We start from the raw sequence: 51,227 nt of genomic DNA, 5'->3' as shown, positions 1-51,227 counted from the left end.
CCTGGTGGCCTGCATGCGCAAGCTCCTTACCATCCTCAACGCTATGCTCAAACATAAGACCCCTTGGCATCTTTCTCCTAAGGTGATTTATGCCTAACTCTAAAGACGGTTGCTGAGCGAAGTCGGTACTCGGACGCAGTCGAAGAATCTAATCAACGTGACTGCAGCCACGTCCCATCCTCGCCTACATCCCTCTTATGTAGGGGCGCGGTCGTCGCGCCCATTCCCTACCCCTACCCCTTCACTTCCGCCTTCTTCAGCACCCTCGATATATTCTCCGGCCCCACCTTCCGCTTTTTCGACTCCACCTCGTGCATGACCTCCACCACCGCGTCGTTCACCGGCGTCGCCACCCCTGCCTCTCTTCCCCTTCTAGACACCAACCCGTTCATGTAGTCTGCCTCCGTCCTCCGACCCTTCATCACGTCCTGCGCCATGGACGCGTGCCAGTCCACCTTCCCCGCCTCCTGCATCTTCGCGTCCAGCTCCTCATACACCGATCCGTCGTCAATCTTAAGCCACGTCTCAGGCGGCACACCCAGTATCGGCACCAGCGAATAGTCCAGCGCCTGCCCCACCTGCACTACCTCTCGAGTGATAAGCATCCGCAGCCGACGCGCCTCCTCCGACGCCGCCATCCCCTGCGACCCCAGCCCCGACATAGCCCCCGTCGGATTGCTCTGGCAGTTGGCCGCCAGCTTGCTCCACCGCTCTCCCCACAGGTTCGTCGTCGTCCTGGCCCCATCGACGCTGCTTACCATCTCCACCACCCTCAGCACACGAGGCGTTATCACCCCGTTCAACTCCCCCACCCTGAACACGTCATGTCCGTGGTCCCGCCCCGGCGACCCGCCCCGCGTCACGTGCCCCGGCTCAAACAGTCCCACCTCTATCTTCGACATCACGCAACCTACCGTCCGGGCGTGTCCAAACACCGACGCCACCGTCAGGTCGTTGATGCTGTTCTGCGACGACACCGCGAACCCCTCCGGCTTCACATACGGCTCCATGAACTGCGCCGCCCACAGCGTATCGTAAGACTTCATCGCGATAAACGCGATGTCGAACTGCTCCTTAATCGACTGCGCTTGGTGCATGTGCAAAATCTTGGGCTGCACTGAAAACGGCCCCTGGCTCCCCGACACCTTGATGCCCTTGGCCTTAATCGTCTCCACATTCTCCGGCCACATATCAATCAGCGTCACATCCTCCCCCTCCCGGGTCATAAACGCCCCCAGATAACATCCCACTGCCCCCGCCCCAAATATCCCTATCTTTTCCATTTCATCACCATCCATTTAGTCCTGACATCGTTCGAAGCAAATTCTCGGTAGCTTCCCACCTTTTCTTTCCTCTCCCCTTGTGGAAGAGGACTATTGAACACCTTAATTCCATACAATCTTGAAATCCCGATGCTAATCGGGAAGGTGAGGGGTAAACCCTGTGGACACGTCACTTTATCATTGCCACCTGCCATTGGCGTGGGCAGGGCGGCAGGGTGCTCCCCTGGCCTGCCTCCCTCACCTCCCCTTCCATCGCGGCTTTCGCTTCTCCACAAACGCCCTCGGCCCCTCCACCGCGTCCTCCGACCCCAGAAGCGACTCATACCTCGCGTGTATAAGCGACGCCAGCCCCACATCATCCATCTCCAACCCCGCGTACGCCATCTCCTTGAAATACCGCACCGACAGCGGCGCATTCTCCGCCACCTTCAGCGCCAGCGACATCGCCTCTTCCATCACCCTCGACGGCTCCACCACACAGTTCACAAACCCCATTTCGTACGCCCGCTGCGCCGGCACCGCCTCCGCCGTCCACACCAGCTCTAGCACCTGCGCCAGCGGCATCGTTTTCGGCAGCGACGCCGCGAAGGGCGGCAGCAGTCCCACCCTCGCCTCCGTTATACCCAGCTTCGCCTCCGACGACGCCACCCGCAGGTCGCATAACTGCGCTATCGCCCACCCGCCCGCCAGCGCAAACCCGTTTATCGCCGCGATAAGCGGCTTCGCCGGCCGGCGCCACATATGCGGGCTGTCCGGTAGCAGACTGTCCGTTGACTTAGGCTGGACCCCCGCCGCGTTATCCGCCGCCCGCTCCTTCAGGTCCCGCCCCGCGCAAAACGCCCTCCCCGACCCCGTCACAATCCCCACCAGCGCCTCCGTATCCTCATCCAGCCTCCGCAGCGCCGACGCCAGCCCCTCCTTAAGCTGACGATTTATCGCGTTCAGCGCCTCAGGCCGGTTCAGCGTTATCACCGCCACCGGCCCCTCCCGCCTGTACAAAACAGCCTCATTCATAATGGCGGCTATTCTAGGCTAGGTAAAATCTGGTGGCAAATTCACTGATGTTTTCTAAGAGAAGCGAAGAATCCAATCGCCGCGGCCGCTGCCACGCTCTGCCATATGCTTCATTGCGACTCTTCTGAATGTAGGGACGAGGTCGCCTCGCCCTTCCCCAACTACCCAGCCTCAATCACCGCCCGCTCCATCGTGCATATAGCTATTCATCAGGAATGATCTTGTAGCCTAATCGAACCCCAACAACACTAAACGCTAACATCATTAATCCAACAAAAATCATGGCTCCTACACTGGCATTTTCTTTTAACACCATGACTATTAGAACCACTCCACTAATCGCAATGAGAACAACACCTGTAGTTATTCGCCGTAGCTTCTTCCTTCTTGCCTTATCAATCTTGCTAACGTCAATGTACAAAATCAATGTTAGAAGATCCCTCAGTTTCAAACGGATGGACAAGATTTTATCCCAAAGACCCACAATCAATCCTCAATAAACGACCTGACTTATTAAAGTAGCATCAATATTATTAGTCCTGTATTTCAACCGCCATTTGCCATCATCCCCATAAACCTCCCCTCCCTCACCAGCCCCGCCAGCCGCACCACATCCCCCGACACGCTTCGGTCCCCCTCCAGCGGTGTCGCCACCCGACGCACCATCGCCACCGCCTCCTCCACGCCCCTCCCTGGCCTCGGGTGCTCCGACAGGTATAACCCCTGCGACGCCGCCAGCAGCTCCACCGCCACCACCCGCATCGCGTTGTCGATGATCTGCAAAGCCTGCCGCCCCGCTATCGGCGCCATGCTCACGTGGTCCTCCATCCCCGCCGACGTCGGTATCGAGTCCACGCTCGCCGGGTGCGACAGCCCCTTGTTCTCCGACACCAGCGCCGCTGCCAGGTTCTGCGCTATCATCAGCCCCGACTCTACCCCCGGGTTCTTCGCCAAAAACTGCGGCAGCCCGCTCCGGCTGGCGTCCAGCAGCAAATACGTCCTCCGCTCCGACAGGCTCGCTATCTCACACGCCGCTATCTTCAAATAGCCCATCGCCAGCGCGATGGGCTGGGCGTGGAAGTTGCCCCCCGACAGCACCTCCCCTCCGAACACCAGCGGGTTGTCCGTGGCCGAGTTCATCTCCCTCTCCACCACCGACCAGCAGTGCCGTATCGCGTCGTAGGACGCCCCCATCACTTGCGGCATGCACCGCAGGCTGTACGGGTCCTGTATCTTGTGCGTCCACGGGTGCGACACCGTTGTCTCGCTTTCCCTCAGCAAGTGCCGCAGCTGCCTGGCGACGTACCCCTGCCCCTCATGCGGCCGCACCTCCTGCAGCCTCGCATCAAACGGCTTGTCGCTCCCCTTCAGCGCCTCCAGGCTCATCGCCCCCGCCGCGACAGCCCCGTGCAGCAGCGACCACGCGTCGTGCACCGCAAAAGCCCCCAGCGCCGTCGATACCTCCGTCCCATTCAACAGCGCCAGTCCCTCCTTCGGCCCCAGCTCCAGCGGCTTCAGTCCTCTCTTTGACAGCGCCTCCGCACCGGACACCGCTTGTGCGCCGGGAGGGGACCCGAGCGAAGCGAGTCCTGGTGAGCCTTTAGCCCTGAGCGAAGCCGAATGGGGAAGTCCGTACTCGGACGTAGTCGAAGGATCTACCTCCCCCTCCCCAATAAGCACCTGCGCCACATGCGCCAGCGGCGCCAGGTCCCCGCTCGCCCCCACGCTGCCCTGGCTCGGCACCAGCGGGTGTATGCCCTTGTTTAGGCACTCCACCAGCATCTCGGCTATCGCCGGCGCTACCCCGGACAGCCCCTTCGCCAGCTTGTTGGCCGATAGCAGCATCACGCCTCTAACCACTTCCGTGGGAAACATCGGCCCCGTTCCCACCGCATGTGACCGCACCAAATTCCTCTGCAGCTTCCTCGTCTCTTCAGGCGAAATAAATTTAGTCGACAGGTCCCCAAACCCCGTCGTCACCCCATATACCACCCTCCCCTCCTCCACAATCCTCCTCACCACCTCCCGAGACTCCCCCATCCGCCGTCTCACTCCATCCCCCAGCGCCACCCTTCCTCCCTCCCTTCCCACCCGCACCACATCCCCCACCGTCAGCCCCTCCCCGCTCACCCCCACAACCCCACCATCAGACAATCTCTTCTTCGCCAACATATCGGCCTTACCCACATTCCGGCCTATAGAGTTCATATATACCGCCTCGGCTTTAAATGACCGTCGTCTCTACCAAGGCTCCACTATCCGTCGACGCGCTAACATCTAAACCTACCCGTTTTACCTTCTCCCCCTTGATGGGGGAGAATAGAAGAGAGGGTGAAACACCAGCACTACGACCCTTTATCAATGCCACCTACCACCAGCGTGGGAAGGGGGTATGGACTTCTCATCGCTTCCCATACTGCCTCATCGGCACCCTCACCCCATGCCTCCTCGCCGCCTCCTCCGCCTCCTCATACCCCGCGTCCACATGCCGAATAATCGCCGTCCCCGGGTCCGTCGTCAGCACCCTATCCAGCCGACGACCCGCCGCCCTCGACCCATCCGCCAAAATCACCTGCCCCGCATGTATCGAATGTCCTATTCCTACTCCCCCTCCCGAATGAATACTCACCCAAGTCGCGCCCCCCACCGCGTTAATCAAAGCGTTCAGCAAAGGCCAGTCCGCCACCGCGTCCGTCCCATCCCTCATCCCCTCCGTCTCCCGGTTCGGCGACGCCACCGATCCCCCGTCCAGGTGGTCTCTCCCGATAACAATCGGCGCCTGAAGCCTCCCGCTAGCCACCATCCGATTTACCAGCTTCCCGAACCTTGCCCTATCTCCATACCCCAGCCAGCATATCCGCGCTGGCAGCCCTTGGAACTTGATCCGCTCCTGCGCCAGCCGGATCCACCGCTCCAGCCCCGGGTTCGTCGGCCCGAACTCTCTCACTACCATCTCGTCGATGGCAAAAATGTCCTTAGCCTCCCCCGATAGCGCTACCCACCGGAACGGCCCCTTCCCCTCGCAAAACAGCGGGCGTATATACTCCGGCACAAACCCCGGGTACGAGAACGCGTCCTCCACCCCAAAATCATATGCTCGCTGCCTCAGGTTGTTCCCATAATCAAACGCGACGCTCCCCCTACGCTTGAACTCCAGTATCGCCTTCACGTGCTCCGCCATAGACCGACCCGCCATCTCCATATACCGTGACGGGTCCTTCTTCCTCAACGCCTCTGCCTCTCCCACCGACAACCCCTTCGGTATGTACGACTGCGGGTCGTGGGCCGGCGTCTGGTCGGTGATAATATCCGGCACGATCCCCTTCTCCAGCATCGCCCCCAGCACATCCACCGCGTTCCCCAGTACCCCAATCGACACCGCCCGCCCTGCCCGCTTCGCCGCCTCCGCCCTGGATAACGCCTCGTTCAAATCTTTCGTCCATTCATCCAGGTACCCCGTCTCAATCCTGCGCTTAATCCTCCCCTCGTCTACCTCGACAACCAGCGCCACCCCGTCGTTCATCGTCACCGACAGCGGCTGCGCCCCTCCCATGCCTCCCAGCCCCGCCGTCACCACCAGCCGCCCCTTCAGGCTCCCCCCAAAATGTTTCCTCGCCGCCACGCCAAAGGTCTCATACGTCCCCTGCACGATGCCCTGGCTGCCGATATATACCCAGCTTCCCGCCGTCATCTGCCCGTACATCATCAGCCCCCGCCGCTCCAGCGAATCGAACACCTCCTGCGTCGCCCACTTCGGCACCAGATTGGAGTTCGCCAGCAGCACCCGCGGCGCATCCTTGTGTGTGCGAAACACCCCCACCGGCTTCCCCGACTGCACCAGCAGCGTCTCGTCCCCCTCCAGCTCCCTCAAACACCTCACAATGGCATGAAACGACTCCCAGTCCCGCGCCGCCTTCCCCCTTCCCCCGTACACCACCAGCTCCTCCGGCCTCTCCGCCACCTCCGGGTCCAAGTTGTTCATCAGCATCCGCAACGCGGCTTCCTGCTCCCACCCCTTACATGAAATCTCCGTCCCCCGAGAAGCCTTTATCACCGATGCCTTCATCTAGACTCCTCCTTCTTTTACTCATCCACCTGCACTTTAAGCCTCAATTGCCTCTTTGGAAGCGTCTATTCGTCGTATATCCCTATTCCTTGCAGCTTAACGAAAGTTTAGCACTCACTCCCCAACCTCAAAAGCTATTCCTCTCTCGTTGTGATCGCAGCCTCGGGCGCTTTCACGAGGTGGTCTCCTCAGGTTCTCCCCCTTCGGCCTGGAAGAGCCTGTCCCGAGTACCCCCCGAGGGACGAAGGGGGAGTTCGACGCTGTCCTGAGTATGCCGAAGAAGGGGGTTGTGGTCCCTTATTTTCCCTTCTCCTTCCAGCAGGCTGTACTCAGTCCCGATGCAGTCGGGAAAGGGGCAAGGGGATGGTATCCCATACCGCTACAAAGTTGGCGTCTATCAAGAACAAGGCCTGCTGCTAGGCTGAGACACCCTGCCCACCAGCCCTCAAACAAAGGAATTTCCCCTTTTTAACCCTCAAAAAACGTGCGTACCTACGTACAAAATGGTATAATTTATAGACATAACTAAAGGGCTTGCGCCCTTGTTTTTTGCCCCACCTAACTTCAATCGAAGAGGCTCAAGAATTTTATGGCCACTGATACAAGTGCGGCTACCTACACCGCCAAGGACATCGTCGTCCTGGAAGGCCTGGAGGCCGTCCGGCGCCGACCCGGTATGTACATCGGCAACACCGACCAGCGCGGCCTTCACCACCTCATCTATGAAATCGTCGACAACGCTGTCGACGAGGCTATGGCCGGCTTCTGCACCCATGTCGAAGTGACAATCAATGAGGACGGCTCCGTCACCGTCAGTGACGACGGCCGCGGCATCCCCGTAGATCTCCACCCCACCACCAAAAAGTCCGCCATGGAGACGGTATTTACCACCCTCCACGCTGGCGGCAAATTCGGCTCCGGTGCCTACAAAGTCTCTGGCGGCCTCCACGGCGTCGGTGCCTCCGTCGTCAACGCCCTCTCCGAAAGCCTCAAAGCTGAGGTCCGCCGCGACGGCGCCACCCACCGTGTCGAATTCTCCCGCGGCAAGGCTCTTACCCCTATTACCCGTCAGCCCGGCCAGTCCGAGCCCGGCACCGGCACTAAGGTCACTTTCAAGCCTGACACTCTAATCTTCAAAGAGTTCAATTACGACTTCGACATGCTCGTCGAGCACTTCAAGCAGGCCGCCTACCTCAACCAGGGCCTGCGAATCAAGTTCGTCAGCCTCTTCCACTCCCAGCAGCGCCAGGGTGATGTCGAGCGCTCCTTCTACTTTGAAGGCGGCATCCGAGACTTCGTCAAAAACCTGAACCATGGCCGCCAGGTCCTCAACCCTGACCCCTTCTACGTCTCCAAGACCGTCGGCTCCACCATCGTCGACGCGGCCATTCAATACAACGATAGCTATCACGAGACCTGCCTCTCCTTCGCCAACTGCATCCACACTGAGGAGGGCGGCAGTCACCTCACCGGCTTCCGTGGCGCCCTCACCCGCGCCATCAACGACTATGGCCGCAAGCAAAAGCTCCTCAAGGAAGACCAGGCCAACCTCTCCGGCGAGGACGTTCGAGAGGGCCTCACCGCCGTCATCAGCGTCAAGCTCACCGACCCCCAGTTCGAAGGCCAGACCAAGACCAAGCTCGGCAATGCCGATATTAAGGGCATCGTCGAGTCCGCCGTCGCCGACGGCCTTGTCCAGTGGCTTGAGGAACATCCCATCGACGCTCGCCGCGTCATGGATAAGTGCGTCACCTCCCAGAAAGCCCGCGAGGCCGCCCGTAAGGCCCGCGAGCTCGTCCTCCGCAAGAACGCCCTGGACGGCAGCTCCCTCCCCGGCAAGCTCGCCGACTGCCAGGAGCGCAACCCCGAGCTTTCCGAGGTCTTTATCGTCGAGGGTGAGTCCGCCGGCGGCTCCGCCAAAATGGGCCGAGACCGCAAGTTCCAGGCCATCCTACCCATCAAAGGCAAAATCCTCAACGTCGAAAAGGCCGCCGAAGACAAAGTTCTCTTGCACGAAGAAATCCGCGCCCTTATCGTCGCCCTCGGTGCCTACGACGGCGAGACCTTCCGCCCCGAAAAGCTCCGCTACCACAAGGTCATCATCATGACGGACGCCGACGTGGACGGCTCCCACATCCGCACCCTCCTCCTCACCTTCTTCTTCCGACGCATGCCTGAGCTGATCAAGGGCGGCTACCTCTACATCGCCCAGCCCCCTCTCTACCGCGTCCAGGCCGGCAAAGAGGTCAACTACGCCTTCACCGAGGCCGATAAAGACCGCATCCTCAAGACCACCAACGGCAAGCGCAGCGTCAACCTCCAGCGCTACAAAGGCTTGGGCGAAATGAACCCTGAGCAGCTATGGGAGACCACCATGGACCCCACGCGCCGCTCCATGCTCCAGGTCAAGGTGGAAGAAGGCGCCGCTATGGCCGAGACCGACAAGATCTTCTCCACCCTCATGGGCGATGAAGTCGCCCCCCGCAAAGACTTCATCCAGGCCCACGCCCGCTCCGTCAAAGAGCTAGACGTCTAACCCCCCGATGGGTGGTTAGTAGGGGTAAAATGTCATTTCGAGCGTAGTCGAGAAACCTCAACGTCCCACCCGCCACCATTACGCCTCATCTGGCGTCCGGGCGCTCCCTAATGCGTCAGCCAGCATATAATGAGTGGTTAATAGGCGAGGCCTGTCATCCTGAGAGAAGTCGGTACTCCGACGCAGCCGTTCCTCCCCCTTCCTGTCCCTCCTCCCCAAAACCCCCTATAATCTCCCCCACGGCCTTTTATATAATCTTGAGTACCTATCACCTATGATAATCCACGAAATCCCGATGCAAGTCGGGAGGGGGAGGCCCACCTATCGGCCCCTCCCAAAACTCCTTCCCTAGAGGTATCCCCTATGGCAACCACCAAACCCCTTTCTCCCGATACCCCCGGCACCAAAGTCTTCCCCCAGTTCGCCAAACTCTACGATATGGTCGCCAAAGAGGTCCAAGGCCTCTCCGACCAGCAGCTCGACTGGCGCTCCGACAAATGGGGCTGGGCCGACTGGAGCATCCGTACCCAGGTCTCCCACATGGGCTCCTTCCTCCCCGGCTGGCTCCTCCGCCGATGGGGCCCCGTCCTCTTCCCGGAAGGCTACGCCAGCCTGGGCGACTGGGCCGACTACGAAAAGTCCCCCAACGGCTGGTGGCTGGACGAAAAGAAATACCCCACCATGAAACACCTCCTCAAAAAGCTCCACGACGGCCTGGACCTCGCCCAGCACATCCTGGAGCGCGAGACCCTAAAATCCCTCCGCGACAAGGAAGTCCCCCGTCCCGACACTCCCCCCCACTGGAAACAGTTCGCCAAAGCCCACCCTACCGGCGTCCGATGGCATCCCACACAGGCCGGCTTTACCTACATGTCCCTGGAAGCTACCTTCCGGCACCTCTACTTTGAAGTCATAACCCACCTCTACAACCTCCAGCGACTCAAAGAAGCCCAGGGCCTCCCCCTAAAAGTCAAAGTCCCCCTGGAAGGCTACATGGCCCTCCCCGACTGGGACCACTCCCGCGCCAACGCCTAACCTCCCCCATCTCGCCAAAAAGGGCGCCTCTTGTTCAGAGGCGCCCTTTTTATCACATCTGTTTTGGTGGGGTAAGGTGATACGTCATTTCGAGGGTAGTCGAGAAACCTCAACGACACATCTGCAACCATCACGTCCCGTCCCACTTACCATGCCTTCCCTGAGACGTCAGCTAAACATTCCGGGGGTAGGTAGCAAAAATAGAATTGTCATCCTGAGCCCCGCGAAGGATCTATGCACAGAGCCGGCCTCCCATCTGACCCCTCCCCCCTACCCCACCACCCCCACCTTCCCCTCCGCCGTCGCCGCCAGCAGCGACGTGAACTTATACCCCCGACGCGCCAGCTCCTCGCTCCCCCCCTCCCGCCGGTCCAGAATCGCCGCTGTCATCGCCACCTTGCACCCGTACCCCTCCGCCGCCGCGATAGCCTGAAATATAGACCCTCCTGTCGTGCATACATCATCCACAATCGCCACTCGACTTCCCTGCCGCAGCGGCCCCTCTATCCCCTGCCTCGTCCCGTGCGCCTTCGCCTCCTTCCTAACAATGAACCCGCTTATCGGCTGCCCCGACTGGTGGCTCGTCATCGCCACCGCCGCCACCATCGGGTCCGCCCCCAGCGTCAGCCCACCAATGGCCTCCACCCCCGTCCCCTTCAGCAGCCCGAACACCGCCTGCCCCACCAGCCAGCTACCCTCCGGGTCCAGCGTCAGCCGCCTCCCATCGAAGTAATAACTGCTCTTCTTCCCTGACGACAATGTAAAGTCTCCATACTTCAGCGCCTCCAATTCCAGCGCCCTTTCCAGCAGCCGCTCGACGACTTTACTCATTTTTTACTCGGTCTAAATATAGTCCGTGGTCATAAATATACTTCCCCACCGGGCTGCATACTCTGTACCGGATCGAAAGCCCCTCCTTCACCCGCCTCCTCAGGTCCCGACCGCTGATCTCCACCCTCACCCCATCCAGCGTCTTTAGCCGGTTCTCCATCCCTCCCAGCGCGCCGTTAAACACCTTCGTTTGCGGCACCTCGTACCCGGGCCGGGTCACTGCCACCAGCGTCGCCATCTCCAGTATGCGCCGCGGCTCCTTCCACTCGTGGAACCCCGCCAGCGAGTCCACCCCCAGGATAAAGAACATCTCCGCCTCCGGCCCATACTCTTCCCTCAGCACTGTCAGCGTGTCGACGGTATACGACGGCCCCGGCCTCTCTATCTCCATCGCCGACAGTCTAAAGAACGGGTTGGTCGATATCGCCAGCCGCGCCATGTTCAGCCTGTGCTTCGCCTCCGACACCGGCGTCCCTTCCTTCATCCACGGCTTCCCCGTCGGCACAAACAGCACCTCCTCCAGCCCCAGCCTCACCCTCGCCTCCTCCGCCACAATCAAATGCCCCAGGTGGATGGGGTCGAAGGTGCCGCCCAATATGCCTATCTTCACTCTATTGCCACTCCATCTCTATCAAGCCTACCCTCACCGTGTCGCCCTCCTTCACCCCCGCCCTCTCTAGCGCCTCCACTACTCCCATCTTCTCCATCTCCTTCCACAATTGCAGCCGCGCCCACCTGTCCCTCATATTCGCCATCGCCGCCAGCCGAATCGCCCTGGGCGAATCGACTACGAAAGTGCCCGCCTCCTTATGCACCTCGGCTGCCCCTTTTGGCGGTCTCCGGAGCGGCAGTTCCCCCCGTAGCGCCGTCTCCCCTGCCAGCGCCCTCGGCATCGACGCCAGCGCCTCCGCCGTGTGGGCCAGCAGCGGCTCCAACCCCTGTCGTCCCGCCGCCGATATATAGAACGCCCTGACGCCCAGAGACTCTACCACTCTTTTTACGCTTTCTAAAGACTCTTGGGCTTCCGCAGTGTCCATCTTATTGACGACCAAAATCTGCGGCTTCTCAGCCAGCTCCGACCCAAAGTGTTGCAGCTCCTGGTTGATAACGTCGACTCGTCCCTCCACATCCGGCGCCGACCCGTCCACCAGATGCCACAGCAGCCGCGTCCGCTCCGCGTGTCGAAGGAAATCGTGGCCAAGCCCCGTCCCCGTGTGCGCGCCCTCAATAAGCCCGGGCACTTCCATCAGCAGGAATCTCATCCCTTTATATTCCGCCACCCCCAGCACCGGCTCCAGCGTGGTGAACGGGTAGTCCGCTATCTTAGGTTTGGCCGCAGAGCACACCCCAATCAGCGTCGACTTCCCCGCGTTCGGCATCCCCACTATTCCCACGTCCGCCAGCAGCTTCAGCTCCAGCGTCAGCTCGAACTCCTGCCCATCCTCCCCCGCTTCCGCCAGCATCGGCGTTTGGTTCACTGACGTCGCAAACCTTATATTCCCTCGACCGCCCTTCCCGCCCCTCACCAGCAGAACACGCTCCTCATCCAGCACATCCAGCGCTGGCCTCTCTATTCCCTCCTCCAACACCGATACAACTGTCCCTATGGGCACCCGAATCGTCAGGTCCGCTCCATGCGCCCCCGTCTTATTCTGCCCGCGCCCATGCCCCCCATCCCCCGCTTTATAAATAGACCTGTATCTGAAATCGATAAGCGTGTTTAACGACGCATCTCCACGAATATACACACTGCCGCCCTCTCCTCCTTCCCCTCCATCCGGCCCCCCCTTCGGCACAAACTTCTCTCTCCGAAAGCTGACGCTCCCGTTCCCTCCCTTTCCTGATGATACCCGTATCCTTGCTTTATCTATCATATGTATTCATATCTAATAACAGTCGTAATAATAATGACCTTGATAACTTCCTCTCTGAATCTGAGCTCTCCTGGCGGGATTGTGGATAACACCTCAATTCTAGCACCATCTACTCTCTCTAGAATCGTAGCCGATGTTGAAAACTGCCGCCCTTCCGCCCCGCCGCCAATTCGTGTGTTATCTGTCAACCTAGACCAACCCTTTGTCCCGTTGTAATAGAGAACATCTCCACGCGATTCAGTGAAGTTACCCACAGATCTCCTAAACGTCCGAAAGCATACTAAGCGTGGTCAATAAAAAGAGAATTGTCATCCTGAGCGAACGGCCGTACGCTGCTCGAAGTCGAAGAGGCTATGCCAGAATCCTAAGCCAGCCGTGGCTCTCTCATTGCCCCTGTGCCAACCCAACGATTTCCAGACCTACTTCCCTACTCTAACCAAGACCCGTAAAGCTGAAGGTGCAGGACGCGTCCTGCCTACGACCTCCCCAGCGCCGCCTTCGTAGCCTCCACCCTCTCCCTAAGCAGCGCGTTGCCAGGCAGCTCCGCCGTTACCCTCTCAATGCCATGAAGAATCGTCGCGTGGTTCTTTCCGCCCAGAACCCGGCCTATCCGCGCCACCTCTAAGTCTAACTCGTGCCGTAGCAGGTACATCGTCACGTGCCGCGCCAGCGCCAGCTCCTTGTGCCGCTTCTTCCCTAGCAGCTCCTCCCGCGGCACGGAAAACACCTCTCCCACCGCCCTCAGCACCATTTCCGGCGTCCTAGGTGTCATACGGGCCTGGCACTCCAGCCCTTGCAGCGCCTGCTTCGCCATCTCCAGGTGCGGCTCGCGTCCCTCCGCCCGCGCCATCGCCACCGTCCGGTTCAGCGCCCCCTCCAGCTCTCGAACGCTTCCATTTATATGCTGCGCAATATACCCCAGCACATCTCTCATTACCCCAATCCCCATCTCCCTGGCGCGGGCCTCCAGTATGGCCACGCGAGTGTCCGACGAAGGCGGCTGTATGTCCGCGATAAGTCCCCACGCGAACCGGGACCGCAGCCGCTCCTCTATAGCCGGTATCGACTGCGGCGTCTGGTCTGACGTGATCACCACCTGTCGGTTGCTGTTGTGCAGGTCGTTGAAGGTGTGGAAAAAACCCTCCAGCGTCTGCTCCTTCCCGCTCAGAAACTGCACGTCGTCCATCAGCAGAACGTCCACGCCCCGGTACCTAGACCGGAACTGGTCCATAGCCTTCTCCCGCACCGACGTTACAAAATCGTTGGTGAAATGCTCTGAGGTCACGTAAAGGAACCTTATCCGCTGCTGCAAGCAGGAATGGGCTATGGCATGGAGCAGATGTGTCTTCCCCAGACCGGCTCCCGAATATATGAACAGCGGATTGTGGCTCTCCCCAGGCGTCCCCGCCACCGCCTTCGACGCCGCAAACGCCAGCCTGTTCGAAGGCCCCACCACAAAGGAATCAAATGTATAGCGGCGGTTCGGTTTGAACTGCGGCGGCTCTGCCCACTGCGACGGCGAACCCCCCTCTTGGCTCCCCTGGGGCCTCTCCGTCTCCATCTCACTAGCCGCTGTGGGGCGGACCTGAAAGAAAGGCTCTAGCGCCTGTCGGCTCACCTTTTCAATCGTCCTGGATACCAGCGCATGCAGCCGCTTCTCCAGCCACTCTGCCGCAAAGGCGTTCGGCGCACGCACCAGCAGCCGCTGTCCGTCCACCGCCACCCCCTCAGTCCCCTTCAGCCACGTCTCGAAAGACGACGGTGGGAGCTGTAACTGCAGCTCCCCCAGCACGGCAGACCAAATGGCCCGTGCTTGATGTTCCCTGGTTTCCATAATCTTTTCTTGCATCTGACAGGCCGACAATAGCAACTGCCAACTAGTATTTCAAGGGGGAAAGTCACGAAATGGGTGGCAAAATAAAATTCGTTACGCTAAGGATTTATGTTCCACTTAGTTTTTATATTTTGTATAGCACATTTTTGCCAACTTTATTGCTTTGCGTAATTTATTGACCCCTTCTTTACCTTCAGGAGTTATATATCCCCCCTGCGTACTGCTTAGGGCTACCTTCCTGGCCTCTTATTTGCACCTGGCGCTTTCCTTTCCCGGTTGCGATACCTGGTGACGATTTCTATATAATCATTCCATGCGAGTTATCTTCATGGGTACCCCTTCCTTCGCTCTGTCTGCCTTGAACGTCCTTGTAGAGCCTCCCTACCAGGTCGTCGCCGTCTATTCCGCGCCTGACCGGCCCTCCGGCCGGGGCCTTTCCCGGACCGAGTCCCCCGTCAAGCAGTTCGCCCTCCAGCGCGGCCTCCACGTCCTCCAGCCCCCCTCCCTCCGCAAATCCGACGCCCTGCAACAGTTCGCCACCCTCGCGCCAGACGTCGTCATTGTCGCCGCCTATGGCCTGCTGGTCCCCCCTGCCTTTCTGGCCCTCCCCCCCCACGGCTTCATCAACATCCACCCCTCCCTCCTCCCCAAACTCCGCGGCCCCTCGCCCGTCGTCACCGCCATCCTCCAGGGCCTTGATGTCACCGGCGTTACCCTCATGCTCCTGGACCAAGGCCTCGATACCGGCCCCATCCTCGCCCAAAAAGAGGCCTCCATCGCCCCCGACGACACCGCCGAGACCCTAACGCATCGCCTTTTCGATGAAGGCGCCTCCCTCCTCCTCCATACCCTCCCCGCATGGACCAGCCGCCGCCTCAAACTAGCCCTCCAGGACCCTTCCCTCGCCACCCACACCCGAAAAATCGAAAAAGAAGACGGGGATGCCTCCTGGGAATTGACCGCTCAGGATCTGCACCGCCGCCTTCGTGCCTTCACCCCCTGGCCCGGCCTCTACACCCGCTGGCAAGGCAAAGCCCTCAAAATTCTAGAGGCCCAGCCCCTTCCAGGCGAGTCCAGTAGCAGCGTCCCCGGCTCCGTGGTAAACCACCCGTCGACGGGCAAAGGCTTAGCCGTCGTCACAGGAAAAGGGCTTCTCAAGGTTACCGCCCTGCAAATAGAAGGAAAACGCTCCGCCTCCGCCCAAGACTTCCTCCGGGGCTACCCCTCCATACTGGGCGCCCGCCTCCCCAGCTAGCCCTCCATATTTACCACTCAGACAATTCCCAAAGGGTTAGCTTTGCACTCCGAGCGAAGCTCGTACTAGGGCGTAGTCGAAGAATCTGGCGACGATACTGCCCAGGCCTCGCCTTCTCGCTGGAAGGTGCCATCACTAATCTAGGGGCAAGGTTTCCTGTGCCCTCTCTCCTGCGGAAGGAGACAGGGCCCGCTCTACGGCTTGGCGCCAGGCTTGGCCCCGGGCTTCGCTTGCGCCCCAGCCCCCGGCTTTGCGGCAGCCCCGGGTTTCGCCTGGGCCGCAGCCCCGGGCTTGGCGCCAGGCTTCGCCTGCGCCCCGGCCGCGCCCTCCACAGCCGCCGCCGGCGCGGCTCCCTCCGCTGCTCCTTCCGCAGCCACCGCCTCGGGTGTGGGTGCCGCCACCTCTTCCTTAATAACCTCAATCCGCGCTATCGTTTCTTCCGGGTCCGCCAGCGGCGTCACTCCCTGCGGCAACGTCAGGTTCTTCACCCGCACAACGTCATCCGCCTCCTTCAGCAGCGTTGCGTCCACGATAATCTCCGCCGGTATGTTGAGCGGCAGCGTGCGAATCTCCAGCTCGCGAAGCTGCTGCACCACCGTGCCGCTCACCAACCGCGCCCCCGCCGACTCGCCCCTCAGCACAAGAGGCACGCGGGTCGTCACTTCCTGCGTCACATCCACGTGCAGGAAGTCCACATGCAAAATCTCGCCTCTAATGGGCCCCCACTGTATCTCCCTCACCAGGGCCAGCTGAGGCTCCTTTCCGTCTCCGATATCCAGCGCAATGGGCGTGTTCGTTCCAGCCTTCACCAGCACGCCGAGGAGCAGCTTCACGTTGCACTGTAGGCTCTGGGACTGGTAGTCCCTTCCATATATATGTACCGGCACCACGCCCTCGCGGCGCAGCGCCCGCACCTTCTTGCCCAGGACCAACCGGGGTTCCAGTGTCAGAGTAACAGTGTCTGCCATGACGCTCCTCATGAATCACAAAGTTAATAGTCGGTGAACAAAAGGTAATGTTACCACGATGACGCTCTAAAGGGAAAGCTGGACTCGGCCTCCCTCCCCGCACCCTCCCAGGTAAGCCGTCCTAATTATCCGAGCGCTGCGTGCTATCGAGGGCTTTGTGCAATGCGTTGATTATAACGCTGACAGGTACTTGGCTAAGCTCCCTCGACCTCATCGGCATCTTCGCCGAAATTACGTACAGGTTAACGCCCCGCTCCAGCCGCTTCTTCACGTATCCCGCCTCGCTCAGCTGCGAGATGATCCGTCGCACTGAAGGTTCTGCCAGGTCCAGCGCGTCCGATACTTCCCTTATTGTCACTCGCTTGTGTCGGTCGAAAAATAGCAGTACTCTGGCATGATTCGTCAGAAACCGCCATCCTTCAGATGCGGATATGTAATTTAAAGAGCGCACTTTGTTGAGCGCACCCAAATCCATCTTGTCTTGCTCGCCAAATCCTATCAATATCCTCGTCACAAATTCAAGATTATCTTAGGGCGATTTTTTATTATTATCCGAAATCCCTTAAATATAGGGTGAAAAATGGCGTTAATCAGTAATTATCATAAATACAGCAGAACCTATAGAACCTAACGCCTCTCATCTCTTCGGCCTGTTGTTACAGCCGATTATCGTCCCAGGAATCTCCGTCCCTGTAGCCCCAACTTCTTAGGAGGTGTATCGTGGATTTACGGACTCTCAGACCTCTGCTTCGTCTCTTCGTCCCCCTCTTAGCCCTGGCCGGGCTATCCATTTTCATCGCTGCCTGCGGCGACGATGACCCCACCGCCACTGCTACTGCTCGCCCCGCTGCCACCACCCCGCCGGCTGCCACCGCTACTCCTACGCGACCTGCTGCCACCACCCCGGCTCCGGGCCAGACTGTCACGGCTGCTGCGCCCACCGCCACCCCCACCCGAGCGGCTACACCTACGGCTGCAGCCACCTCGGCGCCCAAAGTCCCCGTCAAACCTCGGCTGGTCATCGCCCTCCCTGCTCCCGCTGAGCAGCAGACCGCCCCTTACACCCAGTCCCAGGTGTCGGAAAAGCTTAACGCCCAGTACGACCACCTCATCGGCCGGGGCATTCTCACCAACGAGGAACAGCCCGAGTTGGCCACCTCCTGGTCCGTTGCCCCCAACGGCAAGGACTGGACCTTCAACCTGAGACAGGGCGTCCCCTTCTACAAGGCTGGCAAAGCTATCCCAGGCTACACCCTCTCCGTCAAGGACCTCCAGCTAACATGGGAACTCCTAAACGGTGAAGGCGGCCCCTACGGCTCCAAAGACACCAGAAGCCCCGGCGAATGGACCGCTCGATTTGGCGGTATGGCCAACTGGGAGTTCCCTAACGACTTCACCGCCGTCATCCATGCTCCCAACGTCATCCTGGACCTGGGTTTCTTCATGTCCGATGAGTGGGAGTCCGGCGTCATGAGCGTCCAACACTGGACCGCCGTCGGCGGCGAGGCCGGATTCAAGGCCGATCCCGTCGGCAACGGCCCCTGGACCTACGTCAAGCACGCCATTAACCAGGAGTTCCTCCATGCAAGAGTGGAAAACCACTACCGCAGGACCCCTGAGTTCCATGAGCGCCAGGTCCTCCTGGTCCAGGAAGCCGCCACCCGGCAGGCCATGCTTCTGGCCAAAGAGGCTGACATCATCCCCCTGGTCCGCGCCCAGCGGGCCACTATCACCAGCGCCGGCTTCAAGACCGCTAAGTCCACCTTCCCCTCGGTCCACCAGGGCTTAGGCCTCATCTACTACCGGGAGGACGTATACTGCAAGGACGGCAAGGTCCTCCCAGGCTCCGGCGTCCCCACCTGCGGCAAGAGCCCCGGCGGTTACGACCCCAACGACCCCTTGAGAAAGCCTGACGTCCGCCTGGCCCTCAACCACGCTATTAACCGCGATGCCTTCAACAAGGCTTACTACAACAGCCAGGGCTTCCCCTTGGTTGACTACTTCCCGCCCTGGCGCTCCGACTTCAAGGACTCCTAGGCTCCCTTCCCCGGCCCTGAGGGCAAGACCGGCAAGGCCGGCGGCTGGCCCTACGCCTATGACGTAGCCAAGGCCAAACAGCTCCTGACCCAGGCCGGCTTTCCCAACGGATTCAAGAGCATCCTCAACTGCCTCCGCACTAGCAACGTCATACCCGAGTGGGCTGACATGTGCGAGACCATTAAGCAGGACTTTGCCAAGGTGGGCGTCGACGTCAGTCTTGAGATGGTCAACGCCTTCGGCGATTTCCGCAACATCGCACGCTCCAGGAGCCGACCCAACTGGATGTGGTCCGCCTCGCCCTCCCTGGACCCGGTCTGCCATGCCGTGGAATTCTCCATGATATGGGAGCTGGGCATCGGCTACCGCGAATTCGAGGAGGCCTCCGCCTTCTACGCTAAGTGCCTGGTCACCACCACTTTCGCTGAGCGAGATAAGATCTCTCAGGATTTCGCCGAGCAGTGGTTAGCCAAGGGCTTCAGTGTACCCCTCATGTGGGTCACCGCTGAAGTCGCCTACAACCCCAGCGTGGTGGCTGACTACACCGTCAACCAACTGCATATGGGCCCGGTTCGCTACCACGAGTACACTAAAGCCGTGACTAAGTAATAGCTGACACCTCCGTCGGGCCCTTTCTGGGATGAAGCAGCGCCCCGAGCCGTCGGGGCGCTGCTTCTTTAGCACAGTCCTCGGTTCTATCAAGTGAAACACGGTCTGGTCAGTGTGCGAGACTTTTGGACTGGGTTCAGTAGTCCCGTCCCATCTGGTCCCCCTTCTTCTCCTATTGCAAAGGAGAAGAAGGGGCTAGAGCCTGCCCTGAGCTTGTCGAAGGGGGATGATGAGGTGATCTTATTTATTCTTCCCCTTCCAGCAGGCTGTACTCAGTCCCGATGCAGTCGGGGAAGGGGACAGGGGATGGTATCCCGATTCAGAACAACGCTCCCCATCTAGGGCGGACCTACCCTTGCTGTAAGCACCCTATTGTCGAGTCCCTTCATAGACAATCCCCTCCCTCGGTTGTATAATCACTCCAGCGCTTCCAGGTGTGCTTATGCGAATCCCCATGAAAGTTGACTACGGCGTCCGTGCTTTGGTGGAACTCGCCCAGCGGGGTCAGGGCCACTCCATGCAGACCTCTGAAATCGCCCAGCGACAGGGCATCCCGGAAGCCTACCTGGACCAGGTCCTCACCACCCTACACAAGGCCGGCTTCATCCTCAGCCGCCGCGGCCCCCAGGGCGGCCACACCCTCGCCTCCAACCCCTCCCAGATCACCCTTGCCATGGTCATGAACGGCCTGGAAGGCCGCGCCCCTCTGCTGGACTGTTTTTTGGAGCCGGACGAATGTAAACTCTCCACCGCTTGTGCCCAGAGAGAGGTCTGGAGGTCCTTTGAAGAAGCCGTGCAGCAGCTCCTCAGCTCCACCACCATCGCTGACATGGCCGCAAGGCAGCTGGAACTAGTAGCCGGAAAGGCTGCCCTTAACGTATAGCAGGTCTTCAGGATATATTAATAGCCTCACTTCTTGGGCAAGATAGCTCTAAGTGAGGCCCGTTTTTTGCCCGTCGACAGACAAGTCAGGAGGAACCGAAATGACTCAGGCCCAGCCCCTAACGCCCCAGCAGGTCAAGCGTTACAGCCGCCATATCATCATGCCCCAGGTCGGCAGCCGCGGGCAGCGCAAGCTCATCGACTCTAAAGTCCTCGTCGTCGGCGCCGGCGGCCTCGGCGGCCCCGCCGCCCTCTACCTAGCCCTCGCCGGCGTCGGCACCATCGGCATTATCGACTTCGACGTCGTCGACCTCTCCAACCTCCAGCGCCAGGTCCTCCACCGCAACGACTCCGTCGGCAAGCGCAAGGTCCTCTCCGCCCAGAACACCCTCAACGCCTACAACCCCGAGGTCAAAATCGTCCCCCACGAGGTCTGGCTCAACTCCGACAACGCTATGGACATCATCTCCCGGTACGACATGGTCGTTAACGGCGCCGACAACTTCCCCTCCCGCTACCTCGTCAACGACGCCTGCTATCTCCTAAACAAGCCCCTCATAGACGGCAGCATCCTCATCTTCGATGGCCAGGCCACTGTCTTCATGCCCGGCAAGGGCTGCTATCGATGCCTCTTCCCCAGCCCGCCCCCTCCAGGCCTCGTCCCCAACTGCGCCGAGGCCGGCGTCCTGGGCGCCCTCACCGGACTCGTCGGCAGCATCCAGGCCACCGAGACCCTCAAGCTCATCCTCGGCGTCGGCGAGACCCTCACCTCCCGGCTCCTCCTCATCGATGCCCTCAACATGGACTTCCGCGAGGTCAAACTCAAGCGCAACCCCAAGTGCCCCCTCTGCGGAGACAAGCCCACCGTCAAAGAGCTTATCGACTACGAGGCCTTCTGCGGCATGCCCTCCCCAGCCAGCCAGCCCAGTGGTGTTACAGCCTCCTAGAGAGTTAGCACCGCCCATGACAGCTTTGCACAAAGAATTACTTACCTACCCCAGGAAGGGTCCAGGGAGCGTACAACCTCTTGGGCTGGGCAGGGTCATATCTGGTTCTCCCCCTTCGGCCTGGAAGGCGAAGGGGGAGTTAGACGCTGTCCTGAGTATGCCGAAGGAGGGGGTTGTGGTTCCTTTATTTCTCTTCCCCTTCCTGAAAGGAAGGGGTCAGGGGATGGTGGTACCGCTTAAGGCCAACGTTGAATTTTCCCGGAAGGCCCCCCATGCCCTATAAGACCCTGATAGACACCATCGGCAATACCCCCCTGGTGGAGCTCCGAAACATGAACCCGGGTAACGGGGTGCGCATCTTTGCCAAGCTGGAGGGCCAGAACCCCACCGGCAGCCTCAAAGACCGCATCGCCAAAAACATGATTGAAAACGCTGAGCGGGAGGGCAAGCTCAACCCCCACGTCACCATTCTGGAGCCCACCAGCGGCAACACCGGCATCTCCCTGGCCTTCGTCGCCAAACTCAAGGGCTACAGGGTCAAAGTCGTCATGCCCGACAACGTCAGCCCCGAGCGCACCCAGCTTCTCCGCGCCTACGGCGCCGACATCGTCTACTCCCCCGGCAAGTACGGCTCCAACGGCGCCATCGCTATGGCCCAGGAGATGATGGCCCGTAGTACCAACGGCGACTACGTCATGCTCTACCAGTACGGCAACCAGGCCAACCCGGGTGCCCACTATGACACCACCGCCGACGAAATCATTCGCGACCTGCCGGACGTGGACGTCTTCGTCGCCGGCCTCGGCACCGGCGGCACCCTCATGGGCGTCGGCCGGCGACTTAAAGAGTATCGCAAGGATATCAAGGTCATCGCCGTCGCCCCCGAGCCTGACGAGGCTATCCAGGGCCTTCGAGACCTGGAGGAAGGCTTCATTCCCCCCATCTTGGATCTCTCATTGCTCGATGCCCGTATCATGGGCAAGTCCCGCGACGCCTTTCGCGGCGTCCGCGAGCTTATGCGCCAGGAAGGCATCTTCGCCGGCATCTCCTCCGGCGCCGTCGTCTGGGCCGCTATGAAGACCGCCGAGCGTATGCATAAAGGCAACATCGTCTGCCTCCTCGCCGACGGCGGCTGGAAATACCTCTCCACCGGCCTCTGGACCAAAGACGCTGAAGAAATGGAAAAAGAGGCCCGCGGCAAAGTCTGGTGGTAGCTAGTCCCTCAACTGCATCTGTTCTGCTCCGTCCGCCTATAATCCACACCCTCTTGTCATTGCATAATGTATCATTTATGATACATACACCTTTTAGGTGTAGTTGTTAAGACTATGCCTACAGTAGTCATTGAGGGACAATTAAAGTTCATTATCAACACTAGAGAGAATGCTTTCGAACCACCCCATGTCCACGTATGGATCGGAAATGAGGACCTTTGCCGCATCGAACTAAACGGTGGTTCCTACATGGAAGATCCGCCGCCTGGTATGTCTAGGGACATCCGGTTCGCCTATAAAAAGCATTCAGAAGCCATCAGGAACGCCTGGGACATTATTCGTAAGAGATGATCAGGAAAGGAGCCTCTCACGACTATGAGCGCCTTGGCCACTCACGTAAAAAACGCAGAACGCATGCTTACCTTCGCTAAAGCTGACCGAGAGGGAATTAGATTTGTTTTTGCTGATGGTCAAGAGGGTATTTTGCCATTCTCAAAAATCTCAGAAATTGGCTCTCTTGCTAACCTGGATTCCGTTTACCTTCCTAATCCTTACCAGCTAGTGTTGCATACAAAAAGCGGTGATTCTATAGAATTGCCATGGGACTACGTCAGACCCTTCTGCGACAAAGGCTATAAGCGGCAAAGTGTTCAGTCAGCCAAAAGAGGCCGGGAAATCCTCGGGACTCGCATACGTAGGCTGAGAGAAGAGAAGAACTTTTCTCAAGGCTCCTTGGCTGAAAAAGCTGGAATTGGCCGCATAACCCTACTAAGGATTGAAAAAGGCGAGCACTCTCCTCGTTATACCACCCTTTCTAGTATAGCTAATAGCCTTGGTGTTCCCCTTGCTGGTCTACTAACTGAGGACTTTATCTGAAGCAGTCCTTTACTTCCCTTGCCGCCCCTCCAATCTAGTGCTATACTTGCCCCTGTAATTCCTTTCTCGTATTGCGCTTGAAAGCGGGCTGTGAGTCCCGCTTTCTTGCTTAAAGGGGAATTGCAATAGGGGGTCCGCCTTGAAAAGTGACTTCTTAATAGCACTTACGCAGCTAGCTGCGGAACGCCACCTCCCAAAAGAGGAGGTCCTTAAGGCTATTGAGGCCGCTCTGGCCTCCGCCTTCAAAAAGGACAACTGGGGAGATGGCTTAAACGTGTCCGTTAAGCTCAACCCCAACACCGGCGACATCCGCGCCTACGTCGTCAAGACCGCTGTCGAGGATGTCCAGGACTCCAAAAAAGAAATCGCCCTCAAAGAGGCCAAGACCTTCAAACGCGACGTCAAAGCCGGCGACACTGTCGAAGTCGAAAGCCTCTCCCACCAGGCCTCCCGCATCGCCGCCCAGACCGCCAAGCAGGTGGTCCTCCAGCGCCTCCGCGAGGCCGAGCGCGAACTCGTCTACGGCGAGTTCGTTAAGCGCGTCGATGATATTATCTCCGCCGTCGTCGGCCAGATGGACCCCGCCAAGGGCATTACTCTGGAGCTGGACCGCGCCGAAGCCCTCCTCACCCCTGAAGAGCAAGTCATCACTGAGCGCTACCGCCGCGGCCAGCGCCTCAAGGTCTATGTCCTGGAAGTCCGCCGCAACGCCAAGGGTCCGGAGATTATTGTCTCCCGTAGCCACAAAAACCTCCTCAAGCGCCTCTTCGAGTTGGAAGTCCCGGAGGTCTATAACGGCATCGTCGAAATCCGCTCCATCGCCCGCGAGGCCGGCTCCCGCAGCAAAGTCGCCGTCGTCGCTATGCAAGAAGGCGTAGACCCCGTAGGCTCCTGCATCGGCATGCGCGGCAATCGTATCCAGAACATCGTCAACGAGCTCCAGGGCGAGAAAATCGACGTCGTCCGCTGGGACCGCGACCTCAAGCGCTTTATCTCCAACGCCCTCAGCCCTGCGGAAGTCGTCCATGTGGAAGCCACGGAAAAGGACAAGTCCGCCGTCGTGGTAGTCCCTGAGCGCCAGCTTTCCCTCGCCATCGGCAAAGAGGGCCAGAACGCCCGCCTCGCCGCCAAACTCACCGGCTGGCATCTGGATATCAAGAGCATGGCGGAATGGGAGACCCTCAAAGCCCAGATCAAGCTGGACTCTGAGACCGCCGCCGCCGTCGTCGAGGAGCGCGCCCGCGAGGAGGCCAAAACCAAGGCCGACGCCGTGGCTGAAGCCGCCCGCGCCAAGAAAACTCCGGCGCCTGTCGAAGAGAAAGCTGAGCCTGAGAAGCCTAAAGTCGCCGTCCCCGTTCTGGAGGAAGCCCTTGCTGAAATCCTCGCCCAGGACAAGACTGCTCCCGCCCCTGAAGAAAAAGTCGCCGCCTCTGCCAGCGTAGAGGAGGAGCTCGCTGCCCTGGGCCTGGAAGAACAGGAGACCGAGGACGCGGAGGAGGCGGAAGAAGAGGTCACGGAAGTCCAGGAGATGGGCGAAGATATCTGGAAGACGCCTCAGCTCACCCCGGATGCCGGAAAAATCCGCTTCGCCGAAGATATCCTGGATTACGACCGGGGCGGTGCCGGTCGCCGCGACAAGCGGGGAGGCCGCGCTCCCAACAAAAAGAAGGGCGGCCAGGGCAACAAAGCTCGACCCCGCGTCGGCGGTGGCCGATAGGAGACCTCCCTATTGCCCCCAAAAGCCAGGCATATACCCCTCCGCTCCTGCCTGGCCTGCGGTCAAAAACAGCCTCAGCGTCAGATGGTGCGGCTTGTCCGCGCCCTCCCAGGCGCTGCTGAAATTGATCTGAAAGGAAAAAAGTCCGGTCGGGGCGCTTATCTCTGCCTCCAGCGGGAATGCTGGCACAAAGGCCTCAAGAAGGGAGGCCTGGAACGCGCCCTTCGGACCCAAATATCGTCAGAGAACAAAGAATCTCTGATGACTCAATACACGGAGCAGCTTGCCGCTGCTGGAAAAGAGGCCACATGACTACAAAAAAACGCGCTCCAACCTTGGATAACGGGGCCGCCGCTCCCGCCGCCCCCAAAAAGCTCGTCGCCAAAAAACCAGCTCCCAAAGAGCTGGTCCTCCCCTCTACGCTCACCGTCAAGCAGCTAGGCGACCTCATGAAGGTCAGCCCTGTGGAAGTCATCAAGCAGCTTATGCGCAACGGCGTCATGGCCGGCATTAACCAGGTCGTCGACTTCGACCTCGCCGCCACCGTCACCGGCGGCTTCGGCTTCAAGGCCCGCAAAGAGGAAAAGGCCGTCAGCGCCATCGCCAGTGTCCTCGCCGACCTGGAGCGAAAGGACGAGGCCGCCCTCCAGCTCCGCAGCCCCGTCGTCACCATCCTCGGCCACGTCGACCACGGCAAGACCACCCTCCTGGACACCATCCGCAACAGCCGCGTCGCCGCCGGCGAGGTGGGCGGCATCACCCAGCACATCGGCGCCTATCAGGTCGACTACAAAGAGCAGAAGATCACCTTCCTGGACACCCCGGGCCATGAGGCCTTCACCGCCATCCGCGCCCGCGGCGCCAGCGTTACCGATATCGCTGTCCTCGTCGTCGCCGCTGACGACGGCGTCATGCCCCAGACCATTGAGGCCATGAACCACGCCAAGGCCGCCAACCTCCCCATCATCGTCGCCATCAATAAGATGGACAAGCCTGAAGCCAACCCGGAAAAGGTCAAGCGGCAGCTCCTGGAGCACGGCCTGGTTATCGAAGAGCTAGGCGGCGAAGTCATCGCCGTCCCCCTCTCCGCCAAGAAGGGCACCGGCATTGATGACCTCCTGGAAAATATCCTCGTCGTCTCTGAAATCGCCGAGCTCAAGGCCAACTTCGACCGCCCCGCCACAGGCGTCGTCATCGAGGCCAAGCTGGACCGCAACAAAGGCCCCGTCGCCACCGTCCTCGTCCAGAACGGCACCCTCAAAATCGGAGACATCGTCGTCGCCGGCACCGTCACAGGCAAGGTCAAAGCCCTCTCCAACGACCTGGGACGCCGCGTCAAAGACGCCGTCCCCGGCGCCCCTGTGGAAATCCTCGGCTACAGCGCCCTCCCCCAGGCCGGCGACAAGTTCTATGTTGTGTCGGAAGAGAAGATGGCACGGGACGTGGTCGATGAGAATACCCAGCGCAAGGATGAGGAGCAGACCCTCGCCCGCGCCATGACCCTGGAAGGCGTCGTCACCAGATTCACCGCCGGCGAAATCAAGGAGCTTAACCTTATCCTTAAGGCCGACGCCCAGGGCAGCCTGGAAGCCGTCCGCGGCGCCTTGGAGCGCCTGGACAGCCCCACCGTCCGCATCAACATCCTCCACGCCGCCGCTGGCGGTGTTACCGAGAGCGATGTCCTCCTCGCCAGCGCCTCCAAGGCCGTCATCCTCGGCTTCAGCACCACCGTCGAGACTGGTGCCGAACGCGCCGCTGAGCGCGAGGCCGTCCAGATCCGCTCCTACAACATCATCTACCAGCTGATCGAAGACGTGGGAAAAGCCCTGAAGGGCATCCTGGAGCCCACCGAGCGCGATGTCGTTCTCGGCCATGCTACCGTTCGCGCCGTCTTCAGCGCCGGCAAGGTCGGCAAGGCCGCCGGCTGCATGGTCACTGATGGCAAGCTCATCCGCGGCGCCGCGGCCCGCGTCATCCGGGGCGGCAAAATCATCCATGAAGGTAACATAGATACCCTCCGACGCTTCAAAGATAACGTCAACGAAGTCGCCACTGGCTTCGAGTGCGGCGTCGGCATCTCCGGCTTCGGCGACTACCGTGAGGGCGATATCCTGGAAGTCCACCGCAAGGAGCGCACCCAGGCCTAACCATTCTCTCTCCTATCATGCCCCCTATCACACGACGCCATCTTTCCTAATAGAATCAGTGGCGCGAAGGCCTGAGCTATCTCCTTCAGGTTCTCCCCCTTCGGCCTGGAAGGCGAAGGGGGAGTTAGAGGGGGTTGTGGTGAATATTTTCTCTTCCCCTTCCTGAAAGGAAGGGGATAAAGGGGATGGTGGCCTCGAACCAAAACAAGGCCTGTCCTTCAAACGAAGAGTGGTCCCCTGATTAAGAGGCCGCCCTCCCCTTCCACCAGGAGGTGAAACCATGAACCGCCGAATCCAACGCCTCAACCAGCTCCTCCGACAGGAGCTAAGCCTCCTCATCCAGCGCCAGCTTCGCGACCCCCGCCTCAGCCCCCTCATCAGCATCACCCGCGTCGACACCACCGACGACCTCCGCGAGTCCCGCGTCTACGTCAGTGTCATGGGCACCCGCGAGCAAAAACGCGACGCCATGCACGGCCTCACCTCCGCCGCCGGCTTCATGCGACGCGAACTCGCTGAAGTCATCACCCTCCGGCACATACCCAGCCTTACCTTCCAACTGGACGACTCCATGGAAAAAGCCGAAAAAGTCCTCCAGGTCATGAACAAACTCTCCACAGACCGCAAGGACAACCCAGCCTCAGATGCCTCCCGCATATCTGGGAATCACTAAAGCGAGCCCCTATAGCAGGACTGATTGGCTTTATGCAAAAACTTAGTGGTGCCTGGCTAGGAGAGTCCACGGAAAACTTGTCTCCTGTGGGACGTTGGGGTGTTTCCTCAGGTACCCCCTCTTCTCCTATTGCAAAGGAGAAGAGGGGGCTAGAGCCTGCCCTGAGCTTGTCGAAGGGGGGTGATGAGGTGATTCAATTTATTCTTCCCCTTCCTGAAAGGAAGGGGCCAGGGGATGGTGGCCCAGATTAAAAACAAGGCTGGCCTCCCAAGTAAAACCCATGAATAACCCCGCCCCAACCCTCAACGGCTTCCTCCTCATCAACAAAGCCCGTGGTATGACCTCTATGGATGTCGTCCGCCGCGTCAAACGCCTCGTCAACATGCGCAAGCGCGTCGGCCACGGCGGCACCCTGGACCCCCTCGCCGAAGGAATACTCCCAGTCTGCCTCGGCCAGGCCACCCGCCTCATGGAAATCCTCATCAACGACACCAAAGAGTATCGAATGACCGTCCGCCTCGGCATCGCCACCGACACCTACGATGCCGACGGCATCCCCACCGAAGTCAAAGACGCCTCCGCCATTACCCGGGATCAGGTGGAAAAAGCCCTGGACGCCTTCCGCGGCGTCTTCATGCAAATGCCTCCCATGCATAGCGCCCTCAAGAAGGAAGGCCGCCGCCTATACGAGTTCGCCCGCGAGGGCATCGAGGTGGAGCGGCAGCCCCGCGAGGTTGAGGTCACTCGACTCACCATCGTCGAATTTAACCCGCCTGATCTGGTCATCGAGGCCGAATGCGGACGCGGCCTCTACATGCGCTCCCTCGCCCACGACCTCGGCCAGGCCCTCGGCTGCGGCGGCCACGTCTCCGTCCTCCTCCGCCTCCGCACTGGCCCCTTCCACGTCCGTCACGCCATGACCCTCGATGACCTCACCCAGGCCTCCTCCCAACGTCCCTGGAACGAAATCCTTCGCCCCATCGACTCCATGCTCTTAAACATGCCCGCCGCAGTTGTCGACAAGCCCGCCGAGCGCCACCTCCGCAACGGCCAGGGCATCGCCCTCGGCGCCGACGCCCTCTACGCCTCCCACCTGGAAAGCCGCCGCCTCTACACCGCCGATGGCAAGTTCCTCGCCCTCGTCCGCTTCGACCGCCCCACCGGCAAATGGGAACCCTTCAAAGTCTTCAGCCTGGAAGAATCGTCCCCTTTCGCTCCTCAATCCCACCCCGTCTAACCCAACCCCCGTCTCCTCCCGTCCGGTAAAACCGCCTCATCAGGCTCTCCCTCCTCTCTTTGCGCTCCGCCATGTCTGGTTGATCTGAGTCTGTGAAGGCTCCGTCGTATAAGCACTGGACTAACGGACGATGCTGTGGGCAAGGGCTTAGCTCATAATTGCCCAGGGCTTTCTTCGCCTAGTAAGCCTGGAGAATTTTTTCTTTTGGTAAGGGGCAATGACAGCCAGGGCGCGGCGCCATATACAAAAGCTCGTTAACGGCCAGCAAGGGAGCATCCTGCTGGAGTCGCTCATCGCAGTCGCCCTCCTGGTCACCGTACTATCGGCTGCCGTTTACGGAGTGTCCGTGGGGAGCAAGGCTACCGGAACGGTGCATGACGTCAATACCGCCCAAAACATTGCCCGCTCCCAGATGGAGTACGCCCTAAACGCCGCCTACTGCCCTCCGCCATGCAGCTACAGCGTCATCAGCGTGCCTACGGGGTACATCGTCACCGCGTCGGCGGAGACGTTCCCAGGGGCGGACACAAACATGGAGTATGTGATAGTGACCGTATCCAGAGATGGCGAGTCTCTCGCCCGGATGAGGGGAATCAAGGTAAATCGATGATTCCATTCAGGATGGGATTGGTTAAAAGGCTTTTGAGAGGCCGCCGGGGATTCACCATGGCGGAGGTGCTGGTAGCAGTTGGCATAATCACCATCATCGGGTCCGGTCTAACGCGCAGCGTCCACCAGATGCAGACCAACACGTCCAGAGGGTTCGCGCAGTTGACGGCCGAGGCCGACTTGAGGACATCCATGCAGCGGCTGGCCAGGGACTTCAGGATGACCAGGACTACCAACCTGGTAGATGGAGGGCCCGCCGTCTCCTGCGCCTCTGCCTCGCCGGCCTCCTGCGTGGTCCTGAGTTGGACGGACGAATATCAGGAAGCCGCCGTTAGCCATAGTGCTTCCTATGCCCTGACGGGAACGGAAGTCCGGCGTACGTACGACGGCGCCACCCACGTTGTGGCCAGGAACGTCGGCGAGATGACGGTGTCGCTTCAGGGGAGGCTCGTCACGGTAACGGTGACGTCAGACAGCGCTGTTTGGGGGGACATCAGCCGGCAGTTCACCCACTATTTTTACCTTCGGTTCGCTTAATAGCCTGAGATCGAGCAATGATACGCGTGCTTAAAGGCTTTCTCGCGGGCCAGAGGGGCTACGCCGCGTTAACCCTGGGCCTCATAGGCTTGATGTTCACTACCTTGCTGTTGGTTCCCTACCTCATCCACGTTCAGACATCGCTGCTGGCGGTGCGGAAGGCGGGGGACGGGCTCAGGGGCGGCGCGTGCGGGGCCGCCGGCGTGGAGTACACCCTGTGGAAGCTTCAGTACGAAGCGGGGTTCGTCGACAGCCTGACGCCGGAAAACCCAACCGTTAGCTATGACGTTCCATGCGATAGCTATATGGTGCCTGTGACAGTGACTCTGGCGTCCCAGCCGTCGAACCTGCCCGGCTACCTGACCGAGTACGCCTTTGCGGACATATCGCTGGTTATCGACGTGAGCTCCAGCATAAGCAGCAGCGAGATGACCGTGTTCAAGGACGGGGCCAACGCCATTGTGGACGGCTTCAACCTGGACGTGAACTCGGAGCGTTACCGAATTGGTCTGACTAAGTTCGGGCGGTTCAGCCGGCCTGTAGTGGATGTGGCCAACAGTGATGACCATCTTCATGCGGGCATCAATGGCCTCACCAGCACCTCCCTCTTTACCTGCCTCGCCAACTACTACTACTACAACTACGCCCTGCGCGGCAACAGCGCTACCACCTTTTGGCAGTATGACATACCCAACGACCAGTGGAATACCAAGGCCTCCACGCCGGCCACGGTGGGGGACGGCGGTGGCTTGGCCTTCGATGGGACCTACGTCTACGCGCTGCGCGGCGCAGCCACCAGCACCTTCTGGCGCTACAATCTCACGGCCAATACCTGGACGGCCATGGCTAATACGCCGGCGTCCGTAAGCACGGGCGGCGCGTTGCTGTACGCGGGGTCGTACATCTACGCGCTTCTGGGGAATAACGGTACGGGCTTCTACCGCTACGATATTACGAACAACACCTGGTCTTCCATGTCGGCGGCGCCGGCCGCGGTGGGCGCGGGCGGAGTGGGAGGAGGCGCCCTGGTCTACAACGGTACGCACATCTATGCCTTGCGGGGCGCAAACACCACCACCTTCTGGCGTTACGACATTGCCGGTAACTCCTGGACGTCTATGGCAGCGTCTCCCGCAGCCATAGGGGATGGCGGCGCCCTGGTCTATAACGGCGCCAATATCTACGCCCTTCGAGGCAACAACTCCACCACCTTCTATCGATATAACATCGGCGCGGACACGTGGACTACCCTGGCGGCCGCCCCATCGGCGGTGGGCACGGGCGGCGCCGGAGGCGGTGGGCTGGCCTTTGACGGGACCTATATCTACGCAGTCCGCGGGACCGCCCAGACCACCCACTGGCGTTACGACATCGCGGCCAACACTTGGGCTGCCCGCGTCGCCGCGCCCTCGGCAATCAGCGACGGCGGCGCGCTGGTCCATACCGGCTACTTCATCGCCTGCGAGACCAACCTGGTGGCGGGGCTCACGGGTGGAACGGCGCAGTACAACACCGGGCTGGGCGACCGGCCGGGAATTCCCAACCTGATGGTCTTTCTAACCGACGGGGACGACAACAGCGGCAACAGTCTTACGGACATTGAGAACGCTTCAACGGCCAGTGGGGCCAGGATTTTTGCCGTGGGCATAGACGACATATCTATTAACTCGCTTAACGCCATAGCCAGCGAGCCGGACGAAGACCACGTCTTCTACGCCACAGACTTTAATGCGTTTCTGGACCTCATCGATGAGATTGTGGCGGCGGTGACCCAGGGAGGCCTCGCGGGGTCCCTCTACGACATTGAGGTGACCGCGCCGGACGGAAGCGTCATCAGAGTGCGGGTGCTGCTGACAGTGGACGGGAACGTGGTAGTGATATCCTCCCAGGAGGTGTAGACCGGCTGGGGCTTGTGGGCCGGGGCCTCGGGATAGGGAAAGGAAGCCTGGAATTGGTGGGCCGCCAGGGATTCGAACCCTGGGCCATCGGATTAAAAGTCCGGTGCTCTACCAGGCTGAGCTAGCGGCCCACGGGGGCAAAATACCATTGTACGGCGTGGGACGCCGGGGGTTCAATGGCGGAGGAGCTTCTTGCCGCCATAGGGACAGGTAGACGCCGCGAAGGTTTGGGATAAAAATCAATGGAATTTAGCCTTCGTTTCGGTCTTCGGCGGGGCCGCCGGCGCTGGCGAGGTTGCGGGCGGTGTTAATTAAGCCTACGTGCGAGAAGGCCTGGGGGAAGTTGCCAAGGAGACGGTGCGTCGAGGGGTGTATTGTTCTGAAAGAAGGCCTACGTCGTTGCGCACAGCCAAGACCCTATCGAACAGCTCCGTGGCTTCGCGCATACGGCCCTGGAGGGCCAGGTTGTCGGCCAGCCATAGGGTGCAAAGGAGGAAGGTGCCCTCCCGGCCCGGGAGGCCGTCCACCTCAGGCTGCGCCCTATACCTGGAAACGAATCCGTTGGTCATCAAGCCCTGCTGAATGGCTTGCACCGTGCCTTTTACCCTGGGGTCCGAGGCGGGCAAAAAGCCGACGAGGGGGACCATGAGGAGGCTCGCGTCTAGCTTCTGGGAACCGTAATACTGGACGAAGGAGTTTATGCTTGGGTCGTATCCCCGGTCACACACCTGCTGGTGGATAGTATCGCGAAGCTCCCGCCACCGCTCCACCGGCCCGTCCGCGTTAAAGCGCTCGACAGCTTTGACGGCGCGATCGAAGGCTACCCAAGCCATGACCTTTGAATGGGTAAAGTGGCGTCGGAGACCGCGCACCTCCCAGATCCCTTCGTCCGGCTGGCTCCATGACAGTTCCAAGGTTGCCATAAACTTCTTTTGGATAGACCAGGCGTATTCATCAGGCTGGAGCCCATAGCGCCGCGCGACGTGGAGAGAGTCCATGACCTCGCCGAAGACATCCAGCTGGAACTGCCGGTAGGCGGCGTTGCCCACTCTGACGGGCCTTGAATTCTGGTAGCCTGGAAGGGCGTCAACCTCAAACTCCCGCAGGCGGCGTTCGCCGGCCAGGCCGTACATGATCTGCGCCTCGGAGGGATCGCCGGCTACGGCCCTGAGGAACCAGTCACGCCAGGCGGCGGCTTCCTCTATGTACCCGCAGGTCATGAGCGAGTAGAGGGTAAAGGTGGCGTCTCGAAGCCAGCAGTAGCGATAGTCCCAGTTCCGCACCCCGCCGGGGGTTTCGGGCAGCGACGTGGTGGCCGCCGCCGTCAGCCCGCCGGTGGGCATGTAGATGAGGGCTTTGAGGGTGATAGCGGAACGGATGACCACGTCTTTCCAGGGGCCTTCATAAGAGCCCCTGCCTGACCAGGCGCACCACCACTGCACAGTTTCCTTCAGGGAAGGCATAGGGTCTCGCTCGACAGGGATGGAGTGATGAGAGGGAAACCAGGTGAGGTCGAAAGGGACGCGCTGGCTGGCGGAGACGGTAAATTTCGAGACGGTGTGGAAGTTTTCTCCCCTGACCTCCACGGGAGACCGCAGGAGAAGGGCGTCCGGGCCAGCCACAGCATGGATACCGCCGGGGATTCTGCGAACCCAGGGGATGACGGACCCGTAATCGAACCTAATTACTAGATCCATGGACATTTCGACCTGGCCGTCGAGGCCTTCGACGATACGAATGACATCAACGGCTTCCGAGCGGAGGGGCATGAAATCTATGAGCCTAACAGACCCATGGTCGGTCTCGAACAAGGTTTCCAGGATGAGGGTGCCATCGCGATACTGGCGAGTTACTTTTTGGGCGCCGGCGGTTGGCGCTATGAGCCATCGACCGTGGTCAGTGTTGCCCAGCAGGGCGGCGAAGCAGGATGGGGGGAGTCGAAACGGGGGACGCAGAGCCAGTCTATGGACCCGTTGGCGCCAACGAGGGCTGCGGTCTGGCAGTCCCCTATCATGGCATAGTCCTCGATTCTGAGAGACTTTCTGGATTCCATTATGACCTCAATGGCAGAACTCGATGACGGATTTCACGTCATCGGGGCCTTTATGAAAGGCGGTGGACCAGTCATCCAGCGGGACGCGGAGGGTGATGAGCCGGGCCAGCCAGGCGTGGTCCGCCCGGCTTAGGGAGTCTACGGAGGCCTGGTAGTGACGGCGATTGGCGTTTACCGAGCCGAAGAGCACGTCGTTCTCCAAAACCATGCCCCGGCTCAGGGCGCCAGCATCCACGGAAAGCTCACGGCTGCCGGAGGAGATGCCGGTTAAGCAGACAATGCCTCCAGGGGCGGTGTACCGCATGGCATCGAGAACGAGTTGTCCAACGCCGGTGCATTCGATGACAATGTCTGAGCCTTCGCAGGCGTTGGCTACGGAGCCGGTGTGATAGGCGGCGCCGAAGTCAAGGACGAGCTGGGGCTTGGGGCCTCGGGTTACGCGGTCCAGGACGTGTACATCCAGGCCCCGCTGGACGGCCATGAGGACGGCCAGCAGCCCGATAGGGCCAGCGCCGGTTATCAGAACCCGGGATGGCTTCCAAGAGGCGCGCTGTCCGATGCGCTCGATATGTTCCCACGCCTTGGCGACGATACTGGCCGGCTCTACCAACTGCCCACGCGTTCCAGGTGGGGAGGGAGGCGCACGGCGTATTCCGTCTCGATTCGAAAACGCTCAGAACAGTAGCCCTGCCGCTGCTTGATGCCCCGCTCTGTGTAGAGTCCATTCCGGCACATGTCCCATTCGTCGACGGCGCAGTTGGGGCAGGGGGGCGGGGTCCGGGCGGCGCACTATGCCAACCACTAGGTCTCCTTTCCCCAAAGCTGTCCCTGGAGGGGCTTCGATTATTCTACCCAGGGATTCATGGCCAATTACCAGGCGACTACTATCCGGCAGTGGCGATCCGTAGCTTCCTTCCAGTATCTCGATGTCCGTTCCGCACACACCCACGGCCAGGGTCTCTACAAGGATGGCGCCATCCTCGGCCGGCGGTTCGGGGATGTTGTCTATCCGCACGGATTGAGGATTTCCAGGCTCGGCGGTGAGTGCCGCATTCAAACGCCTTTGAATTACGGGTTCTATTTCCATCCTACCAGACAACTACGGGATCGTGGCCTTAGATTGGGGAGCGGCGGCGCGGCCAGGCTTTTAACGGGGAGCGTAGAGGTGGTATACTTCCTCGGCGGAGATGAGTTTTGGTCTACGATTTTCACACGCACACGTTTTTGAGCGATGGGGTGCTGTCGCCCATTGAGCTGATCCGTCGGGCGCACGTCCAGGGCTACCGCGTCATCGGCATTACCGACCACGTGAATTTTGGCAACATCGAGTACGTCGTAAAAACCTTGGTGAAAGATTGCGCCATCGCGACGAAACGGTGGGATATCCTCGCCATTCCGGGCGTGGAAGTTACCCACGTGCCCAAGGAAGACATCGACATGGCCGCGCGGGAAGCCCGCGCCATGGGTGCCAAGCTGATTAATGTACATGGTGAGACCATCGTGGAGCCGGTGGAGCCGGGGACAAACTGGGCAGCGCTCAACTCACTCAACGTGGATCTGGTGGGGCACCCGGGGCTTATTACGTTAGATGAGGCAAAGCTGGCGGCTCAAAACGGAATCTTTTTGGAGATTACCGCCAGAAAGGGGCACAGCCTGACCAACGGCCATGTGGCCAGGACAGGGCTGGAGGCCAAGGCCCTTATGGTGCTGGACTCGGACGCCCACGAGCCGGGAGATCTGCTGAAGCCGGATATGGTAGGTCGGATTGTGAAAGGGGCGGGGTTCTCCGAGAAGGAAGGTCATAACGTGTTGCAGGTGAATCCGGAAAAGCTGCTGGCAAAGCTCGGATATTCCCTCTCCGCGGTGCGTCGATAATCACGCGCTGCGGGCCTCCTCCCTCTGCGCCTCCGCCATCGACGCCGCCTTCAGCCGGCTCGACCCTCGGCCCCTAGCCGAAAAATACAGCGTCGCGTATCCAGCTATGCCCGCCGTCACCGACGCTGCTATCACCCCCATTTTCGCCGGGTTAGGATCGGTAAAAGCCAGTTCTGCTATATAGATAGCAAAGGTGAAACCCACGCCGCACAACATGCTGATCCCCAGCATCTGACCCCATCCCGCTCCTTCAGGCAGTCGCGCCACTTTCAGCGCCACCGCAGCCCTTGAGAAGCCCCACACCCCCACCGTTTTCCCCACCGCCAGGCCTAGGAACACCCCCAGCGTCACCGGACTGCTCAACCCGTCGCGCAAGTCCTCCGCCGACAGCTCCACGCCCGCGTTGGCCAGCGCGAATATCGGCAGCGCCAAATAGCTCACCCAGGGATGAACAAAACGTTCCATTCGTTCCACCGGCGCCTCTATCTCGCTCACCGCGTCCTCCAGCTCGCGCAAGATCGCATTAGCGCGGCCATGATTCCCGGCGGCCACCGCCTTCTCATGCCGCTCTATAAGCCGCCTGTCGGTCTCGCTGAAGGACCCCTTTGTCCTCCTCGGACTGGCGGGGACCATTACCCCAAGGACCACGCCCACGATAACCGCGTGGATGCCGGAGTTGAGTACCGCCAGCCACATCAGTCCGCCAAGGATTATGTAGAAAGGCAGGACCGGCACGCGAAGGCGCGTCAGTGCAATCAGCATCATCAGGAATACGCCTGCGATAGCTAAGTTGCCCCATTCGATCTCGTCCGTGTAGAACATCGCCAGAACAGTAATCGCCGCTATGTCGTCAATCACTGTCGAAGTCACCAGGAACACCCGCAGGCTCATAGGGATGCGACGCCCTCAAGCTCTTCAGTCAGCTTGGCATCTACGGAGTCGTTGGCTAATTGACCAAAAATCGCCTTTAATTCTAGCATCAAATATAGTACGATTGTTAGTACTCAGAGGTGTGGCATGACTACCAAGATTGTTAATGTGAGTGAGCTAAAAATAAACCTGGCAAGCCTCATGGGCCAGTTAGAAGAGGAAGGCATTCCCCTGTATGTAATCCATCACGGGAAGCCAAAAGCCGTTCTGGTCAAATACCAGGAGTATGAGGCAATACTTCAAAAGTTGGAGGACTTGGAGGACCTCTTGGCCGCCAAAGAAGCTCTCTTGGCTCCTGAGTCTGAGGCCATAACCCTGGATGAATATGAGCAACGGCGAAAAGCCAAGATACATCGTTAGGTTCCGTACCGCACGAGTCCAGCGGGAAATAGACTCTCTTACTGAGCGAGAAGGCGAGCGCGTTCGCCTGGCCATAAATGAACTGTCCCTTGACCCAAGGCCCAGGGGATGCTCCAAACTGGACGACAATACATTTAGAATTAGGGTTGGAGTCTGGCGAGTTATCTATATTATCCATGATAGGGATCGCATAGTGGATATAGCCGCCGTCAGACGAAGAAGTGAGAGTACATACAGAGATATCAGAAAATTCAGTGACTAAGTCGAGTTATGCAAGTCCTCGGCCGCCGCCTCCCTCAACCCTTTGACGACTTCTGGGCAGACCTCGGCCCTGAAATCGCCGTCCCAGAAAAACTCATCGCCCTCGCCCACCCCTCAATCTTCCGCGACCAGGCCTGGGACCCGGACTTTCCCGACGACCTCCCCTCCTGGCTCAACCTCCCTCCCGGCCCCCTCGCCTGCCACGTCGCCCATGAGCTCACCCACACCCTCCTCCTCCGCCGCGGCTACCCCCGCAGCCTCCGCGGCCTCCACTATCCCCCCGACTCCCACGAAGCCCGCGTCGGCGGTGACCTCGAAGAGATGGTCCATCACCACGCCCTTGAAAACATCCTCCAGCCCTTCCCCTTCGAGCGGTGGCACATCCAGAACCACCTCTACAACACCGCTCGACAGGGCCTGGAGACCGCCCCCGTCCCTGAACCCGGCTCCCTCTGGTGGGCCACCTGGGCCTTGCGCCACTGCGAGCTCCAGTTCCACCTCCCACCCGACAAATGGCAGCCCCTCGATGAAATCTGCCAGCGCCGCTGCCCTGGCGTCGCCTCCAAAGGCCGCCAGCTAACCGATATCATGGACTCCCTCGGCTCCTCCACCCCGGACACCGCCCTCCAAACCATGATCAACGTCCGCAATGCCCTGGGCCTGAAAGAAAACCAAGTCTGCCTCGTCCTAAACCCCCGCTCCAAACAGACCTTTTAGCTGCTTCCAACAAGCCCCTTCAAAAACTCCCCCGGCGTCATTATCCGCACCTTCAAACGCGCCCCTCTCACACGCGCATTCAGAAAATGCCGTCTGTCCAGCGTCAGCAAATATCCCGCCCCCGACTCTATGGCCGACGCCAGTACATGCGCATCCTTCGCCCCCACCACCTCCGCGCACTCCCCTAAACCCGCCTTAGTAGCCGCTGGCGCCATCACCGGATTCAAGTCCGCCAGCAGCTTGTAAAACCTCACCAAAGGGTTCTCCCCCATCTTCCCTGAAATGTTCTCCCGCGCCTCCAGCAGCACCCTCTCAGACAACACCGCCCTGAACTTCCGCCCCTGGCACACCTCCATCGCCACCGCCGAACCTCCCGTACTGGAACCGGACGCCGCGATTAGCAGGCTGGCGTCTAAGAACACCAGCTCCCGCGCCGAGGCCACCTAGAGCTTGCCCTGCTTCAACAGCGCCCTGACACGCTTGACAGTCTTTGCGTCTAACTTGTCCTCTTGAAGAAAGCGTTCTACCTCCTCCCCTGTGTATCGCCTCAAGCCTCCTTCTTCAGATTCCAGCGGCCTTATCTCCAACCGGTCATCCAACAGCGACACCCTCAGCAGAGTCTCCGGCCCAATCCCTAAGGCCTCCCTGAACTTCGTCGGAATGGTTATCTGACCTTTGCCCAGGGTTTTCACTACCTTGCTCTTAGTCCCAACTTCTGCCATTTCACACCACCAATTGAGTTGGATTTTCTATCTTTCCATCTTACCAACTTTAGTTTTAGAAATTCTAGCTATAGGGGCGCGGTTTCCGTGCCCGCTCCCCGTCCCCCCCTTTGTCCCCACCCCCTCCACTGAGCTATCATATCCCCCGTTGTCCATCACCCTCCCAGGAGACCCGTGTGAAATACGACATCGCCATCATCGGCGCTGGCTCAGCCGGCGCCACCCTCGCCGCCCGCCTCTCCCAGGACCCTAACCTCTCCGTCCTCCTCCTGGATGAAGGCCCCTACTTCTCCTCCATCGAACAGTTCCCGGAGGCCGTCCGCACCGGCTACGGCAACATCTCCCGCCTCACCGGCGACCACATCTCCGCCTTTGACTCCCGCATGAACTCCCACCAGCCCTGGAACAAGACCCTCTGGCGAGGCCGCGTCATGGGCGGCTCCAGCGCCATCAACGGCGCTTTCTTCATCCGAGGCGTCCCCGAGGACTTCGACGGCTGGGCCGCCGACGGCAATCCCGAATGGTCCTACCTCAAAGTCCTCCCATCCTTTCGACGCATCGAGACCGATACCGACTTCGGCGGCGATTTCCACGGCAAGGACGGCCCCATGCCCATCCGCCGCGTCCCCTTCGATAAGATGCTCCCCACCGCCAAGTTCTTCTACCAGGCCTGCAAAGACATGGGCTACCCCTACATGCCCGACATCAACGACCCCCAGGCCCAGGGCCTCTGCCTCAATCCCGTCAACGATGTCGCCGGCCTCCGCATAAACACCGCCATGGCGTACCTCAATCCCAACCACCACCGCCTCAACCTCACCCTCAAAGGCCAGGCCAAAGCCCGTCGCATCCTCTTCAAAGGCAAGCGCGCCGTCGGCGTCGAAGTTATCAGCGGCGGCCAGTCCTTCAAAGTCGATGCCTCGGAAGTCGTCCTCTCCTCCGGCGCTGTCGGCTCACCCTTCCTCCTCCTCCATTCCGGCATCGGCCCCGCCGCCCAGCTCAAAAAGCTCGGCATGAAAGTTATCCACAACCTCCCCGGCGTCGGCGAGAACCTCCGCAACCACCTCTACTCCATGGTCCGGTACCAGCACCTCCGGCCTCACGAAGCCCACTTCGACAAGCGCCAGATTATCCTCCGCTACACCTCCTCCGCCTCCAAACGCCCCAAGGACGTCACCATCAACCCCGACTTCCGCGGCTCTGAGGAGACCCCGCCCCAGCTATGGCTCAATCCCACCATCGAACTCCCCGCCAGCGCCGGCCGCCTCCGCCTCACCTCCGCCGACTTCGACGCCCCTCCCGAAATCGATTTCAACGCCGTCCACCCCCACGACCTGGAGCGGCTGCGCGAAGGCGTCCGAATGTGCATCAAAATCGGCGCTCACCCCGCCTTCAAAGGCATCGCCGGCCCTCGCATCGCTCCCGACGACTCCCACCTCGCCTCCGACAAATCCCTCGACGAGTGGATCCTTCGTAACATCGCCGGCTCCCAGCACCAGTCCGGCACCTGCAAGATGGGCCCCGCCTCAGACCCCACGGCCGTCGTCGACCAGTACGGCCGAGTCCACGGCCTCCAGAACCTCCGCGTCTGCGACGCCTCCATCATGCCCAACGTCGTCAGCGCCAACCCCAACGCCTCTACCATCATGATCGGCGAGCGCATGTCGGAACTAATAAAACAGACTCTCGGCAAGTAATATGAGAATAAAGTGCTAGTTGTGCTTGTTCTCAGCTCCTCTTTCCCCTGGAGACATCCCCTGCTAATGAAGGGTTGGGGCTAAGAAATAAGAAGCTGAATTGTCATTCCGAGCGGCATCCTTCTGTATTCGGAAGGATGCAGTCGAGGCCTGTCCTGAGCCTGGTCGAAGGGAATCTGTTATGACTGCATCCTGCCTCGGTTTGTCACTGACGCGCCCTGCGTCTCCCCTCGTCTCCAAACGCCGCCAGCGTCGGCATAACCGGCCCAGTCCTGATGCCCCCCTACTGCACTACCCCCTCCACCACCGCTCCCACCACCATCAGCGCCCCCACCGCCACCACAAACGCCCCAAAATTCACCCGACCCGCCACCGCTAGCAGCGCCTTAATACACACCAGCCCCACCACAAACGCCGCCGCCGCTCCCGCCCAATGCCCCGTCCTTATATCAAAACCGCTGTCCAGCGCCCCGTAAAACGCCCCGCCCAGGCTCGCCGGTATGCTCATCAAAAAGCTCGCCACCAGCGCCTCCTGCCGGTCCATCCGCCTCGCCAGCAAAATCGACATCGTCATCCCCGACCGGCTTATCCCCGGCAGCGCCGCCAGCCCCTGCATCACCCCCGCCAGCACCCCGTCCGTCGGCGAAAGCTCCGCCCGCGTCCGGTTCCCCGTCACCTTCTGCTTCAACAAAACATACCCCGTCACCAACAAAAACCCGCCGATGACTCCCATCAAGGCCGGCCCCGCCACATTCAAAGTCTCGTCCAGAAGAATCAGCAAAGGCAGACCCACCGCGGCGCTGACCAGCGTCGACACTACCAGAAACTTAAACAGCGGCGACAGCGCCTTCGGCTTCGGCGCCACCTCCCGAATCAAAGCTGCCACATCCTTCCTTAGTACAATAATCGCCGCCGGCGCCGTCCCCAGGTGCAGCCACTGAGCGTACGCCAGCGCCTCATCCAGGTCCCCGCCCTTCAGCCACGAATACACCGCCGACACCGTTCCATCCGAGCTTACAGGTATCCACTCGGTAATCCCCTGCAGCGCCCCCAGTATCACATCATTCAGCAAAGCTCCGCCCAATTTATGCAAGAATGCATGATTGCACGCCTCTCTAAATACCCCTACTCAGTCTAACGCAGCCCACTGCCGATTATCAGCCTTTTAGGCACGGGCCGTGAATGCGGTAGGAATATGGGGCAGCTTTGAGCGCGCGTAATTTAGTCTCCTCAGGTCCCCCCTCTTCTCCTATTGCAAAGGAGAAGAGAGGGATAGGGGGTGATGAGGTGCTCTTATTTTTTCATCCCCTTCTTCCTGATGGAAGAAGGGGATAAGGGGATGATGGTGGCTCCATTAGGGACAAGGAGCGTTGGATAATACCAACATGTCCCTGGCCCCTACGCCAGGTTATACAACTTCACCGCGTTCTCACGCGTAATCTTCCGTCTCGTTCCCTCCGGCACCCCCTCGAACAACTCCCCCAGCACCTTCTGCGAATGCGGCCACACCCCGTCCGGGTGCGGGTAATCGCTCCCCCACATCACATTCCCCTCCCCTATTACATCCAGCAGCCGCATCCCCACGAAATCCTTCTGGAACGTCGCGTAACACTGTCGGCGCCAGTACTCGCTGGGCTTCATCCTCAGCCCCATCTCGTGCATCCTGTCCTCCAGCTCGTAGTCCATCCGCTCCAGCAAGTACGGTATCCACCCGAATCCGCTCTCCACCAGCACCACCTTGAGCCCCGGGTGCCGCTCCAGCGCCTTGCTCCATATCATAGACGCCAGCGCCTCGTCCACCTGCATCGGCGCAACGCATACGTACGCGCACGTCGCCGACGCCTCCCCAAACTGCATCCCCACGCTCGTCGTCCCCCCCGCTATGTGGAACTGCGCCGACAGCCCCGTCTCCTCGCAAGCCTGCCACAGCGGCTCCCACATCGGGTGCCACACCGGCTTCGACGCCGCGAAGGGCGAAAAGTCCGCCCCCCTCAGCCCCAGCTTCGCCACCCGACGCACCTCGCTGGCCGCCTCCTCCGGGTTGTCGCTCGGTATGCACCCCAGCGCGAAGAACCTACCGGGCGCCGCCCCGCAAAACTCCGATATGTAGTCGTTGTACGCTCGATATATCTGCCCCCGAAGCGTCGGCTCCTTCACCTTCAGCCCCATGCCCAGAATCCCATACATCACCTCCGCGTCCACCCCGTCCTTCTCCAGGTCCTGCAGCCGCAGCCTGGAGTCCCCCGGGTTCGCCTTCTCCGTCTCCTCCAACCTGTGGCCGATACTAAGCTGATCGCTCTTGTCCCTAAACCGCCGTCGACCCGCCGGCCCCAAAATCATGCTCCCCGCCACCCACTGCGTCCCCTTTTCCGTCTCCATTATCCGGGGCGCCCTGTCCCGCATCTCCCTGGGAAATCTGGACGTCCACAAGTCCCTCGGCAAATACGCCAGGTCCATGTGCGAGTCCGCGGATACCACTCTGTATTTTGTGCTTGTCACTATCTGCCTCCTGTGGGTATATGCCCTTAGCCAGAGTATAGCTGTCTATGGCTGGTTTGCTAAGCCTTGCTACCCCTCTTCTTCGATATATGGAATGCCAAGCTCCACCTCCTCCGTCCTGAAATCAATCCTAAGCGCTCCGTCCAACATTAAATCTCTACCTACATCAGGAGTCAGGGCCTTCTCTCAAGTCTTCGTTCGGAAGCGGCATTCCAAGAAGTATGGTCGACGCCCTGGACAGAACAATTTTGCCAGTCTGGTCTGCAAAAAATAGGCTGACCGGCTCCCTTGCATAAGGCCTTTACCCGCTTATTCCTGTCAGGCTAATGGACTCTCTCTGAGATTCCTGGGCATATCTAGGGAGCCGTTTAGCCCAGTCCATCGGGTGAATCACAGTCGTGCTTGACCCGGTGTCAATTAAAAGCTCAACGTAGAAAGTTATACCTAGTCGGCTTAGGAAAACTTCTCCAAGCACATATGGGGTCAGCGTGCCGTCCCTTGAGCGGCGCATGAAGCCTGGGATCAAACGCTAGTCCCTCAAGGCCCGTTGCCAGCGCCACTTACTGATTCCTTCAATTTTTACGTAATTGCTAGTTTCGCCCATTTTGTGCAATTTAGATGCCAGCTTCATAAGGTCTTTATTATGCGCAATGACTTTCTGGTCCTTTACCGCCACCCATTGTTCGGGATACTTCTTTAGCAGCTCGTCCCAATGACTGTCAATGAACTCGATGTTTTTCTGATGCGCCTCTCTCCACCTATCCAGTTCTCCTTCGTCTCTCAGTCCCTTTATTGCCGCCCACGCTTCCTTTACCCGCTCATCCGTGTAAACCATACCCCTTACCCTCTTCTCAATTGCCCTTCCATTCTTCTGCCATTATACACACCAGCCTTGCCGCCACCTTCGCCATGATCGGCGTCATCGTTGAAAGACCGTCCATCGCTGACGAAACTCGAACCGCCATTGCCTTTCTGCCGGTCATCGCTGGCATCGCCTACTACCTGGCCTTCGTCCCCCCAGGCTGGCTCAGACGCACCTGGCAGCTTCCGGAGGTCCACAAATTCCTTGCGTCCATCCAGGGAATACCCCCCGCTGAGCGGGCCGCGGCCTCAGCCTCCGAACTCTGCAAGACCGCCACCGCCGTCGGCGGCGGCGTCGCCAGCGCTGGCGCCCTCTGGAACGACACTCAGAACAAACTCACAGTCCAGTCCTCGGACCTCAAAGCCCTCGTCTCCGAGACCCTTACCCCAGCCTCCGGCGCCCTGGCTCGCGCCAACAACCAGCGCCTGTCCCTCGTCGCCACCGACCCCGCCGATTTGACGCCCGATGAGATTCGCATCCTCTCCCTCACCGGTGCTAAGGCCCTCCTCGTCGTTCCCATCGCCACGTCCAGTCGCTCCTTTGGGTTTCTCCTTGTCCTCTCCCGCCGAAATCCCCTTTTCCCCAACGATGATCTTTCCCTTTTAAGTCTCCTGGCAGACCAGTACGCCACAGCCCTGGACACCGCAATGCTTATCTCCCAGCAAGCCCAGGAAGAAGCCCGCCGTATGCGCGCCGAAATCCTTGTCTCAGAAATCAACCATCGAGTCAAAAACTCCCTCCAGGCCGACAACATCGCCGACCCCAGCGGCCAGTCCATTCTCCAGGAGAGTGAAGGACGCCTCCGCGCCCTGGCCGCCGTCCACTCCCGCCTCCGCCCCCAAAACGGCCAGGCCCTCATTGACTTCGATAACCACTTGCAAGAGACCCTTCCGCCTGTGGTCCGCGCCCTGGGAGACTCCGCCAGGATATCCCTTCAGATCAATTCTAACCGCGTCTTCCTCAACTCGGAGACCGCCGTCCCCTGCGCCCTCATAGTTAACGAGCTTTTCACCAACTCCCTTAAACACGCATTTCCTCATGATAGAAAAGGGACCATTATCATCGGCCTCTCCCAACAGGAGAACGGTGCTTTGCTCCTCACCGTCAGTGACGACGGCATAGGTTTCCCCACGGGGCTGGACTTCAGGGACACATCCAGCCTGGGCCTGCGGCTCGTAAACGGCCTCGCACAACAGCTGCAGGGTACTATCGAAATGGAACAGAAAGGAGGTACTATATATAACATATGCTTCGAAATGTTGAAGGCAAGAAAGTCATGACGCCCCGCATCCTGATCGTCGAAGATGAGCGCATCACCGCCCTGGACATCAGGAGCAAACTCCACCGCTTCGGCTTCCGCGACACCACCATCGTCGCCTCCGGCGAGGAAGCCATAAAAAAGGCTGAACAGACCAAGCCCAGCCTTGTCCTCATGGACATTGTCCTCCAGGGCGAAATGGACGGCATCGACGCCGCCGCCCACATCCAAAGCCATCTCGGCATCCCTGTAATCTTCCTCACCGCCTATGGAGACGCTGCCACCGCCTCCCGCGCCATGCGCGTCCTCCGCTACAAGTCCGTCAGGTTCATCACCAAACCCTTCGACGAGGAATCCCTCCGCATCACCATCCAGAACACTCTTGACGACCCGGACCTCCACATCGGCCTAAACTAACCCCCGCTCCCTCCGCAACTACGTGCCCTCTCTCTTGTCACCCCCCTCTGATACTTACCCCTTCGTAGTGCTCGACTGCTTGGAAGGCAATAGGCGGTTAAGAATGAGCGAAAAGGCATTCCCCTCTGGTTCACCTTCTTCGCCTACCTTGTAGAAGTTGAATCCGCAGGACGAAATCTCCCCATCCTTGACTTATATTCAAACGGGGAACACCTCTATTTACCTATATAAATCGCGAAATCCCGATGTAATCGGGAGGGGGGCTCGTCCGCCGTGGCGGATCGGCCCCTATGTCAATCGGGAAAGGGGCTAGGGACTGCCCTGAGCTTGTTGAAGGGGGATGATGATGTGATCTTACTTTCTCTTCCCTTCCAACAGACGCGTGATGCACATTAAAGAAAGTTCCGAGCCTTTTTATCATGGGCTGGATCATGGGAAAACACGAGTCTTTTGCACAGACGGGGACTTAGGGGGCTGGTCTGGTCCCCCCTTCGGCCTGGAAGGGGCTTTGCCTCAAAACCCCCGTCTGCCCTAAAAGTACCAGTGCAGACTTATGCTTTTCATCTTGGGTTTGGAACCCCATTCTTGGACTTTTGAGGCAAATCCATGTCTTGCCTCAAAAGTGTCTCAAAACCTGGACTTTTTAGGGCAAAGCCCCTGGAAGGCGAAGGGGGCGTTAGACGCTGTCCTGAGTATGTCGAAGGAGGGGGTTGTGGTTCTAATTATCTCTTCCCCTTCCAGCAGGCTGTACTCAGTCCCGATGCAGTCGGGAAAGGGGCCAGGGGATGGTATCCCGAATGAGAACAGGGCTGGTTTTATGCCGAAAGCTGCCGAAACTCCAGAGCGGGAGGAGTTACCCAGGAGTCGGCATCGCGCTCAACTCCATCGGACACAACACATTCAGCAACATCGGGCCCCTCAGCACCAGCTCCACAGGCTTCCCTCGCCACTTCAACATCATCAAGTCCTTCTTCCTCAACCCGGACATCGAATAGTAAATATCCTTCTCCTCCTCCCCAATCCTTACCACCAGCCACTTGGAGAAAACCCTCACAATAACGCCCCTTGCCAGAGATGCTTTGCCCATCTTTTACCTCTACAAATAACTCCCTAGACCTTTGGAAACATACCGCCGTAGGTACCCTACCCCGCTCCCCCTCCTGTGACTACCTCAAATAGATACCTCAAGGCTAGTCCCTTCTTCCTAGTCCCATCTCTTTTCGGGTGGGTGGCGGGGTAGGTTGCGGAGCCTGCCCTGAGCCCGCCTCTGGCGGATCGAAGGGTCATTTCGGTGAGCCTTTAGCCCTGAGCGAAGTCTCCCCAACCTTAGTTTCTATTCAATCTTTGAGCACCTTAACCCCATTCAATCGCGAAATCCCGATGTAATCGGGAGGGGGGCTCGTCCGCCGTGGCGGATCGGCTTGTACTCGGACGTAGCCGAATGGAGCAGTCGAGAAACCTCAACGTGTCGTCCGCTACCATTACCTCCCATATAGTTAACTCACACACCGACTGCCGCCATATCCAATTACTTACGTGGCCTCCCTTTTTCCTTCCTTTGCCTCTCCCATCCCCTATGCTATCCTCTCCCCAACCCTCCCCTAGGAGTCTCCCCATGCCCTCTTCCCAGGACCTCGCCTTCACCCCCGCCACCGACCTTCGACGCCTCATCGCCGGCAAAAAACTCTCCCCCGTCGAGCTGACCCAGCTTTATCTGGACCGCATCCACGCCCTCAATTCAAAGCTAAACGCCTTCCTCACTGTGGCGGACGAGGGCGCTTGCTCCACAAACTCACATAATTCGGAGCAGGCCGATGTATCGGCCCTCGCCCAGGCCCGTCAGGCAGAATCCGACGTCATGAAAGGCAAGCGCCTTGGCCCCCTCCATGGCATCCCCACCTCCATCAAAGACCTCCTCCCCACCAAAGGCCTCCGCACCACCAAAGGCTCCCTTATCCTCAAGGACTGGGTCCCCGACCAGGACGACTTCGTCGTCACCCGAATAAAAAACGCCGGTGCGATCATCCTTGGCAAGACCAACACCCCGGAATTCGGCCACGGCGGCGGCGTCACCGAAAACAAGCTCGGCGACTTCTGCCGCAACCCCTGGAACACCAAGATGGTCGCTGGCGCCTCCAGCGGCGGCGCGGGCGCCTCCGTCGCCGCCGGCCTCAACCCCATCGCCCACGGCACCGATGGCGGCGGCTCCATACGAGTCCCCGCGTCCTTCTGCGGCATCTACGGCATCATGGGCTCCCTGGGCCGCGTCCCCCGCAGAAACACCGGCCCCATGAGCTTCAACCCCGTGTTCTACTCCCAGGACGGCCCCCTCACCCGCACCGTCGCCGACGCCGCCCTCTTCCTCCAGGTCATGGCCGGCCCTCACCCCCAGGCCTCCCCCGTCGGCACCATCATGTCTCGACCCCCAAACTTCTCCGCCGCCCTCAGCAGGGGTGTGAAAGGCTTACGAATCGCCTACAGCTCCGACCTCGGTTCCATCCCCGTCGAAAAATCAGTCCGCGACGTCTGCTATAAGGCCGCCCGCGTTTTCGAGTCCCTCGGCGCTTCCGTCGACGACAACGTCTACAAAATCGACATCCAGGAAGTCCGCGACCTCATGACTACCCTTGTCGGTGTCTACGACTATGCCAACTACGGCCAGTACCTGGACAAAGGCCACCTCATGATGCCCTACCTCAGAGAAGGCATCGAAAACGGCGCCAAAATCACCGGCCTCCAGTACGCCGCCGCCCTCGCCGCTCTCCAGCGCCTACAGCTCTACACCCGCGACTTCTTCAAAAAATACGACCTGCTGCTAACTCCCACCCTGGCCGTCCCTCCCTTCCCCTGCGGCCATCGGCCCCATGTCATCGACGGCAAACCTGTCGGCAAAATGTGGGGCTTCTACGCCACCCTCTTCCCATTCAACTTCACCGGCAACCCCGCCGCCAGCGTCCCCTGCGGCTTCGTTGATGGCCTGCCCATCGGCCTCCAGATCGTCGGTTCCCTTCGCGACGAACCCGCCGTCCTCGCCGCCTCCGCCGCCTTTGAGTCCGCCCAACCCTGGTCCCACCTCCGTCCCCCCACCTCCTAACCCTCCCTGCCGAAAGTGTCCGTTGAACATGCCCAGGGTGACTCAATAAAACAAGTCCTGTCATCCTGAGCGAAGTCGAAGGATCTATGCCCAGCACTACCTACCTCGTAGCTAGGCCCCGGCTCCCTCTCTATCCGTGGGCGTGGTTGGATTAGGGTGTTACGTCATTTCGACCCGCCTCAGGCGGGAGAAACCTCAACGATACGCCTGCCACCATTACACTCTATCCTCGCCTCCTGCCAATCCCTCAATAGCCCCCTTTACCCCTTCTCCCCCTTGATAGGGGAGAACAGACGCCGTCCTGAGCCTGGTCGAAGGAAGAGAGGGTGAAACACTAGCTCTACGCTCCGTCCGTCAGGCACAATCACACCTCTCTGTCCCCTTCCCGTACCCCCTCCCCCAAAAAGAAATACCGCCAGGACGAGGGGGTAGGCGCCCGCCCTGGCGGCTTGGGGAGGTTGGCCGCTTTCGCGACCCTAAGGAGGAGGAGAGACTCTATGCTATCTCTTAGTCTATACACCTATAAAAACGTCCCATTTCCCAAAACGTCAGGACACATCTTCAGACTAGTCCTAAACGCCCTCGCCCACCTCATTGGCTACAACCGCCGGAACGCCACCCGCAAGAAGAGAACATGGTCATTGCAGAGCAGAACCTCTACAAACTTCCTAGCCCCTGAAGGCCACGTCTTCATATGATGGTAAAATGTCGTTAAAGTTCATCCCAGGTGTAACTATGGCTACGGTGCGTCAAGAACCGCAGTAGTTGAACGTGAAGGAGACTGGTACGTTGCCCTCTACCCAGAATTGGACATTGCCAGCCAGGGCCATACCGCCGAAGAAGCCACCTGTAACCTACAAGAGGCCCTTGCCCTCTTCTGTGAAGCGGCCAGTATCGAGGAGATTAAGGAGCGCCTCCATGCCTAGCCCCAAGCTTTTTCTTATATTTCCTCTCCCTTGATGGGAGAGGATTAAGGTCGAAGACTCGCCGTGGAGAGTGAGGGTGAAACACTAGCACTACGCTCCGTCCGACAGGCTATACCGTCTCCCACGACCGTTCCCCATTGAGATACCCTCCCTTCCTATTAATCCTCTCCCCTCTTCTCACCTCTCCTACCCCCGTCCCGCCTGGAAACCCGTCCCTCTCCACCCTTCCCTTCCCCCTCCCCCAATCTGCTATAGTGTCCCCATAGCCCCCTCTCCAGGAGTCCCCCACCGCCTATGACCTCCCAGGTCTTCTATCGAAAGTGGCGCCCCAAGACCTTTGCCCAGGTCACCGGCCAGGAGCACGTCACCACCGTCCTCCGGCAGGCCGTCGCCGGAGGCCACGTCGGGCACGCCTACCTCTTCTGCGGCCCCCGAGGCACCGGCAAGACCACCACCGCGCGAGTCCTCGCCAAGGCCCTCAACTGCCGGCATCCCTCCGGTGGCGAGCCTGACACCGCCTGTCCCATCTGCCTCTCCACCGACGCCGGCCGCTTCATGGACCTCATCGAAATGGACGCCGCCTCCAACCGCGGCATCGACGAGATCCGGGGCATCCGTGACAAGGTCCACTTCTCTCCCACCGAAGGCAAGTACAAGGTCTATATCGTGGATGAGGCCCACATGCTCACTGAGGCCGCCTCCAACGCCTTCCTCAAGACCCTGGAGGAGCCTCCTCCCCACGTCATCTTCGTCCTCTGCACCACCGAGCCCCATAAAATCCTCGCCACCATCACCTCCCGGTGTCAGCGTTTCGACTTCCGAAGGCTCTCCTCGGAAGTCATCGGCGCCAAGCTCCGCTTTATCTGCGACCAGGAGTCCATCGACGCCGACCCTAAAGCTCTCCTCGCCCTGGCCCGCGCCGCCAACGGCGGCCTCCGCGACGCCGAAAACCTCCTCGAGCAAATAGCAGTCTCCTATGGTCACAAAGTCACCCTGGAAGCCGTTCAGGAGGTCTTAGGCCTCGGCCACTCCCAGGCCGCCAAAGACCTGGTAGGCTACCTCCTCTCCGGCAATTCCGCCGCCGCCCTCGGCGCCATCGCCCGCGCCGCCCAGAACGGCGCGGATGTCCGCGCCCTCCACCGCCAGTCCCTGGAACTCCTCCGCGCCGTCCTCATGGTCCAGTCCGGTGCCGCCGATACCCTGGATCTGGAAGCCGAGACCCTTCGTGACGTCCAGACCCTCGCCGGCAAGACCCATATCAACCGCACCATGAAATGCCTCAAAGCCCTCGGCCAGGCCAACATGAAGCTGGACGCCTCCTCCAGCCTCCCCCTGGAACTCGCCGTCGTCGAAGCCTCCACCGATACTCCTGAGACCGCCTCCACCCCCTCCCGCCCCATGGCTCCGCGACCTACCTCACCGTCCCAACCCTATGCCCGCCCTTCCAACCCGCCCCGCCAGCCCTCCCGCCCCGCCT

45 protein-coding genes, 1 tRNA gene and 2 pseudogenes are annotated in these 51,227 nt (G+C 60.0%); 26 read left to right on the top strand and 22 right to left on the bottom strand.

From position 1 onward, the window contains the following. Window positions 1-233: 233 nt before the first annotated feature. From FJ320_05805 to hutU, 5 genes are all read right to left on the bottom strand, one after another. On the bottom strand, window positions 234-1,298 hold the full coding sequence (locus tag FJ320_05805) for a 2-dehydropantoate 2-reductase (protein ID MBM3925489.1): 1,065 nt from the start codon (window positions 1,296-1,298) through the stop codon (window positions 234-236). Window positions 1,299-1,520: 222 nt separating this feature from the next. Then, entirely contained in the window at window positions 1,521-2,297 is a 777-nt protein-coding gene (locus tag FJ320_05800) for an enoyl-CoA hydratase/isomerase family protein (GenBank protein MBM3925488.1), read from the bottom strand. A gap of 202 nt (window positions 2,298-2,499) precedes the next feature. Continuing rightward, complete coding sequence (locus FJ320_05795) at window positions 2,500-2,748, bottom strand: hypothetical protein (protein MBM3925487.1); 249 nt, start codon at window positions 2,746-2,748, stop codon at window positions 2,500-2,502. A gap of 95 nt (window positions 2,749-2,843) precedes the next feature. Then, window positions 2,844-4,469, bottom strand: a complete 1,626-nt coding sequence (locus tag FJ320_05790) for a histidine ammonia-lyase (protein ID MBM3925486.1) — start codon at window positions 4,467-4,469, stop codon at window positions 2,844-2,846. Window positions 4,470-4,698: 229 nt separating this feature from the next. After that, complete coding sequence (hutU, locus tag FJ320_05785; GenBank protein MBM3925485.1) at window positions 4,699-6,363, bottom strand: urocanate hydratase; 1,665 nt, start codon at window positions 6,361-6,363, stop codon at window positions 4,699-4,701. Between the two features lie 589 nt (window positions 6,364-6,952). Between hutU and gyrB the strand changes: the two genes are divergently transcribed. Both gyrB and FJ320_05775 read left to right on the top strand, forming a co-directional pair. Next, window positions 6,953-8,899, top strand: coding sequence for a DNA topoisomerase (ATP-hydrolyzing) subunit B (gene gyrB / locus FJ320_05780; protein ID MBM3925484.1), 1,947 nt, complete (start codon window positions 6,953-6,955; stop codon window positions 8,897-8,899). 363 nt (window positions 8,900-9,262) lie between these two features. Beyond that, window positions 9,263-9,934 carry a hypothetical protein gene (locus tag FJ320_05775; GenBank protein ID MBM3925483.1) on the top strand — a complete coding sequence of 224 codons (672 nt, stop codon included), beginning with the start codon at window positions 9,263-9,265 and terminating at the stop codon, window positions 9,932-9,934. Window positions 9,935-10,204: 270 nt separating this feature from the next. Here the strand turns inward: FJ320_05775 and pyrE are convergent, their stop codons facing one another. The 5 genes from pyrE to dnaA form a co-directional block, all read right to left on the bottom strand. Continuing rightward, the gene (pyrE, locus tag FJ320_05770; protein ID MBM3925482.1) at window positions 10,205-10,765 is read right to left on the bottom strand and encodes an orotate phosphoribosyltransferase; all 561 of its coding nucleotides are present in this window, start codon (window positions 10,763-10,765) and stop codon (window positions 10,205-10,207) included. Then, on the bottom strand, window positions 10,758-11,375 hold the full coding sequence (locus FJ320_05765) for a nicotinate-nucleotide adenylyltransferase (protein MBM3925481.1): 618 nt from the start codon (window positions 11,373-11,375) through the stop codon (window positions 10,758-10,760). The genes pyrE and FJ320_05765 overlap by 8 nt, the downstream gene beginning before the upstream one ends. 1 nt (window position 11,376) lies before the next feature. Continuing rightward, complete coding sequence (obgE, locus tag FJ320_05760) at window positions 11,377-12,639, bottom strand: GTPase ObgE (GenBank protein MBM3925480.1); 1,263 nt, start codon at window positions 12,637-12,639, stop codon at window positions 11,377-11,379. Continuing rightward, entirely contained in the window at window positions 12,636-12,893 is a 258-nt protein-coding gene (locus FJ320_05755) for a hypothetical protein (protein MBM3925479.1), read from the bottom strand. Before FJ320_05755 ends, obgE begins: the two co-directional genes overlap by 4 nt. A gap of 221 nt (window positions 12,894-13,114) precedes the next feature. Next, window positions 13,115-14,488, bottom strand: a complete 1,374-nt coding sequence (gene dnaA / locus FJ320_05750) for a chromosomal replication initiator protein DnaA (protein ID MBM3925478.1) — start codon at window positions 14,486-14,488, stop codon at window positions 13,115-13,117. A 298-nt stretch (window positions 14,489-14,786) separates the two neighbouring features. Between dnaA and FJ320_05745 the strand changes: the two genes are divergently transcribed. After that, window positions 14,787-15,728: a methionyl-tRNA formyltransferase gene (locus tag FJ320_05745; protein MBM3925477.1), complete on the top strand. Its 942-nt coding sequence runs from the start codon at window positions 14,787-14,789 to the stop codon at window positions 15,726-15,728. 194 nt (window positions 15,729-15,922) lie between these two features. Here the strand turns inward: FJ320_05745 and FJ320_05740 are convergent, their stop codons facing one another. Next, on the bottom strand, window positions 15,923-16,708 hold the full coding sequence (locus FJ320_05740) for a 50S ribosomal protein L25 (protein ID MBM3925476.1): 786 nt from the start codon (window positions 16,706-16,708) through the stop codon (window positions 15,923-15,925). 109 nt (window positions 16,709-16,817) lie between these two features. Continuing rightward, the gene (locus tag FJ320_05735) at window positions 16,818-17,210 is read right to left on the bottom strand and encodes a MarR family transcriptional regulator (protein ID MBM3925475.1); all 393 of its coding nucleotides are present in this window, start codon (window positions 17,208-17,210) and stop codon (window positions 16,818-16,820) included. A 206-nt stretch (window positions 17,211-17,416) separates the two neighbouring features. Between FJ320_05735 and FJ320_05730 the strand changes: the two genes are divergently transcribed. From FJ320_05730 to FJ320_05665, 14 genes are all read left to right on the top strand, one after another. Then, a complete protein-coding gene (locus FJ320_05730) occupies window positions 17,417-18,733 on the top strand; it encodes a hypothetical protein (GenBank protein ID MBM3925474.1) in 1,317 nt (438 codons plus the stop codon). Window positions 18,734-18,817: 84 nt separating this feature from the next. Further along, window positions 18,818-19,342 carry a hypothetical protein gene (locus FJ320_05725; GenBank protein MBM3925473.1) on the top strand — a complete coding sequence of 175 codons (525 nt, stop codon included), beginning with the start codon at window positions 18,818-18,820 and terminating at the stop codon, window positions 19,340-19,342. A 442-nt stretch (window positions 19,343-19,784) separates the two neighbouring features. Then, entirely contained in the window at window positions 19,785-20,225 is a 441-nt protein-coding gene (locus FJ320_05720; GenBank protein MBM3925472.1) for an Rrf2 family transcriptional regulator, read from the top strand. A 100-nt stretch (window positions 20,226-20,325) separates the two neighbouring features. Then, window positions 20,326-21,171, top strand: a complete 846-nt coding sequence (gene moeB, locus FJ320_05715; GenBank protein MBM3925471.1) for a molybdopterin-synthase adenylyltransferase MoeB — start codon at window positions 20,326-20,328, stop codon at window positions 21,169-21,171. A 272-nt stretch (window positions 21,172-21,443) separates the two neighbouring features. Beyond that, window positions 21,444-22,385, top strand: coding sequence for a cysteine synthase (locus tag FJ320_05710; GenBank protein ID MBM3925470.1), 942 nt, complete (start codon window positions 21,444-21,446; stop codon window positions 22,383-22,385). Between the two features lie 114 nt (window positions 22,386-22,499). Continuing rightward, window positions 22,500-22,736: a DUF4160 domain-containing protein gene (locus FJ320_05705; GenBank protein MBM3925469.1), complete on the top strand. Its 237-nt coding sequence runs from the start codon at window positions 22,500-22,502 to the stop codon at window positions 22,734-22,736. 24 nt (window positions 22,737-22,760) lie between these two features. Next, window positions 22,761-23,261 (top strand): helix-turn-helix transcriptional regulator, encoded by a 501-nt coding sequence (locus FJ320_05700; protein MBM3925468.1) that lies wholly within the window; start codon window positions 22,761-22,763, stop codon window positions 23,259-23,261. A gap of 139 nt (window positions 23,262-23,400) precedes the next feature. After that, window positions 23,401-24,978, top strand: coding sequence for a transcription termination/antitermination protein NusA (nusA, locus tag FJ320_05695; protein MBM3925467.1), 1,578 nt, complete (start codon window positions 23,401-23,403; stop codon window positions 24,976-24,978). A gap of 84 nt (window positions 24,979-25,062) precedes the next feature. Then, on the top strand, window positions 25,063-25,290 hold the full coding sequence (locus FJ320_05690) for a YlxR family protein (GenBank protein MBM3925466.1): 228 nt from the start codon (window positions 25,063-25,065) through the stop codon (window positions 25,288-25,290). Continuing rightward, window positions 25,158-27,125 carry a translation initiation factor IF-2 gene (gene infB, locus FJ320_05685; GenBank protein MBM3925465.1) on the top strand — a complete coding sequence of 656 codons (1,968 nt, stop codon included), beginning with the start codon at window positions 25,158-25,160 and terminating at the stop codon, window positions 27,123-27,125. Before FJ320_05690 ends, infB begins: the two co-directional genes overlap by 133 nt. A gap of 280 nt (window positions 27,126-27,405) precedes the next feature. Then, entirely contained in the window at window positions 27,406-27,798 is a 393-nt protein-coding gene (rbfA, locus tag FJ320_05680) for a 30S ribosome-binding factor RbfA (GenBank protein ID MBM3925464.1), read from the top strand. A gap of 280 nt (window positions 27,799-28,078) precedes the next feature. After that, complete coding sequence (truB, locus tag FJ320_05675; protein MBM3925463.1) at window positions 28,079-29,035, top strand: tRNA pseudouridine(55) synthase TruB; 957 nt, start codon at window positions 28,079-28,081, stop codon at window positions 29,033-29,035. A 450-nt stretch (window positions 29,036-29,485) separates the two neighbouring features. Beyond that, complete coding sequence (locus FJ320_05670) at window positions 29,486-30,181, top strand: prepilin-type N-terminal cleavage/methylation domain-containing protein (protein MBM3925462.1); 696 nt, start codon at window positions 29,486-29,488, stop codon at window positions 30,179-30,181. A gap of 17 nt (window positions 30,182-30,198) precedes the next feature. Next, on the top strand, window positions 30,199-32,079 hold the full coding sequence (locus FJ320_05665; GenBank protein MBM3925461.1) for a VWA domain-containing protein: 1,881 nt from the start codon (window positions 30,199-30,201) through the stop codon (window positions 32,077-32,079). A 54-nt stretch (window positions 32,080-32,133) separates the two neighbouring features. On the opposite strand, the gene FJ320_05660 is transcribed toward FJ320_05665, so the two are convergent. The 3 genes and pseudogenes from FJ320_05660 to FJ320_05650 form a co-directional block, all read right to left on the bottom strand. After that, a tRNA-Lys gene (locus tag FJ320_05660) sits at window positions 32,134-32,210 on the bottom strand. Window positions 32,211-32,328: 118 nt separating this feature from the next. Further along, window positions 32,329-34,132, bottom strand: a pseudogene (locus FJ320_05655) (glycoside hydrolase family 15 protein). Window positions 34,133-34,139: 7 nt separating this feature from the next. After that, window positions 34,140-35,219: pseudogene (locus FJ320_05650) on the bottom strand (theronine dehydrogenase). A gap of 107 nt (window positions 35,220-35,326) precedes the next feature. On the opposite strand from FJ320_05650, the gene FJ320_05645 reads away from it, so the two are divergent. After that, on the top strand, window positions 35,327-36,007 hold the full coding sequence (locus tag FJ320_05645; GenBank protein MBM3925460.1) for a histidinol phosphate phosphatase domain-containing protein: 681 nt from the start codon (window positions 35,327-35,329) through the stop codon (window positions 36,005-36,007). Here the strand turns inward: FJ320_05645 and FJ320_05640 are convergent, their stop codons facing one another. Beyond that, window positions 36,008-36,898: a Na+/H+ antiporter NhaA gene (locus tag FJ320_05640; protein ID MBM3925459.1), complete on the bottom strand. Its 891-nt coding sequence runs from the start codon at window positions 36,896-36,898 to the stop codon at window positions 36,008-36,010. 126 nt (window positions 36,899-37,024) lie between these two features. Here FJ320_05640 and FJ320_05635 point away from each other — a divergent pair, with 126 nt between their 5' ends. The 3 genes from FJ320_05635 to FJ320_05625 are packed head-to-tail and all read left to right on the top strand — an operon-like array spanning window position 37,025 to window position 38,275. Next, window positions 37,025-37,297, top strand: coding sequence for a type II toxin-antitoxin system Phd/YefM family antitoxin (locus FJ320_05635; GenBank protein ID MBM3925458.1), 273 nt, complete (start codon window positions 37,025-37,027; stop codon window positions 37,295-37,297). Then, entirely contained in the window at window positions 37,257-37,559 is a 303-nt protein-coding gene (locus FJ320_05630) for a type II toxin-antitoxin system RelE/ParE family toxin (protein MBM3925457.1), read from the top strand. Before FJ320_05635 ends, FJ320_05630 begins: the two co-directional genes overlap by 41 nt. An 8-nt stretch (window positions 37,560-37,567) precedes the next feature. After that, a complete protein-coding gene (locus FJ320_05625; GenBank protein MBM3925456.1) occupies window positions 37,568-38,275 on the top strand; it encodes a hypothetical protein in 708 nt (235 codons plus the stop codon). On the opposite strand, the gene FJ320_05620 is transcribed toward FJ320_05625, so the two are convergent. After that, a complete protein-coding gene (locus tag FJ320_05620; protein MBM3925455.1) occupies window positions 38,272-38,718 on the bottom strand; it encodes a PIN domain-containing protein in 447 nt (148 codons plus the stop codon). The two genes, FJ320_05625 and FJ320_05620, sit on opposite strands and share 4 nt — an antisense overlap. Continuing rightward, window positions 38,719-38,997 carry an AbrB/MazE/SpoVT family DNA-binding domain-containing protein gene (locus FJ320_05615; protein ID MBM3925454.1) on the bottom strand — a complete coding sequence of 93 codons (279 nt, stop codon included), beginning with the start codon at window positions 38,995-38,997 and terminating at the stop codon, window positions 38,719-38,721. 110 nt (window positions 38,998-39,107) lie between these two features. On the opposite strand from FJ320_05615, the gene mftG reads away from it, so the two are divergent. Next, a complete protein-coding gene (gene mftG / locus FJ320_05610; protein MBM3925453.1) occupies window positions 39,108-40,694 on the top strand; it encodes a mycofactocin system GMC family oxidoreductase MftG in 1,587 nt (528 codons plus the stop codon). Window positions 40,695-40,977: 283 nt separating this feature from the next. On the opposite strand, the gene FJ320_05605 is transcribed toward mftG, so the two are convergent. The 3 genes from FJ320_05605 to FJ320_05595 all read right to left on the bottom strand — a co-directional run bounded on the left by FJ320_05605 (window position 40,978) and on the right by FJ320_05595 (window position 44,028). Continuing rightward, entirely contained in the window at window positions 40,978-41,787 is an 810-nt protein-coding gene (locus FJ320_05605) for an undecaprenyl-diphosphate phosphatase (GenBank protein MBM3925452.1), read from the bottom strand. 305 nt (window positions 41,788-42,092) lie between these two features. Next, complete coding sequence (locus FJ320_05600) at window positions 42,093-43,193, bottom strand: amidohydrolase (protein MBM3925451.1); 1,101 nt, start codon at window positions 43,191-43,193, stop codon at window positions 42,093-42,095. A 529-nt stretch (window positions 43,194-43,722) separates the two neighbouring features. Further along, a complete protein-coding gene (locus FJ320_05595; GenBank protein MBM3925450.1) occupies window positions 43,723-44,028 on the bottom strand; it encodes a hypothetical protein in 306 nt (101 codons plus the stop codon). A 20-nt stretch (window positions 44,029-44,048) separates the two neighbouring features. Between FJ320_05595 and FJ320_05590 the strand changes: the two genes are divergently transcribed. Together FJ320_05590 and FJ320_05585 are read left to right on the top strand one after the other, a co-directional pair. Next, window positions 44,049-45,335, top strand: coding sequence for a sensor histidine kinase (locus tag FJ320_05590; protein MBM3925449.1), 1,287 nt, complete (start codon window positions 44,049-44,051; stop codon window positions 45,333-45,335). Then, window positions 45,332-45,730 (top strand): response regulator, encoded by a 399-nt coding sequence (locus tag FJ320_05585; protein MBM3925448.1) that lies wholly within the window; start codon window positions 45,332-45,334, stop codon window positions 45,728-45,730. Before FJ320_05590 ends, FJ320_05585 begins: the two co-directional genes overlap by 4 nt. Window positions 45,731-46,583: 853 nt before the next feature. On the opposite strand, the gene FJ320_05580 is transcribed toward FJ320_05585, so the two are convergent. Next, window positions 46,584-46,817 carry a hypothetical protein gene (locus FJ320_05580; protein MBM3925447.1) on the bottom strand — a complete coding sequence of 78 codons (234 nt, stop codon included), beginning with the start codon at window positions 46,815-46,817 and terminating at the stop codon, window positions 46,584-46,586. A gap of 354 nt (window positions 46,818-47,171) precedes the next feature. On the opposite strand from FJ320_05580, the gene FJ320_05575 reads away from it, so the two are divergent. Together FJ320_05575 and dnaX are read left to right on the top strand one after the other, a co-directional pair. Beyond that, window positions 47,172-48,824, top strand: coding sequence for an amidase (locus FJ320_05575; protein ID MBM3925446.1), 1,653 nt, complete (start codon window positions 47,172-47,174; stop codon window positions 48,822-48,824). 1,220 nt (window positions 48,825-50,044) lie between these two features. Continuing rightward, on the top strand, window positions 50,045-51,227 hold a 1,183-nt coding region (gene dnaX / locus FJ320_05570; GenBank protein ID MBM3925445.1), incomplete at its 3' end, for a DNA polymerase III subunit gamma/tau.

It is taken from the genome of SAR202 cluster bacterium, from assembly GCA_016872285.1.
Classification (GTDB): domain Bacteria; phylum Chloroflexota; class Dehalococcoidia; order Lucifugimonadales.
Note: the sequence above shows the minus strand (reverse complement) of the source record. Positions and strands in the feature narration are given on the sequence as shown.

What these genes read in the sequence shown, in the direction of transcription:
- FJ320_05805 (MBM3925489.1), bottom strand. Translation starts at nt 1,298, where the DNA reads ATGGATGGTGATGAAATGGAAAAGATAGGGATATTTGGGGCGGGGGCA.
- FJ320_05800 (MBM3925488.1), bottom strand. Translation starts at nt 2,297, where the DNA reads ATGAATGAGGCTGTTTTGTACAGGCGGGAGGGGCCGGTGGCGGTGATA.
- FJ320_05790 (MBM3925486.1), bottom strand. Translation starts at nt 4,469, where the DNA reads ATGTTGGCGAAGAAGAGATTGTCTGATGGTGGGGTTGTGGGGGTGAGC.
- hutU (MBM3925485.1), bottom strand. Translation starts at nt 6,363, where the DNA reads ATGAAGGCATCGGTGATAAAGGCTTCTCGGGGGACGGAGATTTCATGT.
- gyrB (MBM3925484.1), top strand. Translation starts at nt 6,953, where the DNA reads ATGGCCACTGATACAAGTGCGGCTACCTACACCGCCAAGGACATCGTC.
- FJ320_05775 (MBM3925483.1), top strand. Translation starts at nt 9,263, where the DNA reads ATGGCAACCACCAAACCCCTTTCTCCCGATACCCCCGGCACCAAAGTC.
- pyrE (MBM3925482.1), bottom strand. Translation starts at nt 10,765, where the DNA reads ATGAGTAAAGTCGTCGAGCGGCTGCTGGAAAGGGCGCTGGAATTGGAG.
- obgE (MBM3925480.1), bottom strand. Translation starts at nt 12,639, where the DNA reads ATGATAGATAAAGCAAGGATACGGGTATCATCAGGAAAGGGAGGGAAC.
- dnaA (MBM3925478.1), bottom strand. Translation starts at nt 14,488, where the DNA reads ATGCAAGAAAAGATTATGGAAACCAGGGAACATCAAGCACGGGCCATT.
- FJ320_05745 (MBM3925477.1), top strand. Translation starts at nt 14,787, where the DNA reads ATGCGAGTTATCTTCATGGGTACCCCTTCCTTCGCTCTGTCTGCCTTG.
- FJ320_05740 (MBM3925476.1), bottom strand. Translation starts at nt 16,708, where the DNA reads ATGAGGAGCGTCATGGCAGACACTGTTACTCTGACACTGGAACCCCGG.
- FJ320_05720 (MBM3925472.1), top strand. Translation starts at nt 19,785, where the DNA reads ATGCGAATCCCCATGAAAGTTGACTACGGCGTCCGTGCTTTGGTGGAA.
- moeB (MBM3925471.1), top strand. Translation starts at nt 20,326, where the DNA reads ATGACTCAGGCCCAGCCCCTAACGCCCCAGCAGGTCAAGCGTTACAGC.
- FJ320_05710 (MBM3925470.1), top strand. Translation starts at nt 21,444, where the DNA reads ATGCCCTATAAGACCCTGATAGACACCATCGGCAATACCCCCCTGGTG.
- FJ320_05705 (MBM3925469.1), top strand. Translation starts at nt 22,500, where the DNA reads ATGCCTACAGTAGTCATTGAGGGACAATTAAAGTTCATTATCAACACT.
- FJ320_05700 (MBM3925468.1), top strand. Translation starts at nt 22,761, where the DNA reads ATGAGCGCCTTGGCCACTCACGTAAAAAACGCAGAACGCATGCTTACC.
- FJ320_05690 (MBM3925466.1), top strand. Translation starts at nt 25,063, where the DNA reads ATGGTGCGGCTTGTCCGCGCCCTCCCAGGCGCTGCTGAAATTGATCTG.
- infB (MBM3925465.1), top strand. Translation starts at nt 25,158, where the DNA reads ATGCTGGCACAAAGGCCTCAAGAAGGGAGGCCTGGAACGCGCCCTTCG.
- rbfA (MBM3925464.1), top strand. Translation starts at nt 27,406, where the DNA reads ATGAACCGCCGAATCCAACGCCTCAACCAGCTCCTCCGACAGGAGCTA.
- truB (MBM3925463.1), top strand. Translation starts at nt 28,079, where the DNA reads ATGAATAACCCCGCCCCAACCCTCAACGGCTTCCTCCTCATCAACAAA.
- FJ320_05670 (MBM3925462.1), top strand. Translation starts at nt 29,486, where the DNA reads ATGCAGCTACAGCGTCATCAGCGTGCCTACGGGGTACATCGTCACCGC.
- FJ320_05665 (MBM3925461.1), top strand. Translation starts at nt 30,199, where the DNA reads ATGATACGCGTGCTTAAAGGCTTTCTCGCGGGCCAGAGGGGCTACGCC.
- FJ320_05640 (MBM3925459.1), bottom strand. Translation starts at nt 36,898, where the DNA reads ATGAGCCTGCGGGTGTTCCTGGTGACTTCGACAGTGATTGACGACATA.
- FJ320_05635 (MBM3925458.1), top strand. Translation starts at nt 37,025, where the DNA reads ATGACTACCAAGATTGTTAATGTGAGTGAGCTAAAAATAAACCTGGCA.
- FJ320_05630 (MBM3925457.1), top strand. Translation starts at nt 37,257, where the DNA reads ATGAATATGAGCAACGGCGAAAAGCCAAGATACATCGTTAGGTTCCGT.
- FJ320_05625 (MBM3925456.1), top strand. Translation starts at nt 37,568, where the DNA reads ATGCAAGTCCTCGGCCGCCGCCTCCCTCAACCCTTTGACGACTTCTGG.
- FJ320_05615 (MBM3925454.1), bottom strand. Translation starts at nt 38,997, where the DNA reads ATGGCAGAAGTTGGGACTAAGAGCAAGGTAGTGAAAACCCTGGGCAAA.
- FJ320_05595 (MBM3925450.1), bottom strand. Translation starts at nt 44,028, where the DNA reads ATGGTTTACACGGATGAGCGGGTAAAGGAAGCGTGGGCGGCAATAAAG.
- FJ320_05585 (MBM3925448.1), top strand. Translation starts at nt 45,332, where the DNA reads ATGACGCCCCGCATCCTGATCGTCGAAGATGAGCGCATCACCGCCCTG.
- FJ320_05580 (MBM3925447.1), bottom strand. Translation starts at nt 46,817, where the DNA reads ATGGGCAAAGCATCTCTGGCAAGGGGCGTTATTGTGAGGGTTTTCTCC.
- FJ320_05575 (MBM3925446.1), top strand. Translation starts at nt 47,172, where the DNA reads ATGGAGCAGTCGAGAAACCTCAACGTGTCGTCCGCTACCATTACCTCC.